Consider the following 56005-nt stretch of genomic DNA (forward strand, 5'->3'; position numbering starts at 1 on the left):
GCCATGGCATCGCGTTCAACGGAGAAATCGGGCAGTTGCATGGGGCAGTTGTGCAATGTGAGGCAGGTTTTGGCAATTGACTGTGCTGCAACGGGCTGCGTTGCGCGCCAAAAGAAACCCGGAACATGGGGCGCATGTTCCGGGCTCTGACCGAGGTTGTGATAGGGGACGGACCTCGGCCCTGCTCGCCCCAGCCCACAGAGATGTCGCTCCGCGCGCCGGGGTGTCTGGCGTTATCCGCGCACGCGGTAGCCCGCATTCTTCAGGCAGCGCGGGCGGTAGCCGATGCGCGTCCCGCGCGGGCCTTGGACAAAGGTTTTGCAACGGCCCGGCAGCGCATTCACCTGCCGGTAGTTGTTTTGCAAGCAGCGCTGTCCGAAGAGGCGGCGATCCCCTTGATAAGAGCGCACCGTGCGCAGGCAGAACCGGGGCAAGGGGGCTTTGGCGTGCTTCTTCCCTGATTTCTTCGAGGAATGCTTCTTGTGCTTCTTCGACTTTTTGTTGTCGCGTTTTTCGGCCTCGATTGCGGCGCCGAGGATAAACAGTGTCGTTGCGCCAAAGATGAGCTTTTCAATGTCGTTCAGTTCGGCGCGCGCCGGCGTTGCCGAAATTGATGTGACGGCGAGAGATGCGGCGAGCACTGTGGCGATGAAAGTCTTGGACATGAGGTGTCTCCTTTTGAGATATCGCGGCACAGGCAGCGCACCGCGTTTGGGATGCCCCAACCCTCGGCGGCATGCGCTCAGACAGGCAATAACAGCGCGGTGTTATCGGATATCAGCCAGGCCAAAGCGGCGTTGTTATTGAAAAACATCGCGCGCCCCGTCAGGTTGCCCGCATGAAACAGATACTCTTGATAATGGGGCTCGTTGTGCTGGCGAGCGGTGCTCAGGCGGCATGTTATGCCGATTACAAAGCCAAAAAGGACAGCCCGTTGCGGCTGCATTATGGTGTTGCGCAAGTGGCCGAGTGCTCCCGAGCGGGTGCGGCCAACGAGTTGCAGGGGCGTCTTGCCCGGCAGGGTTGGACTTTGCTGAACGTGCTGGGCGTCTTTGATGAAAGCGGGTTGGCGGAAAGGGCAGAGAATGCTGGACGATTCTACCTCCGCTACTGACGCACGCCGCAGCAGCGCGCGCGTCGTTGGGTTTGGTCTTGTAGCCATCGTAGGCGTCTTGCTGGTGGCTGCGGTGTTGCTCTTTGTGTCCTTGCCTGATGCCAATGCATTCAATGCGCGTGTGGAGGCGTTGTTTGTCGAGAATGATGATCTGAAAGCGCAAGCAGAGATCAAATTGCTCGAGATCTTGGCGCAATCCGGTACCGCGTTTCAGGATGTTTTGCAGAGCTACCGCATGGTCATTTTTGTGCTGTTGCTCTTTGCAACGGCGCTTTTGATTGCGGCCTTGGTTTTCATCGTCCAGCTCGTTGCGATGGGGCGCCGGATGGCGCAGATCGAACGGGCGGGGATACAGGTTAACTCCCTGCTGATTTCGCGAGACGAAAAGACAGTTTACCTCAACAATATGGGGTTCAAGCTGACAGATGCAGGCATGGAGGCGCTTGCCGTTCTCGCGGAAGCGCGGCTCGATGATGAAGTACTGTCGGGCGTTCAGATCGAGGCCATTCTCTCGGGAAAAGCGGAGGCGGATTGCGATGAGGCGGCTGGTGCGACGCGGATAAAGCGTTTGCGGGATGCTTTGGGCAATCAGCTTGTGTCTGCGCTATTGGTGAAGAACATCGCGAAGAAGGGCTACATGCTCTCGGTTGGGAAAGATGTGATCAAGGTTATCTGAGTATTGTTGCGCCGCGGCTCTGCGTGTCGCCGTGGCGGGGTGCCGTGGCTGGGGCTCTGCTCCCCCGAGATATTTTCAGCAGAGAAAGGCAGTGCTGTGTCGCCCCGCCTTCGTTTTGCTTACAATGCGTAATTTTGCCTTAGGAGATGATCGAAATATCCGATGGTCTTGACCAGCCCTTCACGCAACTGCACCTGGGGCTCCCAATCCAGGGCGTCCTTGGCAAAGCTGATATCGGGTTTGCGCTGTTGCGGATCGTCATCGGGCAACGGTTCGAAGACCAGCTTGGAGCTTGAATTCGTCAGATCAAGCACATGATCCGCCAGTTCGCGGATAGAGAATTCGACAGGATTGCCGAGGTTCATCGGGCCGGTGATGTCGGTCCCTGTTGCCATCAATCGAATGAACCCTTCGACCAGATCATCGACATAACAAAAGGATCGCGTTTGCTGACCTTCGCCGTAGATCGTGATTGGGTCGCCCTTGAGGGCTTGCACAATGAAATTTGAGACGACGCGGCCGTCTGCTGGATGCATCCGTGTGCCGTAGGTGTTGAAAATACGCGCGACCTTGATGTCGAGGCCATGTTGACGATGGTAATCGAAGAACAGGGTTTCTGCGCAGCGCTTGCCTTCATCATAACACGAGCGCGTCCCGATCGGATTCACGTTGCCCCAATAATCCTCTTTCTGAGGATGCATGGTTGGATCACCATAGACTTCAGATGTCGACGCCTGAAAAATGCGACACTTCATCCGCTTGGCGAGGCCCAGCATGTTGATCGCGCCGGAAACGGATGTCTTGGTCGTTTGAACCGGGTCGTGCTGGTAGTGCACGGGGCTGGCGGGACAGGCCAGATTGTAGATCTCGTCAATCTCGACATAGAGCGGGAAGGTCACGTCGTGGCGCATGAACTCGAAGCGGGGATTATCATGGAGATGATCGAGATTTCTCTTCGAGCCCGTGAAGAGATTGTCGGCGCACAAAACTTCGTGCCCTTGCTCCAGCAACCTGTCGATCAGATGTGAGCCTATGAAACCCGCCCCGCCAGAGACCAGGATGCGTTTGTAGGCACTTTTGTAATTTGGCATGCGGACTTCCTTGCCGGGCTAATACTATCGATGTGGGCCCGAAAATACGATCACTGGATCGTTTCATGGAGCTCAATGCGCGGAAATAAGCGCGGCAACTCAACACTATAAACAACGCAACATGAGGTTATGCGTGCCCATTACTGCGCTGGCTCTAGACTTTGTGCAAGTATTGGGTTTGATGAAAACTGTTTGTTTCCGCCATTAATTTGCCCGGCTTCGTACGGTCTCAGCCATATTTTAGACAGGGGTACACGACACAGTCGCATCAGAATTCGAGCAGAGCTGCCGTTCGAAATCCTCAGACATGACTAAGGTTCGTCCTGTTTGAGATATCCTGATTGCTTGCCGTACCATGGGTGCTTCATGGGGGCTTGCACGTTTCAGGCGCGACGGGGCTTAGATACAGGAACGTTATTTGCGCCTCGTCGCGCGTTGGAGAATGTCATGAAAGTAGTCGCAGCACAGAATGCGCCTTACCTCGGCGTATTCACTTCTGCACCGGCCACACAGAACGCTCAGGCGTTCAAGTCCTCGGGGGCGAACCCTGCGATTGTCCATGTCCATTCTGACTGGACGCTGCCCGACAGTGCTGGCGGCCGCAGTATGCTCAACTTCACCGATGAAAACCCGCTTGTCGGCAGTTCTATTCAGCAAACTGTCGTGGATTTGTCCAAGCAGGGGCAAATTCTTGCTGTATCCTGGGACCCGATGTCCTTTGATCCGGAAATCGAAGGATACTACACGGGCGAGGAAAAGCCTGCCATCGGTGTGCAGGCCATTCTGGATGGCACCTACGACGACTACATTCGTGAAGTCGCTCAGCAGACGGCCGCCCTTGATACGCCTTTGATGATGACGCTCTTCGGAGAGGTCAATTCCGCGGCAGAACTGGCCTATGGTGCTGATGGTGCGAGCTATCGCGGCGTTCAGGAAGACCCGCGCGGCGCCTACGGCGATCCGGCTTTGCTGGATGGGCCAGAGCGAATGAAAGACGTTTTCAAGCATGTGATCGACATCTTCCGCGCGGAAGGGGCCGACAACGTCACTTGGTATATGTATATGGCCTCTGACTACATGGCCAATGGCGAGACGAATTCGCCGGATCAATACTATCCGGGCGATGAGTATATCGATTGGGTTGGTCAAAGCGTCTACTCAGACACGCCGTCGGGCATCTCTGCCAGTCTCGATGCGGGCTATGCGGCCTGGGATGCCGTGTCTGACAATCCGTTCTTCATTCCCGAGTTCGGTATCACACAAACCGATGATCCAAATGCGCTGCAATCCGCGCTCAGTATATTGGACGGGTATGACAATGTCGGCGCGGTTACGATTTCGGACTTCCCGGCCGCAGAGGAGGTTTATGGTGTGCCCCGATTGGGCAGCCGGGAAGGCGATTGGGATGCCATCCAGAATTCGGGCTGGGAAAACGAGATCTACTTGCGCGACGGTGACAGTGATCCTCAGCTTCTGACGGCATGGCGCGATGTGACAGGCCGCAGTGCGGATGATTATGTGTTCGTTGGCACCGAAGGGGCGGATTTCCTGAGCGGATCTGTCGAAGACGATACGTTCATCGGATACACCGGGGATGACATCTACCTCATCGAACAAACGGGAGACCGCGTGGTTGAGGTCGAAGACGAAGGCTATGATGTCATGTTTTCGCTCGTTTCCACGACGTTGGCTGACAATGTTGAAATGCTTCTGCTGGACGGCGGCGACAATATCGACGGTACGGGCACAGCCTTCCATGATTACCTGATCGGGAATGCCGCCGACAATGTTTTGACCGGGCTGGAAGGCGCAGACACGCTGACCGGCGGTGGCGGATCCGATACCTTGATCGGCGGTCAGGGTGACGATTTCTATATCGTGGATTCATCTGACGACTCGGTGATCGAATTGTCTGGCGGCGGCGTGGATGTTGTTTCCTCAGGCGCCACATTCACGATGTCGGCCAACCTTGAGATCCTAATTCTCGATGGGACGAGCGATATCGGAGCCACTGGCGCGAGCGATGACAATACGATCATGGGCAACACCGGCAATAACGATATCGATGCTGGCGACGGCAACGATATGGTCATTGGTGATGCGGGGGATGATCTTCTGCGCGGCGGTGCCGGGATCGATTTCGTTGATGGTGGCGCCGGGGATGATACATTGAGCGGCGGCACCGGGGATGACATCATCTTTGGGGGTGACGGCGACGACCGCATCGCGATGAATGGCTCTGATCTGGCCATCGGTGGCGCAGGGGCCGACACATTCATCTTCGCGGCCAATTCCGGCATGGGATTCGTCGAGGATTATGAAGTGGGCGTAGATCGCCTTGATCTCAACAACCTGTCGTTTGAGACATTTTCCGATGTGCAGGATGCAGCCGTCACAGTGGACAACGATATGCTCCTCTACGTCGACGGCGGCGGCACGTATTTCCTCGCGGGTGTGACCGCAGAAAGCCTGACGGCGGATGATGTCATTTTGTGATGAATCGTTGGTCCGGCGTTAAGCCGGACCGTCATTTCCCAGAGCTTTAAGCTCTGCATCGCACCAGGCATAGGTGCGCTTGATGCCTTCGGCGACGTCAACTGTAGGCTCCCAACCCAGAATGTCCTTGGCTTTGGTCCAATCTGCGGCGCGATCCATGTCGCCCTCTGGCTTCGTCGTGTCGAAGGTGATCTCGATATCGCGGCCCGATGCGGCGACAGCGTGCTCGGCCACTTCCTTGATCGATGTGGAAAAGTCCGGACCGATTTGAATGGCGCCTTTGCCCATGCCGCGCTCGACCACGCGCACCAAACCATCGACCGCATCGTCCACATAGACAAACGCGCGCCTTTGCGCCCCTGATCCCCAAACGACGAATTCTTCCTGCGGATGGCGGATCGCCTTGCGGATCAAGGCAGGAATAACCTGGCTTTTCTCCGGGCTCATTTCGCAGCGCGGGCCGTAGACGTTATGAAACCGCAGGACTCCGGTTTCCATCTTGCCGCTTTCACCTGCGAGTTGGCAGAGATATTCACCCATGAGCTTGGACCAGCCATAGGCGCTCTCGGGCAAAGCCGGGTAGACGTCATCTTCCTTGAAAGGCGGTGGATCAAGGACGGCCTGTTTGTCAGCCGGATAAGAACAGGCGGACCCGACATAGACATATTTGGATACACCGGCATCAAGAGCCGACTGGATCATGTTGTTGTCGATCAACGCGTTCTTGTTGAACAGGAAATACTGGTTGCCGAATACAAAGTTGATCCCCGCCACGACGTCGGCCAGATGAATGACAACATCCTGGCCTTTGCACACGGTTTCGCAGGCCTCCTTGTCGGCGAGATCCACCCGGTGGAACTGTTGCTCCATGTCGATCATTGGCGCGCCGTTTTTCAACAGATTGCGCTCTTTGCCGCGCCACAGATTATCGGCCACCGTGATTTCCGCGCCCATTCCGATCAAGCGCTCGGTCAGGTTTGAGCCGATCTGGCCCGCACCGCCGGTAATCAGCACCCGTGCTCCGTTCCAATCCATCTTTTAGTCCTTGTCCCCAACGCCGCGCGGGCGAAAACTCTGTTTGGTCAAATACGTATAATTCGTAAAACGGTTACTTGATAAATTGAATTGCAATCTTTTCACAAGAGGCCGCTGTCGCCAAGACCTTGTATTGCAACCCAAATGAGCGACAAAAATCGTCGAGGGCGCGCATTTCATCCAGAACGCAGTCAAATTCGTCAAACAGGACCGTCGCTCGATCAAGGATGGGGCGCATCATGACCAATACATACAATGTGGCTGAGTAGAGATCGGCATCGATATGGATCACGAAATGATCGACATCGAGGTCAAATGGCGCCTCACGCTCGATGAACCCTTCAACGCTGTCCTGAAAACGTCCTTTGACATAGCCCACGCGCGGATCCATCGGTTGTGGCGGCTCACCTCCTTGCGACCACGCACCTTCCTCGACCTTCCAGCCCAGCCCCTTCCATTCCTCGGGCATGCCCGTGAACGTATCAAAGCCCCAGAAGCGGCTGTCGGGATGTGTGTTGTGCTCTGCCCAATATTCAACAATCTCACCATTCGCACAGCCAAACTCGAGATAAGCAATGCGGTCAGGCAGGATTTGCGCCATCAGATCCTGCCACATGCCGTAGCGGTGCTCATAGGCGGGGGTATCTGCCGAGAGGTATTGTTTTTTCCAGACGCGCAGATCGGACCAATAGGCCAGTAGACGCAGAGTGTGGGAGGCTGGCAGATAGGCCAGCAAGCCCTTGATCCGCTTGCGCAAGGATTTCGGCGTGCGGGACTGGACCTCGAATTCCCGGGTAATTCTGAGGCCCTCGTATTTGGGGCCGGGTTTGCGTCTGGTCTGCGATGTCAAATGACCGTCCTTCAAAACTATGGCGGGCCTGTAAAATGCTCAAAATACCCGATCTCCGTTTGATCACAAGCGCCGCCGCAGGGCCAGCGCAAACGCGCCAAGGCCCTGCGCTGGCACCGGCGAAATCCAACGCGTGCCATTCGTTGAGCGCTCGGGTATGAACAGGCCGATGATGCAGCCCGAATTGTTCCGGGTTGAGCAAGAAGAGCATATCGATGAGCACACAATCAGATTTTCCAAAGTTCAGTATTGTCCTGCCAAGCTACAACACCGTCGCCTATCTCAAGGAAACGATCGACTCCGTATTGGCGCAGGATTACCCGGATTTCGAATTCATCATTACCGATGGCGGCAGTACGGATGGCACGGTGGCCTTGTTGGAGACGTACGGGGATAAAATCCGGTGGGTCAGCGAGCCCGACAACGGCCAGAGCGATGCCATCAACAAGGGTTTCGAGATGGCCACGGGAGATCTGCACTACTGGGCCAATGCCGATGATCCCATGCCGCCCGGCACCTTGCGCCATGTCGCGGGGCTGCTGACAGATCTCAGCAGGCCGCAATGGTGCGTCGGGGCGGCTGATCTGATTGATGAAAAGGGCGGTGTCTATTTCACGCGCACAGTAGACGAGGTCAACGACGCGACGTTTTACCTCTGGGCGCTCAAATGGATCCCCACACAATCAGTTTTCTGGAACGCCAAGATGTGGGAGGCGGCTGGCCCGTTTGATGCGCATTTCCACTACACGATGGACCTTGGCCTGTGGCAGCGCATGCACAAGGCCGCGCCATGCATTGTCACCGATCGGGTCTGTGGCCTTTACCGGATGCACGATGTGTCGAAATCGCTTTCCTCGGTCGAGACGTCTCGCGCTGAGCGAAAGCGTAATCTGGCAGGCATTCTTGCCCGCGACCTGCAAGAGGCTGCGGATGCCGGGCCGGATGCTGTTCAGGCAAAAGCGGAAGAATTGGCGCGGCTCTTTGATGAATTGTCCGATCACACGGCGTTTTTGCACCGTCTTGAAGATCACAAGATCATGGGGCCCTTGATCCGTGCCTATCGCAAGCGTGTCTCATGGTCGCCATCCGGCAGACTCTGAGCCTGGCCGTTTACACGGTTTGATGAATGCCCAGATGGTCGCAACAGGCCTGAAACCTGTGGGACCAGGTATGTGCGCCAAGGGCTGACGCGCGCACCGCTTCGCGCATCTTCTGGCGCGCGCCATCTCTGTCGGGATGGAGCCAGAACCGGGCTTTGTCGATCATCTCCTCAAAGCTTTCAAAGAAGATCATTTCCTTGTCAGGGGCGAAGTAGCTGGCCAGTTCTTCATTGTAATTGACCAGATGCGCCGCGCCGCACATCGCCGCTTCAAATTCCCGAAACCGGATAAAAGTGATCGGTTTGCTCAGCACAAAGGTGGACGCCAGTTCAAGCGAGCCCAGCGAGAGTGCACGGCCGCCCATAACGCGGGACCAATCTTCGAAAGACGGCCCCTGTCGGTATTCGACATTGCCTTTCTTAGGGTGTTTTTCCGGCAGGTCCTTGAGCGTGTTCTCCACAGTGCGCAGCAACGCGGCGCGCACAATTGTGCGGCCCTCGTGAAATGCCATGCTTTGAAACGCGCGATGCCATCCGTCGCGATACGAGAACAAACCGCGCAAGGCGGGCAGGGACTTCGCATCATCGCCATAGATATCCATTGGAGATGTCCCATACACCCGGATCGGGACATCCGCCTGCGCCAACATTGCAATAGCGCGGCTGCGCGCGCCGTAGCATGCGCCGATAAACACGATCGCCCGTTCGAAATCCGGCTCGGAGACAGGGTAGAAAATATTGGGGTTCGCCCCATAGGGCATATGGACCAGATTGCGCGCCCCGTATTTTTTGAGCCGTGGCATGGCCCGAACGTCGGTCGTCCAGACCAGATCAAATGCGGATGTCACCTCTTTGACGCGAAAGGGATGCGAGAGATCATCCATACCAAGATTGACCGTCGGGATGCCCAATCTGGAAATCTCGCGAGCTGTCTCAGGATCAAAAGAGTGGTCCACCGCTGTTGAGAAAAAGAGATCACATCCGCCGGCATCCGCAAATTCCTTGACGGCCTGCACTGTGACGTCGCCATATTCCGCGCGCGTCCCATAGCGGCCGAGCAGCGCGGCGGGATTGACGTGCAACACGTCATGGCCCCGCTTGCGCAACTCATCAATCATATGGGCGTGGTGCGCGTCATATTGAAATTCGCGACCGGTAAACTCCGGGCCACCAGCGTTGTAATGCACAATTCTCATATTCGGTTCCACAATGATTTGATTCGGAATTGGAAAAATGACCGTGGACTTGTTAGCATTGCCACCTGACGGGCCGCACGTCGAAAGTGTTGCCTGCATCGCCCGAGTTTGACCTGATTTTTTGCCTGTTGGAGGCCAAGACATGCGCCGCCTGATTAAAGCGCTGAGCCAGAGCATCGGCGCGATGCTGTTGGGGGCGTTTGCCGGTTTGCTGGCTGTGGCGGGCGGAACGAAGGCTGTCGTGATCGTGCCTGCCGTGGCGATGGTGACGGCGTTTGTCCTGTGGCCCTATTCGGGGCTTTATGCGGTGATCGCAACGATCCCTGTCAATGTTGAGCTTGTCGGGCCGATTACAGTGTCGCGTTTGGCGATCCTGCTGGGCTTGCTTGCGATCATGGTGCAGGCGGCAAAGCGGCAAGTGCCCATGCCGCGCTTGTCGATCTGGCCGGAGGGCACGCTTGCCTTGGCCTTTTTCTGCTGGGTCATTCTGGCCACGCTGATCGTTGGCGGGGGCGGTTATGTCGGCAAGCTCGGGCCATGGATCATCTTTGCGATTATCCTGTTCGTCTTGCTGAATTACGTCGACACGCAAGAGCGATTGCGTTCGGTGTTCGTGCTATTGGCCATCATGGGCGGCTTGCAGGGGCTGTTTGTTCTCTCACAGGCCTATCTGGGCTTCTCTCCGTTTGGCGGATGGCACGCAACACTGGCCGCTGATCAGGCGGACGGTGAAATTCGGGTGGCCGGGACGTCGTCACATCCCATCATTCTGGCCGGTTTTTTCCAGACCGCCATTGGCGCGACAGTCTGTTTGCTGCTCATCGAGAACAAGGCTTTGCGCCGGTTTCTTTGGCTGGGATGCTTGGCGTTCGCAATCTGGGGCTGGTGGTTCACCTTTGCGCGCTCGTCATGGATCGGATCTTCCATGATGGTGTTTGCCGGTCTCTTTTTCATGCATCCCGCGACGCGCAGGCTGGCTGTAATTGCCGGTATTTTCATTTTTGTTGTCCTGGCCATTTTCGACTTCTCGCCAGGTGCGATTATCCGCTTCATCGAGAGTTTTGGCTCGGTTCAAGCCGCATCCAGCACGGCTGGCGTGGCCGAAGGGTCCGAGTCGCTCAGTTGGCGGACAGAGAACTGGTCCGGCGCATTTCGGATTTTCTTGCAGCACCCGATCCTTGGAATTGGCATTGATGCCAGCAAGGCCGCGATGTTGGCAAACCTGCCGCAAGGGGCCATCGCACATCAGTTCATCTCCGCAGAGGTGCCGCATAACCTGTTCTTGCTGCTTCTTGCTGAACTTGGGATCGTAAGCTTCGCGCTCTTTATCGGCATGCTGGTGATGGCGTTTCGAGGCTTGTGGCGGGCTTGCGGCGATCCACAATTGCGCCCCTACGCGGTGGCTGTGGCCGCAATCTTTTTGGGCCAGCTGACGACCTTCTTCTTCAATCCGATCCCGCGCGAGATCTGGTTGTCGCTTGGTCTGTCGCTGGCTATTTCGCGGATGGGACGGGCCGCCGTGCCCGCTGCATCAAGAAAGGGCAGAGCGCCAATGCGCCGCCCAAAATCCCAAGCGCCGAAGCCGTTCCAAGGAAGGCAAACACTCCGAGATCGCGGGCGCTCAGGCCAAGGCCATGGCCCAGCCCCCAGGCCACTGCGCCCAGCAGGACCAGCCAGGCGATCATAAGCGCCGTGATCCGCCAACTGCCCCGGGGCAGGACGAAGCGGTGCACGGCAAACAGAACGAGCACGAAGACAAAGGCGGAGGCCAATCTGGCGACAGCGGCTCCCGTGAGGTTGAAATACGGCAGAAGCGTCGCCGCCAAGGCCAATCCGCTTGCGGCATACAGCAGGGTTGTCACCGTGTTCCACCCCGGCCGGCCCGCGCCGTTCAACAGGAAAAAAGCAGGAACCGCAGCGCCGATGGTCGAAAAGGTCACCGTCATGATCTGCAAGACCTGACTGCCCGCCATGGCAAACTCAGGCCCGACCCAGAGCGTCAGCACTTGCGGTGCCAAAACCGCCAGCGGCAGGCCGACCGCGCCCACCAGCAGCAACACGAGATAGGTTCCGGATCGGTAGGCCGCCACCCGCATTTCGGGGTCAATGTCCCGGCTCGTGGAGGGGACCAGAAAAGCCAACCCGCGATTGAGTAGCAAATGGATTTGCTGCGCGAGCTGCAGGCAGATCGAGTAGACGCCCGCAGCTGCTGGATCGACGAATGCGGAGACGAGAAAGCGATCCGCAAGTGTGCTCAGCACACCTGAACTAATCTGCACCCAGCTTTGCGCGCCAAAGCTGGCGATTTCCTTGGTCGTGGCCCAATCAGGCCGCGTTACAAGACGTGCTTCGGGCACGAAATGCCGCCGCGTGAGCACGTAATAGGTGATCGCCTGACCTGTCAGGCCCACCACTGCGCAGGCAATCAGGGCAACAAGCCCGAAACTCGACAGAGCGAGCGCGACATTGCCCAGTATAATGAAACTCCGGGTGATCATGTTGACGCGCGCTGTCAGATCATAGCGCTCAAACCCGTTGATCACGCCTTCGAACGTCTTGAGATAGCTCGTCACGAAAAGCGCTACCCCGGCGAGGTAAAGTGCCTGCGCGGCTGCGGTTGCCGCGCTGTCCGTGACTTTGAAGATGACGGCGATGATCCACGGCGCCGCCAACGCGATACCCGCCGCACTGATGGTGCCTGCAACGACATAAAGCGCCAGCGTTGTGCGAATAATTCGGGCAATGTCCTCTGGCTTGTTCGTTCCGCGATACTTCGCGACATAGCGCACCGTGGCTTCGCCAAACCCCAGTGACATCACGCCGCCCAAGCCGATGACGGCGTTGATGAGGATCCAGATGCCAAAGGTCTCGCCGCCGAGTGTGGAGATGAAAACAGGGGTTGAAACGGCCCAGAGCAACAGCAGCCAAAGGTGATCCGTTACGCTGAAGATCGTGTTCTTCCAGCGGCCGAAAAAGCCTGTCTTGCTGTTCATCTGCGCGCCATCCAGTCCAGCGTGGCCCGCAGCCCGTCATCCAGTGATGTGCTGGCGCGCCATCCAAGGAGGCTTTGTGCTTTGGAGGTGTCTGCGCAGTAGCGTTGCATGTCATTGGGCCTGTCGGGCAGAGCGCCCGGGCGCGGCTGGCCGCCCTTGCCTGCGAGGGTATAGATGCGGGAGACAATCTCGAGAAGGCTGTGTTCGGTGCCACTGCCGAGGTTGATGATCTCGCCCAGAGCCGCCTCGGATTGCGCCGCCATCAACAATCCTGCGACGACGTCATCGACGTAGGTCAGTTCGCGCATCTGCGTCCCGGAGGTCATGTCAAAATCCGCGCCTTTCAGGGCCGAGCCGCAAGCGGAGGGCACAAGTTTTGGCGGAAGCTGACCGGGCCCATAAATCAAAAAAGGCCGGAGCATGACGACGGGCAGTCCAAGTGAGCGATGCATCATTTGCAGCCAGACTGTGCCTGCGGCTTTGGAGGCGGAGTAGGGCGAGAGCGGTTGTGCGGGCAAGCCTTCGTGGAATGGCGCGGGCTGGTGGCCGTATTCTTCGGCGGTTCCTGTTGTGATGAACCGCTTGCAGCGGGTCTCAGATGCGGCTTCGGCCAGAGCCAGCGTCGCGCCGAGATTGACCTGGGTCATGACAGCATTGAGCGAGGGATCGCGCGCAGGTTCCGTGCGCGCGCCCAAATGGAAAATTATCTCTGGCTTAACGTCCTGAACGATCGCGCGCAGCGCGTCATGATCGGTGAGATCGCCTCGCACCGGCTTGCAATCGTCCGGGAGTGTCCCGGGGTCACGTGCAAGCGCATAGGGCCGCAGCCCGGCCGCGATCAAGGCAGACAGGAGATGTGATCCCAGAAATCCGGTTGCGCCCGTGACCAAGACAGATGCGCCGGACAGAGCCTTTGCATCCAGCATGGTCTCACCCAAGGCGAATATCTCCGCTCTCAATGGCCGCGAGGTAATCGCGATATGTGCGTTCGAGGCCTGCCCGCAGATCGATCTGCGCGCGCCATCCCAGCGCGCTCAGCCGGGAGACGTCCACAAGCTTGCGCGGTGTGCCGTCCGGTTTGGACGTGTCGTAGTCAAAACTACCGTTCCACCCAACCACATCAGCCACCATCTGGGCCAGCTCCGCGATGGAGACATCTTCGCCAACGCCCACATTGAGAGCCGTCGGGCCGGAGTAATTCTGCATCAGATAGACCAGCGCATCCGCCAGATCATCGACATGCAAAAACTCGCGCCGTGGCGTGCCCGTGCCCCAGATCGGGACGGTGGGTGCTGCGTCCATCTTGGCCTTGTGCATCTTGCCGATCATGGCTGGCAGGACATGAGAGCCTTGCGGGGAATAATTGTCGCCCGGTCCATAAAGGTTGGTCGGCATGGCGGAGATAAAATCGGCGCCGTATTGCTTCCGATAGGCCTGACACATTTTGAGGCCAGCAATCTTGGCGATGGCATACCATTCGTTTGTCGGCTCCAGCGGACCGGTCAGCAAGCAATCCTCGGGCATGGGTTGCGGCGCCATGCGGGGATAGATGCAGGTCGATCCCAGGAAGAGCAGCTTTTGCACGCCGATGTCATGGGCCGTGTGGATCACGTTGGTCTGAATGGCGAGGTTGTCGTGCAGGAATTCGCCGGGTCTGGTGTCATTGGCGAGGATCCCGCCAACTTTGGCTGCCGCGAGGAAGACCACGTCGGGTTTGGTCTCCCCCATCCACTCGCGGACCGACGCTTGCTCGCGCAGATCGACATCCTGTCGCCCGGCAAGGATGACATCGCAGGCCTCGCGCTGCAGGCGGCGCACGATGGCGGAGCCAACCATGCCCCGGTGCCCTGCGACCCAGACCTTTTTGCCGCTCAGCTCGAAGGGCTGCTCCAGACGGTCTTCATTCATCATTCGGCCTCCGCGCGCGTCAATCGTCGCGTTGCAGGCGCGCGTCTTCACGTGCGACTGTCGTCAGGTCAGAGCCGACCATCTCGCGGACCATTTCAGCCAGACTTGTCTTTGGCTCCCAGCCCAGCTTTTCCTTGGCCTTGGACGGATCGCCCAGCAGGTGATCCACCTCGGTTGGCCGGAAATACCGCGGATCGACGGAGACGACATGTTCGCCCGTCGTCGCATCATAGCCTTTCTCGTCAACGCCTGTACCTTTCCACTCGATCTGGCGACCCACAGCGTTGAAGGCAGCTTCAGTGAACTCACGCACGGAGGCAGATACGCCCGTGGCCAGGACCCAGTCTTCCGGCGTGTCATGCTGCACGATGCGCCACATGCCTTCGACATAATCGCGCGCATGGCCCCAATCGCGGCGCGCTTCGAGATTGCCGATATGGAGCCGTTTTTGCAGACCCAGATTGATCGAGGCCACGGCCCGCGTGATCTTGCGGGTCACGAAGGTCTCACCACGCAAGGGGCTTTCGTGGTTGAACAGGATGCCGTTGGAGGCATGCATGCCATAGGCTTCGCGGTAGTTCACCGTGATCCAGTAGCCATAGAGCTTGGCCACCGCGTAGGGCGAACGCGGATAAAACGGCGTCTGCTCGTTTTGCGGCGGAGGCGTTGCGCCATAGAGCTCTGACGTTGAGGCCTGATAAAAGCGAACGCGGTCTTCCATCTTCAGGATGCGGATCGCCTCAAGGATACGCAACGGGCCGATGGCATCGGCATTAGCGGTATATTCCGGCGTCTCGAAGCTGACCTGAACGTGGGATTGCGCGGCAAGATTGTAAATCTCGGTGGGCTGCACCTCCTGGATCAGACGGATCAGGTTGGTGCTGTCGGTCATGTCGCCGTAGTGGAGGAAGAACTGTGTGCGGTTTTCGAGAGGATCAAGGTAATACTGATCAACCCGTGCGGTATTGAAGGAAGAGGATCTTCGCTTGAGGCCGTGCACCTCATATCCCTTTTCCAATAGCAACTCGACGAGATATGCCCCGTCCTGTCCGGTCACGCCTGTAATCAAAGCGACTTTTTTAGATGTCGTCATGGTGTGTTAGATCTTCGTTCTATGAATGATTTACTGCTGTCTACACGAGCAACGGTGGGACCTCAAACGCAAGCTCTTCGTAGTCGAAAAAAAAGCGCATCGGTTAAAAATGCTTCTACGGGCAAAAAATGGCGTTAATGTGGTCGCTATATTTTTTGCTTTTGTTGGAAAAATTCATGGAACAGATAGCGCGCCAGCAGTTGGTTGACACGTTGAACGGGCATATCATGCCCCATCGCAAACCTCTCAAAACACAGCTTTTGCAATCGCCGGGTTTGCTGTTGCAGCGTTTTCTAACCGTCAAAGCGGCCACTCTTGCGGTCAGGCTTCAACGCGGGCGGGACATGTCGCGCAGGATGTTTTATGGCGAAGACATCCGGTTTCCCTTCCCGGCCTGTTGGGATTTGGCTGTGTATCGAAGCTACATCGATGAGGCTGAGCTGCGCCTGTTGAAATACCTGATCCTGAACCTTCCTTCTGGGGGCCAGTTCCTCGATGTGGGGGCCAATATTGGCCTGATGTCTCAGGTCGCCGCGAAAGTCATGGGCCCGGACGGGCGCGTCTATGCCTTTGAGCCGGGCGCGCAGGCCTTGTCTTATTGCAAAGACAATGTCGCGCGCTTCCCGCAGGTTCAGATCGTTGCCAAGGCGGCCATGGACGCGCCGGGAGAGCTCACGTTCTTTGAGGGCACCGGGGCGTGTATGGTCAGTTCATCCACAGTTGAGGCGCATTTTGACGGACGCGACAAGAACGTGCGCGAAGTTACGATTGAAGCGACGACGCTGGATGATTTCTGCGCCAGCGAGGCTGCGGTGCCCGATGTGATAAAGATCGATGTGGAGGGTGCAGAGCTCTCGGTCCTCAAAGGCGCGCGTCGGGTTCTCGAAACGATCCGGCCCAGCGTCGTTCTGGAGGTGTCCTTCAAGCCTGAGGAATTTGAGGAGCTCTACCAGCCGCCCATAAGGCTATTGCAAGAAGCGGGCTACGTGGCCCATGCGATTGGGCCAAACGGCACGCCTCATGCCATTTCAAACGCGTTTGAAGAGCATGCCAAGCAATGCACCTTCGCCAATGGCTATCTGCACGTGTTGGACAATCTCTTGTTTTTGCACCCTGAGGGGCGTGCGTCGGGCGTTTAGACCAGAAAAACATCCTCACTGCCCAACAGGGACGCGTCTACATCGTTGAGAATGTAGGTTGTTCCGTCGACCTCAAAGGTTGTGTCTGTGCCGGCCTGGTCGAAATCCACATCATTGAAGAAAAGCGCCAGAAACGCGTTCACAACGATCACGTCTTCGCCCACGGTGAAATCCGTTATGCGGACATTGCCATCGACATTGTTGAAGACAAACGTATCGTTTCCTTCATCGCCCGTTGCGCCGACATCACGGGCATCCTCGAAAAACAACAGATCATCCCCAGAACCGCCGACCATCGCAATCCGGTCGCCATCGCTTGCGATCAGCGTGTCGTTTCCTTCGCCGCCGTCGATGAAATCGCGACCACCAAAACCGATGATCATATTGTTTTGCGCGTTGCCGTCGATCTGATCGGCCGTTGACGTTCCCACAATATGTTCGACGAATTGCAGCTGATCGTTGCCTTCGTTCGTACGCGCGTTGGTTGATTGCAGGCTGAGGTTCACGCGCAGGTTGGTTTCTGTCGTGTAGTAAGCGATGTCTTGGGATCCGCCGCCGCCATTGATCGTGTCATCGCCTGCGCCGCCGATGAATTCGTCTCGGCCAAAGCCGCCAGACAATTTGTCATTTCCCGCAAGCCCGATCAGGAGGTCATTGCCTCCAAGGCCTTCGAGGAAATCGTTGTTGCTTCCACCTTCCAGAATATCGGCTTGAGACCGACCGAGGATCAGGACGGGGCCGGTATTGTCGCCCGCCTCTGGGTTAAGCGGGCGGACCGTGAAATCCGTCTCCGCCAGCAGGATCGTCGTGTCACGTGTTGTTTCGGCGTAGAATTCCGAGGCGCTGATCCGCTCGACGGCGTCAATGTAATTGCTGATCTGGTGCGGGCTTGACGAGGCGTTGACCAGAAACTCCGGGATCTGGCGAATGCCTAGCCCGAGGTCATTGTTGAGAAAGAGCAGATCGTTGTACCACACGATCCTGTCCGTCGCGGAGGCGAAGAAATCGGTGGGGCCCGTGCTTGTCAGGCCGCCGTTGGCGTAAAAGGCCTTGAACACCCAGTCATTCATGAAGCCCACGTTCAGAATGGAGGGGTTGGTTGACATCGTAGGCGCCGCGAAGGCCACGAAATCGGCATCGTCGAAGACACCGTCGTAGCGGGACGAGGCAACATTGCGCAGCAGATTTGCTGCCGCACCGCCGAGACTATGACCGGTCACTTGCAGAGTGGTCACGCCGTTGCTTTCATCCTGCACATAGGCTGCCACGGCCGAGAGCAACGCATTGAAATTGTCGATATAAGCGTTGGTGTCGGGGAAGATGTCGAGGAAATCGGGGCCGTCGGACAGCGGATCATCGGTGCCACGGAACGACACAACCAATGTCCCGTCCTTGCGAAACACGCGCGCGGCCGCGCCGCCATTGGTGAAGGTGATGCCGGAATAGCCCGCGTCCAGCTCGGTGCCGGTGACAGCTGTCCAATCGCTGGGCGGACTGTTTTCTTCATATGCAGCCCGTGACAGGCGCGCGAGTTCTTCGATTTGATCTGTACTCAGGCCCTGGGTGTCAAATACCGGCATTGCGTTTTCCTGAACTGATGAAAATGGGTTTGGATTCTATCTGGGGTTGAGTATGCGGCAGGTTTCGTGACTTGGCAATTCTTCCAGCAAGGCCCGGCAAAATCCGTCAGCCGTCAGTCCCGCGCTGTTGGTCAGATTACGCCGTGCGCCTAAGGCGAGCAGCATGCGGGCGGCCGCCGCGGCGTCGGCGTCGATGGCGTGATGCAATGGCGTGCGCCCCTGGCCGTCCTGCAGGTCTATGTTCGCGCCTGCGTCTTGCACGAGACGGATCACGCTGGCATCGGGGTTGCGCACTGCGGCGTGGGCTAATCCGTTGTTGAAATGCCCGTAGCGCAGGTTGGCGATGTCATCTGTCCTGCTCGCCGCCAATGCCTGTGTGACCTCTGACGCAGGTGCGGAGGTCACGATGTCCACAAGGCTGGTGCTCTCCTCAACCATCACGTCGGTTTGACAGGCGGCAAGGCCGAGAGAGCTCAGGACGAATACGCCGCATCGAAAGGACCGCCCCATCATGACCACATCTTCCAGGGAGCCTGCTCGGTGTTCCACAGTTTCTCGAGGACCTGCCGATCCCGCAGCGTGTCCATCGGGTGCCAGAAACCGGCATGTTGATGGGCCATAAGCTGGCCATCGGCACTCATCTTTTCCAACACGGCGCGCTCGAGCGATTGATGTTCGTCATCGGGATCAATCCCAGTGAGGTAGTCAAACATGCCGGGCCGAAAGAGGAAAAACCCGCCGTTGATCCAGCCGCTTTCCGTTTGCGGCTTTTCGATAAAACGTTTGACCGCGCCGTCAGCGATATCCAGCGCGCCAAAGCGGGCAGGGGGGCGCACGGCTGTCACAGTCGCCAGTTTGTCATGACCGCTGTGAAAGGCTTGCAAGCTGGCCAGGTCCACATTTGCGACGCCGTCGCCATAGGTCAGCATGAAATCATCGTCCGCCAAGTGATCTCGAAGCTGCGCCACGCGCCCTGCGGTATTTGTGTCGAGCCCGGTATCCACAACGGAGACTTTCCAGTCGATATCGCCCGTGCTCAGCAAGGCGCGATCCCCGGACTTCAAATCGAATGTATAGTCGTTGTTGTGCAGGTAGAAGTTGGCGAAGTATTCCTTGATCATCTCGCCCTTGTATCCTGCCGCCACGACAAATTCCGTTACGCCGAAATGAGCGTAGATGTGCATGATGTGCCACAGGATCGGCTTGCCCCCGATCTCAACCATGGGCTTTGGGCGGATGCCGGTTTCTTCTGCGAGACGCGTACCGCGCCCGCCCGCGAGGATCACCGCTTTCATGATCAGGACGCCTTTTCTTCAGGTTTTACCGGGGCGAGAGGGTCGCGGCTCATCGCCCGTGGGATCGCTTTCAGCACGCCCCAGCCGATGGACGCCGCGCGCCCGAAGAGCAAGAGCGGCGACAGAAGCGCAATCAACGGATCTGTTTTGAAAGCACCGGCCACGAAGCTCAGCGTTGTTGCCAAGAAAGCCAGCGCCAGCAGACCGGCAACCCACCACAGCCCTGGGAGGACCAGCCCCAAAATCAGGCAGGCCGCAATGAGCAGGACCAAGAGGATCTGGATCTTGAGCGATTGCGGCGTGTAGCTGTCCTTCACGGCCTTTTCCGGGAACCGTCTGTAGACGATGATGCGCCAATACCCGCGCGACACTTTCTTGCGGAAATAGGTCCAGATTGATGGCGGGTGTCGATGATAGAGCTTGGCGTGCGGGGCAAAGGCGGCCTTGTGGCCCGCCTCGACAAGCCGCCAGCTGAGGTCTGTGTCTTCATTGTCGGCCACTGGAAAGCGCGTATCAAATCCGTTCAGGCTCTCGAACACAGGGCGCCGAAACGCCGCCGAATAAGAGAAGACAACATCCACCGTCTCTGCCGTCTCCAGCATCCGGTAGCGCTCTTCGAATTCCACTTGAGCAAAGCGCGCGCCGATCTCACGTTGGCGGGTTAGGTAGGCGCCTTTGACTGCGGCGATCTCGGGATCGGCGAAAGGTTTGAGCATCTCGCCCAACCAGGCAGGTGTCAGCTCGCAGTCACTGTCGGTGAAGATGATGACATCGCCGGTAGCGTCCCGCGCGCCTGTGTTGCGGGCCTTGGCGGGCCCGCCATTTTGCGATTGTCGCAGGAGCGACAGGGAGACCCCGGCGTCTTTTGCCACGGGAATAAACGCTTCGATCACAGCCACGGTCTCATCGGTCGAGCAATCATCGACCAAGATGATCTCATAGTGATCTGGCTTGAAGTCCTGATCCAGAAGGCTTTGCAGCCCCGTGGTGATGATGTCTGCCGCATTGTAGGCGGGCATGACAATCGAGACAGAATTGATCGGCTGCTTCATGAGATGACCTCGTCATAGACCGCGCAGGTGCGAGCGATCATAGCATCTGTTGAATATCTGTCTCGCATCGTCTCAAACCCGGCCCGTCCCATGCGAGAGGCCGCGTCTGGGTCAGAGACCAACTGATCGATCAGATCGACCATCGCGCTGATATCCCCCGGCTCAAACAGAAGACCGTTTTCTCCATGGGAGATCAACTCGCCATGCCCGCCCACGCGGGCGGAGGCCACAGGCTTATGCATGGCCATGCTCTCAAGCATCACATAGCTCAGGCTTTCCATGTAGGACGGCAGGGCGGTTACATCGAAGGACGCAATGGCGCGCGGAATTTCCGAGGATGGCACGTTGGTAATGACGAAATGCTCTGTCAGCCCCAAAGCGCGCAAGCGCGCCCTCAGATCGTCCGCAAATTCCTCATAGCCCGTAGGCGGATCGCCAAGCACGACGAAGCGTAGCTCGGGATGCTTCTCGACCAACTGCGCGGCGGCCTCGGCCATGTCGGCGTGCCCTTTGTTGGGATGCAGCCGCCCTATCATGCCCACGCAAAACACATCTTCTGCCCCGAACCATTGGTTTTTGTAGCCGCCAGACACGCGAGTGGGGTCAAACCGCTCCAAATCGACGCCATTTTGGATCACAGCAACCTGCACATTTGCGTTGGCGGATCGGATCTGTTCGCCGACATAGGCGCTGTCCACGATGACACGTTTGAGGCGGCGCATGACCAAACGGTCAAAAATCGGATAGAGGCGCCCCCTTAGAGTTGTCTTGGCCCAATTGGTCCAACCGAAAAAAGAGGCCACCGCAGGCAGCCCGGTTCGTGCGGCGGTCCATACGGCAACGGCATCGGAGCGATGATCCATGGCATGCAGAACGTCTGGTTTGAACTCTTTGACAAGGCGCATCGCCGCCCGCATATCCGCCAGTGAAAACTTGGAAGGAACGTCAACGATTTCATGCGGAATCTGCCGGTCCGTCAAGGCGCGCACCCATGGCGTTTCGCCTTTGGTGGACATGTCAGCGGTCAATAACATGACTTCGTGCCCGGCCCGCCGGAGACCCGAAATCACATTGATCAGATAGGTTTCAGCGCCCGTAATATCCGTGATCCCGCGGCTGTTTCGCAGAAACAATATGCGCCTTTGCTTGCCTTTAGGGCAGTCAGGCGACACAGTATTTGGCATTAACTTCAATCCGCTTGCTCGTGTGCGTCAAAATACAGTAATCGTAAAGCTACGGGTTTTTTAAAAATCTGGGCGTGCCGTGCACCTTTCGATTCGGTAGGCCTCCGACAGTTCTTTTCTGAGTGGCCCTGCGGGGCGTGTAAATGTTTTTCTTTTGAGGTGCTTGAGCACGTAATCCATTTTGACTGGTTAAACCATATGCGCGATATCAACCGGAAGTTCATTTCGTTTCTTCTCTTCCAGCTTTGGGAAATCGGGGTTTTCTGTCTGGCTGTTACGGTCGGCATGATCGCGCTTGAAAATGCGGGCTTCGGTCCGGCGGCAGCCTACGCAGATGCAGCGGGGCTGTCGATCTTGGCAGTTTTGGCGCTTCTGTGGAACCGGCTGCTGAATGCCTTTGATCTTTATCTGTCCCGTCGGCTGGTCGCACGCAGCAACGAATATTTCAGTCTTGTCTTTGCGGTCGTCATTGCCGCGGGCTTTCTGGCTTTGCTGGGCGCGCTGCTCAATCAACCGCTGAACCAATTGCCGTTTCTGGCGTGGTTCATGGTGACAGCGGTTACATTTCTGCTGCCCGGACGGCTCGTCTCGCGGCTGTTTCTGCGCGCGGCCCGCGCTTATGGCAGGAACGTGCGCTTCGTGGCGATTGTGGGGACAGGGCGTGAAGGGCAATCCTTGGCGCGCCACATCCTGAAAACACCCCAAAACGGATACAGAATTCTGGGGATGTTTGATGTTGCGGCGCCCATTGCGCCCTTGCAGGAGCCGTTTCGCTATGAGGGTGACCTGAACGCGCTGACGCAGCGGCTCATGCGCGAACCCGTTGATGAAGTGCTCATCGCCCTGCCGCTGGAACATAACTACCCCGATGTCATGCGCGTGCTGGAAATCTGCGCGCGCACAGGTGTGTCCGCGCGGGTGACCGGTGATCTCTTGAAGCCCGCCGGCTTTGCCGCGCCCGATATCGAACAGCTCGGCGCACGGGCTTTTCTGCATTACAATGCGCGCCCGGACTGGGGGTGGCAGGGATATGCCAAACGTGGATTTGATATCCTCGGCGCTGGGCTCGGGCTGGTGGCGCTTCTTCCAATCCTCCTGATGGTCATTGTCGCGATTAAACTGGACAGCCGGGGGCCTGCGTTTTTTGTCCAGAACCGGGTGGGACGCGACCGGAAGACGTTCAAGTTTCTCAAGTTCCGCACAATGGTTCAAAACGCCGAAGCGCTGCAGAAAGATCTCGAGAGCCAAAACGAGGCTGGCGGTCCTGTCTTCAAGATCAAGAAGGATCCCCGGATCACGCGCCTTGGCGCGTTCTTGCGGAAATATTCAATTGATGAGTTGCCCCAACTGATCAATGTGCTGAAGGGCGACATGAGCCTTGTGGGGCCGCGCCCCTTGCCGCTGCGAGATGTGGAGCGGTTCGAACATGACTGGCACGCGCGGCGCTTTTCCGTGCGCCCAGGTCTGACCTGTGCCTGGGTTCTCAAGGGCCGCAGTCAGCTGGCGTTTGATGATTGGGTGCAAACGGATCTGGAATATATCGACAATTGGTCCTTGATGCAGGACGTCAATATTTGTCTGCGCACCATTCCGGCGGTCTTTCGTGGCTCGGGCGCTTATTGACCGGCGTGAGCGAGCAGAAGCAATCCAGTGACGCATGACGAGCCTCAAGAGATCGCCGCGCCTTTCGCGCCGGGTGCTTTGCGTATTTTGATGATTTCGCCCGCAGGCGTCGGGGGGACCACGCAATATGCCCACAACCTCTGTAATGCTCTGGCGGGGCTGGGCCACCGTGTGAGCTTGGCCACGGCGCTGGATTGCGAGATGGCGGCCTTCGAGCGGCACTATGAGCTTTTGGGCGTATTCGATCGTTTCAAGCCGCGGTTCGGGCCGTTGCGCGCGTTTTTCAGACATGTACGAGAGCTTGATCCAGATATCATTCATCTGCAGGGCGCGCAGCGTCCCGAGTTCTATTGGTTGTTGCTCAAGGTTTTGCGGCGCCTGACCAAGGCGCGCTTCGTCTGGACGCCGCAGGATGTCGTTTCCAATTCCAAACGCGGGTATCACACCCGATTGCTGCGCGCGACCTATGCGCAGATGAGCCATGTGTTTCTCAACGCCCGCCAGAACGAGACGGCATTGCGGGAGCTCTACGGCGTTGAGTCCGACAAGATCACCGTGCTGCCCATTCCAGATCTCGTCGCTTTTGCGCGGACCGGTCTTGGCCGTGCGATCCCGCCAGAGATAGCGGAGCACGATAGCAGCACACCCATGGTGTTGTGTTTTGGCCTGATCGAACCCCGCAAGGGAATTGCCGAGCTGATCGAGGCGTTTCACAAGGTCTCGTCGCGCACCAATGCCCGCCTCGTGATCATGGGCAAGCCTTTGACGGATCTGGCACCCTTTGAACACGTGCTGCAAGCGCGGCCCGATCTTGTGCAACGTGTGTCCTTGATACCCCGCTATGCGGATTTTGAGGAGATGAATGCGTTATTTGAGGCCTCTACGCTCGTTGTTCTGCCATATGTAGCGGGGTGGAATTCCGGCGTGTTGGCATCGGCCTATGGGTTTGGCAAGCCTGTGATTGCGACGCGCGTCGGGGGATTTGATGAAGTTGTTGAAGATGGTGTGACAGGGCTGCTTGTTGAGCCTGGCGATATTGATGCTCTTGGCGAAGCGATGTTGAGCGCTCTTGAAAATGAGAACCTTCGGGCGCGTTTGGCAGCGGGAGCGAAGGCTGCGGGGCAGGCCTCGTCCTGGGATAAAGTCGCTCAGCAGACGCAAATTGTTTACAATTTGGAAACAATTAGGGTTAATGGGGAATGATGGTTCAGGACAGGCTGCAATTACGGCCGCTCGGCAAGACAGGTTTAACGGTTTCTTCTTTGGGGCTGGGGTGCTCGCATATTGCATCGCTATCCACACGCGCCAGCGCTTCCGAAATAGACGAATTGCTTGAAACGGCATGGGATAACGGCGTTCGCTTTTTCGATACGGCCGATATCTACGGGCAAGGGGACAGTGAGCGCCGCTTGGCTGGGATCGCCGCGCGGGATGGCGCCGTGATTTGCACCAAGGCCGGGTTGGCTGTCTCTGTATCGCAAACCCTTGTGCGGATGGCCAAGCCTGTCCTGCGCCCGATGTTGCTGCGTATGAAGAAGGCGGGATCGGTCGCTGCCTCGGCACGACAAGCCGCAGAAGCCCATGAGTTGCGCCCGCATTTGATTGTCGCGCGTCTCGAGGCCAGCCTGAAACGACTGAAACGCGAAGCCGTTGATGTCTTCCTGTTGCACTCGCCCCCGCGCGAGCGGATGGAAAATGAGGTTCTGTTTGAGCTTCTTGAAGACATTCACGCACATGGGAAGGCGCGCTGCGTTGGTGTGTCCTGCCAGACATTGGCAGATGCCGATTGGGTATTGCGACAAGGACGATGTAATGTCCTGCAAGTCCCGTTGAGTGCGCGTGAGCTGCCTGAGGTCCGCGGATTTCTCGAGCGCGCCGCTGAAGCGGGTGTTGGTATTATCGCCCGAGAAGTGCTGCGCGGTGCGCCGGTTGAAAGCGCGTTGCCGCCCCTGTTGCGAGACCCGGGTGTGTCGACCACGCTCATGGGTACGATCAATCCCAAGCACTTGCTGCAAAACATCGAGATCGCCGGGAGCGTTCAATGATCCAAAAGTCGGCTCGCATTGCGGCTGGCGATGCGATCGAAACGGATATCTGCATAATAGGTGCGGGTCCTGCGGGCGTGACGCTGGCCCTGGCTTTGCGCGGGTCAGGGAAGCGGATCCTGTTGCTAGAAGCGGGCGGTCTCAAACGCGCGGGCAAAACGGCGCAATCGCTGTACGAGGGCCAGTCGGAAAACCTCGCTTTTCATCAGCTGCCAGACAGTGACCGCACGCGCGGCCTTGGCGGGACCTCGTCTATGTGGGGTGGGCGCTGCATGCCTTACGACGAGATCGATTTCGCGCTGCGACCGCATATGCATGGCAGCGGCTGGCCCATTTCCTTTGAGACGCTCTTGCCGTTTTATGGCCGGGCCCAGAAGGCTGTGGATTGCGGGGATTGGGCCTACACGGCCCCGCAGGCGCATTTGCCCGGCACCATGATCGAGGGCGCTCAGACAGACGATTTGCGCCTTGATACGCTGGAGAGATGGTCTCCGCCGACGCATTTCGGCAAATCCAATCGGGCTGCATTGGAGGCCGCGCAAGACATCACGGTGCTCACCGATGTCGTCGTGACGGAACTGGTCTATGCGGGGGAGCAGATCACACGCGCGGAAGCGGTTGTCTTGCGCGGCGGTGCCGGGTTTTCCGTTCGGGCTGGGCAGTTTGTTCTCGCGGGGGGCGGTTTGGAAACAGCGCGCCTTTTGATGCATTCCAAGGCCGCCAACGGCCAGAAGTTGGGCGATCATTCCGGTTGGTTGGGGCGCGGCTACATGTGCCATGTGGGTGGCGTCATTGCGCGCTTGGTGTTGAAGCCCGGGCATGAGGTTATCTTTGGGTATGAACAGGATGGCGACGGGGTCTACGTACGGCGCAGGCTGACTTTGTCGGCGCAAGCGCAGTGGCGACATGGGTTGCCCAATATGTATGCCCTGCTGGATCGGCCCTTGCTGGATGATGCAAGCCATCAAAGCGCGATCTTGTCGCTGACCTATCTGGCCAAGCGGGTTCTGCAACGCCAGACGACCGATGCCTCAGCGCGCGATGGCGGTGCCTTCGCGCATTACAAGCGTCACATTCGCAACCTCGTTTTTGGCGCGCCGGAAGTTCTCACGGTCTTGCCGCGCTTTGGCCGCAACCGTTTTTTACAAGGGCGCCGCATTCCGTCTCTGCTGACCAAGCCTGACAGTTCGGATTTCTATCTTTACTTTCATGCTGAGCAATCTGCCGTGAAGGCATCGGCCGTGTATCTTGGCGAAGAACGCGATGCGTTGGGCATGCGAAGATTGCACATTGATGCAAAGCTTGACGGTGAAGATGCGGCGGGCATCGTGCGGGCGCATGACGTTATTGGGCAGGAACTTGAAAAAACCGGTGCAGGGCGCCTTGAGTATTTGGGACAGGACCCCGAAGCACTGGTACGCGCTTGCAAGTGCACGCTGGGCCATCACATTGGAACAACGCGAATGGCGGCGCTGCCGGAGGACGGGGTCGTCGATGCAGACGCGCGTGTGTTTCATACACGCAATCTTTTTGTTGCCAGCGCATCAATTCTGCCAACATCCAGCCAAGCCCATCCCACGCTGACGGTTCTGGCGCTCGCCCTGCGTCTGGCAGACCACTTAAAAGCCACAGCGTGACGCAATCGTGAAACTTTCCTTGGATGCGCGAATCGAATTCTGATATTTTTGCGGCCAAGCAGGTTAAGTTACTGGATTTCAAAATGAAAATAGCATCGGATAACGATGTGACGGCCTTTGGGCGACGTGTGATGCTCGGCTTGAGCGTCGTGCTGCTCACTGCATGTCAGCTGGTTGCACCTGAGAAGAGCCAAACGATGGTCTCGGAACAGGGCACGTACAATGCGACCTCGCAGGACAATCGCCCCGTGCTCCGGCGCGGCGGGACCTACCGCGTGAAGCCTGGTGACACGCTCTTTGTCTACGTGTTTGACAATCCTGACCTCGTGCAAACGGTGATCGTTGGGCCAGACGGGCGGTTCAATTACCCGCTGGTGGGAACAGTCAAAGCCGAAGGCATGACCCTGAATGCGATCGACTCTGTGCTGACGCGCCGGCTCAGCCAAAACATCCTCCAGCCGGAGGTGACGGTGACGCTCAATGAGGTGGCGTCCCGTCGGGTCTTTGTGACGGGCGAGGTGATCTCTCCGGGTGTCTTTGATGTATCGGAGCCTGTGAGTGTGGTTCAGGCCATTTCCATGGCGGGTGGCTTCACAGCCTTCGCAAACCGCAGTCAGATCATCGTCTATAACCCGTCGCGCGGCGCCGATAGCCGTCGCAGCTTTGATTATGAGGCGTTCCTGCGCAACCCGTCAGGTCGCGACTTTGCCTTGCGTCCGGGCGATACCGTGATCGTGGAGTAGCGATCCAGTGCGGTGCAATGGGGCATCTCTTCTGGGCATCTGTGCCTTTGCATTGGCTATGGGCGCGCCTCCGGCGCAGGCGCAAGAAGAGCTGTCAGTACGGGCACCGCTCGGGCAACGCGGCTTTGCCGATCCTTTGCATTGGCTGAACATGGTGGCCCCGGACCGATTGCCGATCCGCGAGCGTTTGATGGTGCCGCAAGTGGGCATGACAGCGCTCGCGCCGCCGTTTCCCAAAAGGGCAGGTTGGGCGCCTTGGCTGGGTGCGGGACTTGAGGTGAACAACAGTGGCGGCGGCGGAGATCAGGTGCTGACGCTGACGCCGGGCGTGCAATATCGCTATGCGGATCGCCGGTTGCGTCTGGATGCAAGCTATGCGGCTGAGCTCGCGCTGCATCTGGAGCGCGGTGATCTGGAGGATGGCCTGTCGGCCCATGGGGGCAGCGCCAATCTGAGTTATGCTCTGACCCCTCAGAGCCAGCTGACCCTGCTCAATATCTACTCCCAAAGCCGCGATACGCGTGGTCAGCGCTTGGTCACGGGGGGCACAGACACAGCAGAACTGCGCAGCAATACATTTGCCCTGGGCTATCGCCATGGGATCACCGCCCGCACGCAATATGACGTGACCTTTGGCCATCGATTTGAAGCCTTGGATGATGAAGACCTCCTGCGCACGCAGGAGGCCAGCCTTTCGTTTGGCTATGGATACGCGCTTTCGGAGATCGCGCGCCTTCGGTTTGAGGGGGAGCTGCGCGAGGCGCATTTCGAGGACGCAGATCGCAAATCCGTCGCCCAATTGGCCGCCACGCTGCGGCACGATCTTGGACCAAGGTGGGCCACTGAGGCGAGTTTGGGGTTGGTCCAGATTGGCGAAGACGATGGCCAGTTGCTGCCATTCTGGCGGGCCGCGCTTCGGCACAGCGAGAGGTTCGCGCGATATGATTTTACCGCCGGGCGAGATGTGACAACCGTGCCGGGCCTTCTGGATTACGCTGTCAGCGATTCTGCAACGGCTCGCGCGCTTTGGCGCGTCGAACGCGGTCTCATGCTGGATGTGAGCCTCGGTTGGCAGGATTTGCAGGTGTTTGATGCAATCGACACGCGGGTGCGCTCGGTCACTGTCTCAGGCCAGCTGTCGTATGCGTTGGATGATCGGTATTGGCTGTGGGGCCGTGTTGATCTGGCGCGGGAAGAAAGCGGCGGCACGGCAGAGACCGACAATCGGCTTGTCATCGGTCTCTCTCGCGATCTCGGTCGCTAAAGCACTCCGACGGAAACCTGAGACAACGCGCATCACGAAAATCACGAGAAAGCCGTTGCTTGCCAGTGTTTCGTGATCCAGGTTTCTCGCGAAGTGCTATAAACGCCGCTTGTTCAGCTTTGGCGCGCAGCAATCCGATCGAGGAGCTGCGCATACCATGCATAGCTTTCCGTTATGCCGTCCTGCAGCCCGAATTTTGGCTTCCACCCAAGCTCTTTGCGGGCTTTTACAGCCGAAAGAAACTGCGCGGGGATTTCTCCTTTGGGTGGCCCATCGCCCTGCACATCTGGCTTAAGGTGCCCTTTGCCGAGGGTGCTCAGGATTTCATCCACGATCTCGAGCACGGTGCGCGGCAATTCATAGCTGAAGTTATAGGCCCGCCCACGTAGCGCTTCGTCGTCCTGGGCTTGCGCCAGGCAGAGATAGGCATCGGCCACGTCTTTAACATAGAGGTAATCGCGGGTCGGGGAGCCATCGGAACGGATGACCGGCGCGCGGTTTTCGTAGGCGGCCTTGAAGGTCTCGGGGAAGATGCGGTTCCAGTTCAGATCACCGCCGCCGAAGATATTGCCACACCGCGAGACACCCACGGGCAGCCCGTAGGTATGGTGGTAGGTTTGTGCAATCAGATCGCAGCAGGACTTCGACGCGTCATAGGGATGCAATCCCATCAGCGGCGCATCCTCGAGATAAGGCAGGACCTCTTGCGCGCCATAGGCTTTGTCGGACGAGGCCACTACAACGCGTTTGATCGTAGGGGAGAGGCGCGCGGCTTCCATGAGGTTCCACGTGCCGCGAATATTCGTATCGAAGGTCGAGAGCGGCGCACGGTTGGCAATGCCCACAATGGTCTGGGCGGCGAGGTGAAACAGTGTGTCCACTTCGTATTCGTTGATAGCGCGCAGCACGAATTCGTAATCGCAAATGTCGCCGCGCACATAATCCATCTGCTCGTGCAAAGAGAGGTCGAACATGTTCGAATGGGCCACATGATCGCGCACGATCCCCACCACGCGCGCGCCTTGCGCGACCAGCTCGGCGCAAAGCCAGGAGCCGACAAGGCCTGTACATCCTGTGACGAGAACGGATTTGTTGTGCCAATAGCCTGCCGTCATGGCGCTCAATCCCTCTGGAATTCGATGATCTGGAAGTAGCTGTAGCGGCGCATGAAATAGATGCTGCCAATGGCCTTGTCCAAGCCGCGCATGAGCGATGTCAGCAGTTTGGAGCGGCGGCGGAAGACGTAGAAATCGAGCAGACGGAAGAGGACAAGCGCGGGGAAATGCACGTTGACCTGCCCTGGAAATTCCTGGCGCAGGAGCTCAATCTCATCATCGCGCAAGGGATGCTCTTCTTCATCATCGCCATATTTCGGGACGCCAAACCGCCCCACGAGCCGCGAACGCGCGAGCATCAGAAAAGGATTGCGGTTGGAGTTTTCGATGAAAATGCCCTTGCCGCCGGGTTTCAGGACGCGGCCCAACTGGCGCGCAGCCTCGTCGATATCCACGTGATGGATCACGCAAGAGCCAAACGCCAGATCGAAGCTGTGATCGGGGTAGTTGATCTCTTCGAAGCGTTGGTTCGAATAGTCGACCTCGACACCGTTTGCCTCGGCAATCCGGCGTGCCTTGTCCAACTCGCCATCATCAACGTCAAAGCCTTTTGCCGTAGCCCCCCGGCGCGTGAACATCACGCAGGTATGACCTGGGCCGCAGCCGCAATCGAGGATGTGTTTGCCGGACATGTCGCCCATCCTGCTCAGGGCAAAGTCATAAAAATCGAACAGGCCGCAGGTTTCGAGCCAGTAGATATACGGTTGATACCGACCGTCCTCCGTGACCAATAGCGAGGGATCGACCTCGGAAATGGGTTTTGCAGCTGTGGTCATGAAAGAGTCCCGGTAAATAATTTTTGTTGTTTAATCTTTTGATTACGTCACATGTTCCGCCATGACGTCATGCGCGCGATCGGCCGAGCGCAGGCGCATCATGGCCATCCAGCAGAAGGCCCAGGATGATCGGCTGTGCCTCAGTTTCGTGACGATGACGCCGGGCACAGAAGCCCCCACTTCACGAAACTCGTCAATAACCTCTGAAATGCCGCGCACCCGTGTCCGCCCGGCTTCCACCACCGGCAGAACATCGTCGACCATGCTGGCGATGAAGAGGGCTTCGGGAAAGCTGTGTAGCTCAGGGGGGTCGATCAAGATGACATCATAAAAGCTGCCGCGTTCGCGCAGCAAATCCGCCAGGGCCGCTTGCATGCGACTTTCGACGCCCTTCAGAACGGCGGTATCGTTGCGCGCCCCGCGCGCATCGGTCACTGGCGTGCCATCATTGTTGGTCACGTCGACCTGCACGCCGTCTGACGTTTTGGCATTGAGCTCAATCCGCACTTTCAAGACGCGCGCGTCTTGCTGGTGCATGACTTCCGCAATCGCGCCCACCACGGAGGTTTGACCGGTCGCGCGATCATCGCTGATGCACATCAGAACATGGCGCCCACCGGGCTGAACGCGGTGCAGCAGTCTGGACACGAACGTTCGGATCTCTGTTCTGTTTGCGCGTTTGCGGCGTCGAATGAAGCCTGAGTATTGCTGCGTGGCCAAGACGGGCAGGCCAAGCGCAATTTCCACCTCCCGGCGCGTCAGCATCTGACGGCGCGAAAACTCCAGCAAGTAAGCCAGACCAATGCCCGCAAAAGTGCCAGCGATCAGCCCCAATGCAAGCAGTCGAAACCGGCGCGGCGCGGCGGGGCGGGATGGTTCGTAAGCGGGTTCCACCTGAACCACCTGAGCCAGATACCGGCCATCGGCAAGCTGATCGGCAATGGCGGTCTCTTCGCGTTTTTGCAGCGCGTAGCGGAAGGCTTCTTCCTTGGCGGCCACCATCCGGGCAAGCTCGGTGTGGCGCAGTTCAAGCTGGTCAAGGCGGCGCAATTCCGCGTCCACGTTCTTCAGCTGTGTTTCCAGAAAATCGACCCGGACATCTTTGGCCACACGGTCCGCCTGCTGCTGACTGAGCGAGCCAAGCAGGTTCTGATACAATGAGGAAGCGCCCACCGTTTCCGAGCCGCGGACATCGGTGGCCGCAGAGGCCAGTTGCGCTTCAACGCCCTCAATCTCAATGCGCAATTTGTTGGCGGAGGGGCTGCCCGGTACGAATTGGCGCAGCTCCGTCTGCAATTGAGCGAGCCGTTCGCTGAGCCGGTCGAGCAACGGGTTGGCAACGGTTGTGACAGAGACGGCCTCTTCCGCAGGCAATTCGCTGATGCGGTTCTGGATCACGGCAATGCGCTCGATCGCCTCCAGCCGCTCGCGCTGCGCATTGGCCAGCTCGTCTTGAAGCCGCGAGAGACGGTCCAGAAGCAGCTCCTTTTGGCGTTCCAGCGACACGATCTCGTTTTCGACTGAATAGGTCCGCAGCTGATCTTCGACATCGCGCAGCTCCTGCTCGAGCCGCGATGCCTCCAGCTGAGCGATTTGCGCCGTACTGGCTGGGCGACCCAGAGCAATCACATGTTCGGTGTAGAGTTCGATCAACGCGTTCATGACCTCGGCCGAAAATTTCGGATCCGGCGAGGCGAAGGCCGCGCCGAACATGTCGGTCTTCAGGATTGCATCGGCATGAAGATTGCGAATGATCTTGCCGGCGGCGGCACCAACGGACGGAGGCGAGGGCTCGCGGCTTGGTTTCTTGATGCCGCTGCCCGCAATGAAGTCAGCGGTCACGTCCCACTCGTAAAGCGCGATGACGGCCTCGTTCTTCCACTTGTTGGGCAAGGCCCGAAGCCAATCCCAGCGCCAAGTCATTTCGTCCAGAACACGCTCTGGCCCCAGCTCTTCGGCCAATTGCAGAGCAAGCACAGGGCTTTTCAGGATTTCGACTTGCGTCAGAACCTGCTCCTGCGGCGATGCATTTTGCGCCTCATCGGTAAAATTGGTTGAGCTGGCGCGCGCTGCAGGGCTGCGCGACAAGATGAGAACGCGCGTCTCCGCGACATAGACTTTGGACGACAGAAAAGCGACCGCGCCAGCAACGGTCACGGCAGAAGAAATCACCAGGAGTATTTTCACCCAGTGACGGAAAATCGTTGTGATGTGTTCACTCAGTCCAAGGTTCACGCAATGTCACCGGCTACGATGTGCAAATGTCAGAATAGTCACACGAAAATTTACTCAGGCAAACAAAACACGCCGCCTTCCCGCGTGGTTAGCAGAAAGCAAAATGCACCACCAGCAGATTTGATCTGCGATGGCATACCCTGCTGGAAACCAAGTGTTTCCTTGCCGATTTTTACAGCATCTTCGGCTGCGTTTCGCTGGGTGTGCGCGCGCTAGCACCGCCCAGTGTTTGCATCGAGCAGGACGACGCGCAGCGGGCTCTGCGTTATTTCAAGTTGACTTGGCGTAAGCCTGCGACATGCTCACATGTGCAAGTAAGGCGTTGAGAGCGACGCCATTGGGAGGAACTATGATCAAACAGATGAAATGGGCCATTGCCGCCCTTGCTTTGTCGACGGCACCGGCGCTGGCCGAATACCCCGAACGTGAAGTTCTGGGCGTTGTCATGTGGGGTGCCGGTGGGGCAACAGATACGGTCGCTCGCGCCGTTAACCCTGCAGCGGAAGAGGCCCTTGGCAAGCCGATTGTTGTTTTGAACAAGTCCGGAGGTGCTGGCGCAATTTCGACGGCTTTCGTGAATGCGGCCCCTGCGGATGGATACACCTTCCTATATGGCGCGGAAAACCCGCAACTTCATGGCGTCATGGGCGTGTCCGACATTGATTATGGCGACATGTATCCGATCAATATCCTCGGGCGTGGTGTGGCCGTCATTGCTGTGCCGGCTGAGTCCAAATACCAAACGCTCACGGATCTTCTTGACGATATCAAAGCCAATCCCGGCGCTGTTAAGATGGGGTCAACCGGCCCGGGCGGTTTACCCTCCACCATCGGTGCTTTGGTTGCGAACGCAACAGATTTCGATGTCACGGCCATTCCGTTTGATGGGGAAGGGCCCGGGCTGACAGCGATGCTGGGCGGCGAGGTCGACTTTATGCCGACAGGTATTTCAGCCGCGGCAGAACAGGTGAAAGCGGGCAAGATGCGCGCGCTTGCCGTCGTTAACCCCGAGCCCGTGGCCACATTGCCGGACGTTCCCGCGATTACGGATACGCTGCCTGACATGGCCCGCTTCCTGCCTTGGGGGCCGTTTTACGGCGTCTTCGTGCGGTCGGATGTTCCGGATGATGTGAAAGCGAAGCTGACAGAGGTGTTTTCAACCGCTGCAACCGATGCGGGCTTTCTCGAACTCATGGCGAACCGCGGAAACGTGGTCATGAACACGAGCGGTCAGGAGGCCGTCGATTTCCTCGCGAAATGGCAGCAAGTCACAACATGGGCGCTTCAGGATACGGGCGCTACGAAAGTCAGCCCGGAAGAGCTCGGCATTGCGCGGCCCTGACGCACAGTTGTTCCGTGCCGCTCGCGCGGTGCGGGTATGACCGCCGAAACGAATAACGAGACATTGAGGCCGGGGGAGCGCGTTTTTGCGCTCCTTCTGGTGCTTGTGTCGGGCTTTGTCTTTTCAGAAGCCTTCGCGATCTCGGGCTTTCGGGGGCTGACAACCGGTGGCGTCATGCCAATGGTTGCCTCGAGCGTTATGATGGTCTCCGCGACGCTCATACTTGCCCAGACATTTGGCAAGCCAGCTGCACCCTATGGGCTTAGCGGCCTTGCCACGTTTCTCTTTCCTCTGCGCGTCTTGCCCTTTGCCGGGTTGGTTGCGCTTTATGCATTTGCCATTGGCCCGGTGGGGTTCTTGCCCGCGTCGGCCGGTTTTCTCTTCGTCGCAATCTGGATGCTCTGGCGGCGTGGCCCGCTTTGGTCCGCGCTCATTTCTCTCGGCTCCATCATCTTGATCTATGCGCTCTTTCGCGTGGTGTTTCAGGTCGTGCTGCCAGCCGGAGAGCTTTGGCGATGATCGAAACGCTTGGATTTTTCGCAACGTCTTGGCTGGATCCCGGTCTGTTGTTCCTGACAGCATTCGGCACGCTTGCGGGCATATACGTCGGAGCGATCCCCGGTCTGTCCGTCACAATGGCGACATCGATCCTGATTTCATTCACGTTCAAGTGGGACGTAAACGAAGCCTTGGCTTTGATCGCCGGCGTCTATGTTGGCGGTGTGTATGGCGGTGCACGCACGGCGATATTGTTGAACATACCCGGCGCTCCGAGCGCGATCGCCACGGCCATTGATGGCTACCCGCTGGCCAAGAAAGGTCTGGCGGGGGAGGCGATTGGCCTGTCAACGGTCATGTCTGTCATGGGCGGTTTGATTGGGGTTTTGGCGCTGGCGCTGGCGGCGCCTGTCATCGCTGATTTTGCAATTCAGTTTACGTCACGCGACTATATGCTGCTGGGCATTATCGGCATTTTGCTGGTTGGCACCCTGTCAGGTGAAAGCTTTGCCAAAGGGGCTTTTGCCGGTGCTTTGGGCGTTATGATCGGGATGATCGGCCTCGACCCGATGACGGCCGAGGCGCGCTTCACCTATGGCTCCATCAACCTGATGGGCGGCATTCCCTTTGTGGTCGCCATGATTGGATTTTTCGGGATGGCCGAGGCCTTTGTTCAATTGGAGCATGTGGCCAAAGCGCCGATCAAACAGAAGATTTCGCGCATCGTGCCTTCGTGGTCGGACGTGCGAAAGTATCTGGGTCAGGGGTTGAAGTCCTCCGGGCTGGGTACTGTGATCGGGGCACTGCCCGGGACCGGCGGCGATATCGCGGCGCTCTTGGCCTATGATCAGGCCAAGCGCAGCACGAAAAAGCCCGAGGTGCCCTTTGGTCAAGGCGCGAAGGAAGGTTTGATCGCCCCCGAAACCGCGAACAACGCAGCCGTTGGTGGGGCATTCGTTCCGATGTTGACCTTGGGCATTCCGGGCGACGCCGTGACGGCGATCATCATTGGCGCGCTCTTCATTCATGGGCTGAAGCCCGGGCCGCTTTTGTTGACTGACACGCCGCATCTGTTCTGGTTCATCGTCGGCAATCTGACGCTGGCCAATCTCTTTCTTCTTGTTTTTGGCCTGACGGGTGTCCGCATTTTCACAAAGGTGGTTGAGTGCCCGCGCGCGATCTTGCTCCCGCTGATTGTCGTTCTGTCAGCCGTGGGGGCCTATGCCATCCAGAATAACCCGATCCACATCACATGGGCGCTTGGCTTTGGCGTGATTGGCTATTTCCTGAAGAAATACGGATTTCAGGTTGGCCCGATCATTCTCGGCGTCATTCTGGGGCCGATGATTGATGCCAATTACCGGCGCGCCATGATCGGCGCGCGTCAGGACATCGGCCAGTTTTTGTATGATCTTATCAGCCATCCGATTTCCTGTGTCCTGACTGTGGCTTTGCTCTTCATGCTGGCCTCTCAAGTGCCATTTGTGAAACGCCGCGCGAGACGGCGCCGAGAGCGGCTTTGAAAAACTGAAAGTTCCAGCGCTGCTTTTCCTACTCACGCAATGCTTTGGGCGAAAACAGATGCGATCCCTCGCCTGTTATCGCACCGCCCCTCGACCAACCTGCGTCGCTTGCGTCGCGAAAGAACGCCACGCTTCGCCGGTTTTGGCGACCCCGGCAGGGTCACCAGCCACATTGATATTAAACAATAATCCCGAAGGTGTGCGGCGCTATCCTGTGTTATCGGGATATAGACTGTCCCAAACGGGCGCACCTATTCAGTGAGCAAAACCTCAACCAGACTATCGAGATACCTCTTTGATGATCGCCAATCTCCGGCGTGAGTGTCAATGAGCCGCCAGAACTCAGTCCCATGGTCATGGTGCTTCAGGTGTGCCAACTCATGGATCAGCACATAGTCGATGCAGTTGCGGGGGGCCTTGACCAGGTGAGGGTTGATGATGACCTCGCCTGAGGGAGAACAGCTTCCCCACTGGCGGGACATCTCCAACAAACGGAACGGCGGTGGTGCATCCACCCACGGTAGGCTCTTGGTCAAGGCGTCAATGCGGCGGCTCAGGTAGTCTCGCCCTCGGACCCGATACCAGGCCCGTAGACGGCCTTTGATGTCGTCTGTTGATCCTGTCGCGGTCTCAACCTCCAGTCGATTGCCTCGCAGCCGTGCAGGTCCAGGCTTGCCATCAACGGACATGACCTTGAGCATGTAGCGACGCCCCAGGTAGAGCACCTGTTCACCGGATACGTATTCCCTGGGTCTGACATGGGCGTAGCGTTCCCTCGCCTCACTGACGTGACCGACGACCCATCGCGCCCTTTTCTGAACAGCAGCTTTAATGCTTTCGTCCGAGAACCCAGGCGGTGCATCCACGGCGACTGTGCCGTCTGGATTAACATGGATCGCGACACGAGACCTACGGTTCTCGTCATAAGTCACCCGGTAGGGAATCCGGTCTGCCCCATATGCCAGCATGAAGGCCGTCATGCCTTGTTTGCTCCGGCCCGAACGATAGCGACAATCTGGTCGATCAACGCATTGGCATCGTCGAGGCCACCCAGGAACTTGAAGTAGCGGGGTAGCAGGGCTTTACGTATCTCAGCCTCGATACTGCTAGGGTTGATGGAGTGGGTATGCACCGCATCATCAACGGTGCTGTCGATGAGCATCGCTTCCTCCACCAGGGTGTCTTCGGGCTGCTCCGTTCCGCCCAATTGGTCCAGTAACGCCCCGTAGTATGCGGCGGCCCTTGGATGATCTTTGAACCGATCTGGCACACCAGGGGTGCGTCGGGCTGCGACCTGTTCTTCAAGGTCCTTGAAGAGCGTGTATTGCTTGCCTGGGTGATCGAACATGGCCTCTGCCGCTGCGATAGCCTCTTTCAGCAGATCAGAGAACACCCGCTGCGCATACGGGTCATCAATCAGGTCCTGCTCGATGGTCTTACGGATGCGGGTCTTGATGACATCGGCCTCGGTGCGAGTCTTTTCGTCCGACCAGTCTTCAGGATCATCGGACTGGCCTAGGGTATCGACGCGGATAAAGCCTTCAGGGTCCACGATCTCCTGACCAATGACCTGCTTATCCACCATCCGGCGGATTTGGTCTTCGTATTCGGAGAAGTCCACGGTTTCTTGAGCGTCACGCTTGGCCTGCACCCGCAGTTCGGTGAAGAACCGCAGATCGCGTTTGTATCGCTGAATGGTGCCCTCATCGAAGGCTCCATCTTCGAAGAACGTTCGTGATGACAGGGCCAGTTTCAGGCACATCCCGAACTCGGTCAGGGCATCATAAAAGTCCTCACGGACCTTCTGGTTCTGGTCGATGCTGTGGCCTGTGCCGTCCTCGGAGACTTGTGGCACCAGAACGCGGCGGAACTGTTCAGTGTCCTGCTTGTTTGCCACGTCTGCAAAGATCGACCACAGGGCATCATGCAAGCCAGGGAGGCGCTTATACTCGACCGACACGTTGGACACGGTGCCCGCTAGATCTTCAATCTCATATCCAGCCTGCGTTTCCTCGGCCAGGTCCTGGTAGTCTTGGATCGAGGTATCAAGCTCGGCCAGGATGCCACGGTAGTCGATCAGGTATCCGAACTGCTTCGCCTCATGCAGACGGTTCACCCGTGCAATCGCCTGAAGCAGGTTGTGGCCCTTGAGATGCTTGTCGATATAGAGGACAGCGTTGCGGGGCTCGTCAAAGCCCGTCAGCAGCTTGTCCACGACGATGAGGATGTCAGGGGCCCCATCGGTGCTGAACCGTTCAATGACATCCGCCTCATAGGTCTCTGCGTCATTGCCAACGTTCATCTTCCACCAGGTCTGGACTTCTGGTGTCTTGGCTTCGTCAGTGTCTTCGTGGCCTTCCCTGGTATCGGGAGCCGAGATCACAACCGCGCTGGTTACCATACCCGTCAGATCGAGGGCGTTCTTGTAGCGGATCGCTGACAGTTTGCTGTCCGTCGCCAGTTGCGCCTTCAGACCCAGGCCCAGCTTGGCAAAATTCTCGGTGAAGTGCGTGGCGATGTCCCAGGCGATCAGGTCGATCCGTCCACCCGCACCATAGACCTGCCCACGGCTAGAATACTTCTGCTTCAGATCGGACCTCTGACTGTCGGAGAGTCCCGTGGTAATTTTGTCGAACCAGGCGTCAATCGCGGTGTCGTTGATATCGACGATGGGTTTGCGTTCTTCATAAACCAACGGGGTGACGGCCCCATCTTCCACCGCGTCTTGCATAGTGTAGGCGTGAAGGATCGGACCAAACTTGTTGCGGGTCTTGTCTTCCTTCAGCAACGGTGTCCCAGTGAACGCGATGAAGGCCGCATTGGGCAGGGCCTGACGCATCCGTTCATGATTCTCACCGCCCTGGCTACGATGACCCTCATCGACCAGGACGATGATCTTATCGGATGTGTTCTTGCACTCTGGCAGTTTGGTTGCCGAGTTGAACTTCTGGAGCAGTGTGAAGATGATCCGTTCCGACCCTGACCCGATCCGCTTGGCCAGATCACGGCCTGACTGCACTTTGGAGGTCTCGCCCTCCTTCTTGGTGGCCACGGCAGACCCAAAGGCTCCGCCCGTCATGAAGGTCGCGGCAAGCTGTTTCTCCAGGTCCACACGGTCAGTGACGATGATGATGCGACATCCAGCAAGCTCTGCATCCAGCAGCAGCGCCTTGGTCAAAAATACCATCAGGTTCGACTTGCCCGACCCTGTGGTGTGCCAGATCACGCCACCTTCACGGCTACCGTCGGGCTTTTGGTTCGCCACCTGTGACAGGATCGCCTTGGCCCCCTGGACCTGCTGATACCTGGCCGCGATCTTGCCCAGCTTACGGTCGAAGAAGATGAACCGTCTGGTGAAGTCCAGCAGACGGTCGGGGCGTAGCAGGCTGATGATCAACCTATCCTGCTCTGTGGGCAGCACAGGGCCGCTGTGGAGCCTGTCAAAGTCATCCCGCATCCACTTAGGCTTGTCCGCGAACAAGGCCGTGCTCTGGGCCTCCGTCAGGGGTGTGGACTTTACGGCCTGCATCTCGGCCTCGCTGATCTCTTCCTCGGTCCAGGAGCCCCAGAACTTGGCAGGCGTCCCTGTGGTGCCATAGCGCCCATCGGTGCCAGAGATCGACATCAACACCTGTGAATAGGCATAGAGGTCCTGAATGCCGTCGGGCTTCTGGTTGCGATTGTGCTGACTGATACCTTCATCAACCATCGCTTTGTCCTTGGTGGAGGACACAGGCCGCTTGGCCTCGATCACCACCAATGGAATGCCATTGACGTAGCACACGACATCGGGCCGATAGCGGCCCATCCCAGCAGGGCGTTCGACGCTCAACTCTTCGGTGACGTGCAGGGTGTTCGCGGCTGGATCGGTCCAGTCAATCAGGGGCACGGTGACGGATGTGCGCTGGCCATCCACGAACTCGGTGACGGTGATACCGAGGGTGAGGTGCTTGTAGATCGCCTCATTGGCGGGGATCAGCCCTTCGTTCAGCCCCGTCGCGCTGATCTCTCTGATGACCTGATCAATACCACCAGCAGACAGCGGATATGTGTCCCCCTTGAAGTCGAACCGATGCGCCTTGAGCCGTTCGCGCAGCACAGGCACCAGCAGCACAGCCCGCTCTGACCCACGCAACGCCAGAGCATCCGCCGGAGACAGATACGCCCATCCCATCGCCATCAGCAAATGCAGGGCGGGCAGCTTGGAGGCGGCTTCCTCGCGGGTGTCAGGTGTGCGACTAGACACTATTGAACCGTGCGTTTCGAATTGGTTTCAAACAAAGCGTTCGAGAACGAACCCTTGAACACACCCTCCTCCAGGAAGTTCAAGATCACCTTCAGCCGCTTTTTGTCACCCGGCAGAACCAACCGTCCGTCTTGCTCAGCGATCTCTAGTCCGATGTCCGCAGCACGCGTTCTGATCGTTCCAACATCGTTGTGGTCCAGGACCCCCGATGCCAGAACACCCTTGATCAGTTTGCGGCTTCGTTCATCCATCGCAGCGTCGAAGAGGGCCGCGTTCTCAACATGGAAGTGACCGTGGCCAGCGAATGTCTGCACCTCTGCCTCTGTAGCTGCCACGAAATGCTCTTGTATCGTCATGATTTTCCGCAGGTTCGCGAAGCTTACAAACTTGACTTGCGGGCCCTCGATAACAGCCGTCAGCTTGGTATCCAAAGAGAACCCATGCTCCGTAAGTCTCGCGAATTGGTTGTTGTCGAACCGGAGTGTGAACCTGCCCTTAGCCAGGTATTGTGAAGTCTGAAATCGTTGCAGCAAGATGCGCGTTTGATTGACCGCTGAGCGCATGAAGACGGCCTTGATGCCCGCCTCGTCATAGTTCCCGACATCCAACCGATCATATGCGGCTGGGCCGTTTTGAAGTGTATCGTTAAATGGCTGAAGAAGAGGCGCGTCTTCGATGACCAAGAGGTCGTTATCATCCGGTGTCCATTTGCCATCGAACGGCTGGTCATTGTCCTTACCGTCCAGAAATGCTGCTTCTTGCTGGTCGAACAGTTGCTCGATTTCGCCCTGGACGCCTGCTTGAAGTGGTATGCGTCGCACGACGTTCTGATCATTGACACGACAAAGCGCGAAAAAACTTCTCGGCATGGTTACTCAGTCTCCAAAATTACGTAGTCACCCAGATCAACGCCGACCACATCGCAGTTGCCACGTCGGATGGTTCTTTTTGAAATCAGCACCCTGGTCACATTTTCAGGGGTGCCAACCTTGTAGAAGTGCCAGCCGTAAAGACCCAAAAGCGGGTTGAAAAAGTAGCTGTGGCTCGTGAAGGCGATGACAGCAAAGATCACCAAGGTCGGAATCCAAATGATCCAGTTAAGATCGTTAAAATCTGCCGTGAACAGCGGCATCAAATAAAGCAAGATGATCGCAGTGTTCTCCCGGTCTGCGGGCTCCACCGTGGTGATAGGGAAGGTCTCTGATGCGGGCGCGTTCTTACCCTTTGTGGCGTTCAAGACCCATACACAAATCTGAACGAATATCGCGGAACCGAACAACAACAGCAGCATGATGTCGTATCGGTCGTTGAGTGCCGCCACCGCCGCATAGGTGAAACCCACGGGTGCTATTGCCGTCGCCGTCAATGCGATCCGTGCAAAACCACTAAGCATCGAGCACCACCCGCCGTTTGCCCGTGAGCAGTTGCTGCATCAGGGCCTTCTTTTCTGTGCGGAGTTTGGTGATGTTCTGACTCAACTGATCGACTTCTTGGTCACAAGTGGAGATCGCGACGGCAATCCTCTCCTGCTCATCAACGTTAGGCAGGGATACCACATATTCCGCCACAACGTTCCAGTCCGATCTGGGCATTTTGGAACCCGCCGATTTCTCCGCCTCAGTGATGAAGCCATCCGATTGGACGATGCAGTGCAAATAGTCGGACCGAAGGTGTGCAGTGTCTGCACAAAGGACCCAAATTTCTGTTGAACAGACGCCTTCGAAGTCGGGTGCCAGATACTTTCGTAGGTATGGTCGAAGTTTTCCAAACAGAATGTCGCCAGGGCGGAACTCGGCTTTTATGCTCTTCAATTCATCACTACTGACCGAACCCAAGAGCCGTCCGCTCTCTGCTTCAATGTGCTCAAGTTCGATGCATGGCCGTGCGTTATGCGGCTTGCGGGGGTCTAACCTGCTCTTGGAAAGCTTCACCACATCCCCCAACCGCACCTCTTGCCAGGGCTGGCCTTCGAACTCTGGGAAGCGGCGTTTGCCTGTGAGGAGTTGCTGCATGAGGGCGCGTTTTTGGGTGCGGGCGGTGGCCAGCAGGGCCTCTGTCTTCTCAATGGCCGCGTCCCAGGTCGAGAGGATATCCGCGATCTTCCGTTGTTCGGGGAGTGGGGGGAGGTTGAAATCAAACTTCAGCCAACGATCCAGCTTGAAGATCATTTTTTCTACATGGACACCAATGCTGGAGTGAAAGCAGGTCTGTTGGAAAAAGACTGAATGGGCGAGGTAGTTCAGGAAAGTCGTATCGATGGCGTCGTTCCCGTTCAGAACCGCATATTCGTTCGATACAATCGATCCAGCCAAATGATTGGGGACCAACCCACATGCACCATGCACAATCTGACGTTTGGAGATAAGGAAATCGCCTGATTCAATCTTGAACTGCGACTTCACAAGAACATCGCGACCGAGGAAGCTCCCACGGTCAACGACCCCACCCCGCGCGCGTTTGACGGTCACAAGCTTGTAGGTTTCGTCGTCCTCCATTTTGATGGGGCGTCGGACTTCATGCAGAAATTGACCAAGCGGTGCCCTGATCCAACCAGGTGGGGTTTCACATAGTTTTGGTATTCCTGGCTGAACTGTAGCAGGGAATGAACTGGTGAGCGTGACGGCGTTCATGTGAGTCCAAGCTCTTGCAAGTAGGACTCCATCCGCGTTTCCAACTCGGCCAGATCGTCCTTGAGCTTTACCCGCTCGGCACGGACGGCCATTAGGTCGATCTCTTCTTCCTCCTCAAACGTGTCCACATAGCGGGGGATGTTCAGGTTGAAATCGTTCTCCTCCACTTCGGCCCGTGTCGCGCCGTAGGCGTATTTGTCCACATTGTCCCGCGCGGCATAGGTCTGGACGATCTTGTCGATGTGCGTGGCGTCCAGTGCGTTCTGGTTGGTGCCAGAGATGAACTCACGGGATGCATCGATGAACATCACGCTGTCGTCGGGTTTGTGTTTGCGGAATACCATCAGGGCGGCGGGGATGCCCGTGCCGAAGAACAGCTTTTCAGGCAGGCCGATGACGGCATCCAGCAGGTTCTCCTCGATTAGCTTTTGGCGGATTTTGCCTTCGGACGATCCACGGAACAGCACCCCGTGGGGCACGACCACAACGGCGCGGCCTGACTTGGGTTTCAGCGTCTCGATCATGTGCAGGATGAACGCATAATCTCCCTTGGTCTTGGGCGGGATGCCACGGCGAAAGCGGGCGAACTTGTCGGTCTCGGCGGCCTCGGTGCCCCATTTGTCCAAGCTGAACGGGGGGTTGGCAACGACGATATCGAAGTGCCGCAGGGCGTCATCCTTGGTGCGCAGTTTGGGGTTACGAATCGTGTCGCCCCATTCGACCTGATGGTTTTCCTCGCCATGCAGGAACAGGTTCATCTTGGCCAACGCCCAAGTGGAGCCGATGGCCTCTTGCCCATAGAGCGCATAGCCCTTGCCACCCTGATTGCGGATCAGCCTGCCGCATTTCATCAGCAGGGACGCAGAGCCACAGGTGGGATCGCAGATGTGGTCCCCTGGTTGCGGGTCGGCCAGACGGGCCATGAGGTCGGAGACTTCGGCGGGGGTATAGAACTCGCCCGCCTTCTTGCCCGCCGTGGCCGCAAAGCGGGAGATCAGTTATTCGTAGGCCCCACCAATGATGTCGAGCTGGCCGACACGGGAGGGACGCAGGTCGAGGGCGTCTTTGGCAAAGTCCTCAAGCAGGTGACGCAGGATGTCGTTCTTCTGCTCTTCGTCCCCCAGCTTGTTGGAGTTGAAGCTGATGTCCTGAAACACGTCGCGCAGCTTGTCCCCGTTGGCCTCTTCGATGGCATGGAGGGCCTTGTCGATGCGTTCGCCGTTCCCAGCCTCATGCCGACGTTTGTGCAAGGCATCGAAGCTGGCCCCATCGGGGAGCTTGAACGCCTCCTGCTGCATCATGGCCTCAACCAGTTCGGGGCTGTCTGGGTGTTCGGCCTGGTAGCGGGCGTAGTCGTCCTTCCACACGTCACTGACGTATTTCAGGAACAGCAGGGTGAGCACGTAGTCCTTGTAGACGGACGGATCGACGACGCCCCTGAAGGTGTCACAGGCCCCCCATGCGGCTTTGTTGATCTCGGCTTGCGTGATGGGGGTCATGTCTTGCTGGCCTGTTTGATGAGGAGGGCGATGAGGCCCTGATATTTCTGGATGTCGAGGGGTTCGGTTGGCGGGTTGGTGCGGCCCCGTGTTTCTTGCCGTAGGATTTCGACCACCGCCTCGCCCACGACATCGGGAGGCGGCTTGGCGTCCAGTTTCTGGACCTCGGTCTCCACCATGGCCACGACCTCACCGATGCGGGTGTAGAGCGCGGCTGTGGATTGCGTGGTGGCGTTGATACCTTTGAAAAGGGCATAGGGATCGACGCCGTAGACCTCGGCAATGACGAACAGGCGTTCGGCGGTGATGGTCTCTGTCTTGTTCTCCATGCGCCAGACCTGGACCCTGCTCACACCGAGCCGCTCCGCCGCTTCGTTGACGGTGAGCCCAGCACGTTCCCGTGCATCTTTGATCCGGTCGTAAAGGTGTTCCACAGCTTCGCCTGAGAGTGATGACGTTTCATGTCATGAAACGTTTTGCGGAAAAATGCAATAGCCATGTAAGTTACTCATTGCGAATCATTATGTTTCTTTTTAAGAAACATCTCGATGACTCTCAATGAATACCTGAAGCAGAACCAACTGAGTCTAAAGGGCTTTGCAGATCAATGCGGGCTGAGCGCCCCGACGATCCTGCGGGCCCGTGATGGCATCAACATGCCGTCCCGCCGGACCCTACAGGCAATCGTCAGAGCAACGGGTGGCGTGGTTACGATCAACGATCTCATCCGCGTTGAAGTTGAAGGTGAACAGAAGCACAGGGAGAGAATGCCAGATGATTGAAGTCTTCCTGGCGTCCCTTACGGGGCCGCAGATCATCTTCTTGTTTGCCGTTACCATCATTGGCGGGTTCTTCGTGGGCGCGTTCGCCTACCTCACCTACGAAGTGGTGATGGGTCTGGGGATCTTCCTGGCCGTGCAGTTTGTCTTGTTCTGGACCTCGGCACACCTCGACATGGTCCTGCTAGGCTTCGAGTCCGGCATTCTGAACATGCCTCCTGCTGTTTACATCGCGCTGCACCATAGCGTTCAGATCGCGGCTCTGTGTGCAAGCTTCGCAGCGGGTCGGGCCTTTGCGTTCAGGAACAGCAGATGACGCGATGCTCTCGTTAACAATGGCAGCGGCGGAACAACTCGCCCTGACCTACCCCCTCGATCCATCCCAATAGCTTTAAGGAACCATCGCCTTGTTCAAAACCACATCAATCCTGTCAGCCTCACTGGTCATCACGTTGGCTGCCTGTGCCGAAACAAAAGGCGTCGATCCGATTACACAGGCCGTCTCCGGTCGGACCTTAGTTGCGGGTGACACCCGACTGACGGCAGGTGCCAATGGGGCCCTGGTCGGCACCCTGGCAGGCGGAGATACGCTATCCGGCACGTGGCGCATCTCGAATGGCAAGTGGTGCCGAACGCTGTCCCAGCCTGCGCGGTTTGCGGGGCCGGAGGTCTGCCAGGACGCAGCACTTACTGATGGCCAACTCGTCATCATTGGCTCCAATGGCAACCCAACCACCTACACCATTGAATGACGGGGAGGACTGTCTCACAGCGGCAGGCCATTCTTGAGCGCCTCTGGATGCGCAACAGCATCCGCGTTCAGATCGGTCTGCCACTGCTTGATGTCCGGCGTCTCTACCTCTGGAAGACAGGGCAGATGATGCACCCTGGTAAGCGGAAAGCATCCAACCGTTTCTGACGAACAATCCAGGTCCCAAGCATAAATACCTGTGCCAACCAGAGGACCCTTGTCATGACAAAGACGACACAAAAAGAACTCGCAGTTGATCCGGTTCTTTCCGCGTCGGAGTTCTTCGACCAAATGGCTGATGAGGACCTACTCCGTTTTTTGAGGTCTCTGCCTGTAATCGGCACGAACGATGAAGAACCGTTTACGGTCGAAGACCTCGTTTACGAAGCCCTTCTGCAACCCTACATAGTCCATGCGTGGACGCAGATCGAAGGCGCACCAGGAATCGGTGGCCGCATAAAGCAATTGACGCAGGTCATAAAATCCGCCGAACGGTCCTTGGAGCGAGAGACAGGGCGGAAACGCAGGGTCCCACGTGTGATAAACCTCGTCGCATTCTTGGATGCATATGAGCAACGTGGGTTGCCGCTGTAAGGGTGGCTACGCCGCTTCGGGCAGATCATCCGCTTCATCACCGAACAGTTCCGCCCAATAGGCGTGGATGCAATCCTCCAAGATTGCACCCAATTCACGACGTTCCTCTGCCTTGATGTCAGCAAGCATGTCGATAGCCTCTTGGTCCAAGTTGCGAACGGAAAATCGTCTCATCATATCGGTTTCCTCCTACCCTTATTTAGGGTGGACAACCAGGATGTGCCTTCAGTTCGACCAGATCGAAATCATCAGAATTCAATTGCCCATGGTCTGACACCTGTCAGACTAAATACGGCTATGAGGACTCCAGTTATTGGTGGCTTCTCCGCCGAAGGACTTGAATTGAGGGCGACAGCAGCCGAATTTCAAAGTGAAAGGCGTTCACCGAGGCTCATACCTGTTTTGGAAAGTGGGGTCTTATAGACAAGGTTTTACATGTTTTGGGTCCATGGTGTCGTCGTTCATTTCCAGCAAGATTATTGCCAACCAGATCATTCTCTACAGGCGAGTCAGCACCAAGGCACAAGAAGGTGGTGACTATCGATCTCAACTGAAAAGCATCAAAGACAAGTATCCCGACTTCAGTATTGCACGGTCTACCATCGTTGACATCAAGGAGGTCATGTCAGGTCTGGCTGATCCTGAAGTCAGATTTGGCAGTGGCATCGGCAAGGCGTTGAGAATGCTGATGAGACACTCTTATGCAATCATTCTTGTATCCAACCTGGATCGTCTAGGCAGACGCACGGATGTCTTCGAATTGATCCAGGCACAGGGCCTCGGTCACCGAATTATGGATGCCCAGACAGGAATGAATCTGGACGAGCTTATAGCTGCGAAGCGGCACATCAAAATCGCTAAAAAGACCAAAGACCAGAAGCGGGCATGTAAGACTGGGCAGGAAAGATATCTGGCATCTGGTGGCGTCCATGGGTCGCCCAAAATCAAGCACCAATCTCGGCACGGCACAAAAAGGAAGATGTCACTGGCCAAGGAAAGGCGAAGTCAGGTTCTGAAAGTCATTGCCGCAATGGCCCGTCAAAGCCGTGGTCGAAAGCTCAAGCTGAACGATATTGCAGATGAGTTGAATCGACGTGAAATCAGAACAGGACAGGGAAGGTTCTTTGATGCGGAGAGGCTCAGCCAACTGCGCAAGTCGTATCCTGGTGCATTCAGAAAAGCGTTTGATACCCCTTTAAGAGATCGTCGGCGTATTCAGGCACATGTGAGGACAACGGGTAGCGTGTTTGCCAATCGACATCAGATGCAGCAACTGATGAGGACGCTGGCACCTATCCCCAGGGCGTGGAGGTTCAGGCCCAGTGCTGCGCATCGTCTTGTTTTCAATGGACCTAAACCCACCTTCGCAACAGGGAGATGGTTTGATCGATGCCGGAGCCCCCCACCTTGGTCTACACGTGCTGGAGGAGCAGCCTAAGGCCACTGTCAGCGGGAAAGATCATCGCGCCCTACCAGGGAGCCAGCGATATAATGTGGGCACTGACACACCTACTGCCGCCGCTGCATCCCTTACAGGGGTCCCGTTGGCCAATAGCTCACGGACGGCGCTAATCTTGTCGTCTGTCATCTTCTTCGGACGCCCTCCGACCCGACCTTTCGCTCTTGCAGCCCTGAGACCCGCTTCAGTCCTTTCTATGATCAGGTCACGCTCAAAGGCGGATATGGCACCCATCACGTGAAATAGCAGCCTTCCACCAGGGGTTTTGGTGTCGATGGCCTCTGACAGGCTCTGGAACTCGATGTTGTCCTGGTTGAGCCGCTCCATGATTTCGATCAGATGCGGCAGGCTACGGGCCACACGATCCAGCTTGTAGACCACCAACTTGTCATCAGCGTTGGGTCGCAGATAGGCCAGTGCCTCAGTCAGGACGGGTCTGTCCTTCTTAGCACCAGATGCCGTCTCAACGAATATCTTCTCACACCCCGCCCGTTCCAGTGCCGCGATCTGGGCATCCATGAGTTGCATTTCCGTGCTCTTGCGCGCGTATCCAACCTTCATTTGTTCTCCTTCTCAAAACTCGTCGACACCATACCAGCCACGATGATTATTTTCGATAGGGGTTTATAAGATTTTTTATGCCTGCTTTCCATGGTGATGCACGTCGCGTTGAGCGGGGCAATCGAGAAGTGAAAAACGACCGTTTACGATAATCGGTAGTGAGCCGATAATCAGGCTCCAAGAGGTGGCCCTTTATGTTTGTGAATGTCCCAGAGTCTGAGCAACTTGAAAACACGGCGCTTCGTCTATTCTTCGATGGCTGGGAGCGAACAGTAGACCTTCATCTGGACTTTTGCTCAGTGTATCCTGTTCCAATTGAAGAAGTAGCTGGCGAACACGATTTCTCCGAAGAGTGGGCCGAATACGTTGATAGCGCCCAGGCTGAAATGGGAGCTATCTGTGCGGTCATTCAACAAGCGGCAGAAATTCGGTTGAAATCGATCATCTGTGCGGTGAGCCCCTTTCTCCTCCTTCTTAACAGTGAAGTTCCCTTGAAGATGACGGACGCTGATCTGGATTTCACAGGTCTACGAACTTTGGATGCTGTCGATCTACCAAGGGCCGTCCGCACAATGACCGATTTCGAACTGCCCGACAGCTACATCCAACAATATGGAGAGCTACGCAAACGCCGCAATCAAGTCGCGCATCTAGGTTCACACCAAGGCGGGCTATCGCCATCGCTGCTGATCGACTTCTTGCGTCAGCAGTTCCTCGCATTGTGGCCTGATGGGCGATGGTTGAACCGACGAGTTGAGTTTGATGGGAACAGTGCCCAACGTTTCTTTCATGACGGAAGGTATTCGTCAGTCGAAACTACGGTGATGATTGAACTCCCAAGCACCCGTGCACTGTTGGACAACGAAACTTTCAAGAAGGTCGTTGGGGTGTCCAAGGGCAAACTGAAAGGCTTCTGCCCAAACTGTGTTGATGCCATCGCCAGCAAAACAGGTATCGATCCCGAAGCGACAGCCTACCAAACAGGTGAACAGGCAGCATTCTGCGCGATGTGTGAAAACAGTTTGCAGATTCATAACGAGCAAGAGTGTTGTGATCGGTGTGAAGCGGGACAATTCGCGACCAGTGTTTCTGATGAAACCGATACCATTTCTGTTTGTTACCGCTGCGGTTACAGGTAGCCTTCATCGCTGACAGAGAGCCGCCTCTCGATACTGACTGCATAAGCGCATTTCCTGAGTAGTGGACAAAGTAGCCAGAATGGCTTTATGTGAACACATGAAAAACATTTCCGCTAAAGACGCGAAGAACCAGTTCGGCAAGATGATTGACGACGCCAGGCTAGAACCTGTGGTCATTCAAAAACATGGCCGTCCAGTCGCCGTCGTTTGTTCGGTGGAAGAGTATGAGCGTCTGATTGCCTTGGATGGCAGCAATCACCGAGTGAGCGGATCATGAGCGAGGTGCCGGATAAGGTTCGTATCTTCCACATCGTGCATGTGGATCGACTCCCTTCGATCATCGCTGATGGCTTTCTTTGGTCTGATGCCGAGACACGTCGGCGCGGTTCACCAGGCACAACGGTAGGGATGCAGAGTATCAAGGATCGCCGCCTGACATCATTGCTCACGTCCCATCCAGGGCTGACTGTGGGCTCCTGCGTCCCGTTCTACTTCTGCCCCAGGTCAGTGATGCTGTATCTGCTCCATCGCGGAAATCATGAAGGCGTAACTTACCAAGGCGGACAACAGAACATCGTTCACCTGGTCGCCGATGTTCCGGCAACCGTTCAATGGGCAGAGCAGAACAACAAACGCTGGGCCTTTACGCTGTCAAATGCAGGGTCAGGATACTTCGAAGATCGGTCCGATCTCGCACAACTTGGTGAAGTGAACTGGGATGCCGTGAACGCCACGCAATGGGGCGGTAACGGGGTCAGCAGAGACATCAAAGAAGGAAAGCAGGCTGAGTTCTTGGTGGAGCAAGCATTCCCGTGGGAGTGCGTTCTGGGTATCGGTGTCTTCTCTCAGGCTCAGGGGGAACAAGTGACGCGATTGATCTCAGGATTGGCGCACAAGCCCAAGATTGGGGTCCGAAGAAATTGGTATTATTGAAGAGCAAGGGAGGCATTCGATGATTCGATATACGACGGGCGATGTCCTTCGCGCTGACGTTGATGCCATCGTCAACACCGTCAACTGCGTGGGTGTGATGGGGCGTGGAATCGCGCTTCAGTTCAAGAAGACGTTCCCCAAGAATTACGAGAAGTATCGTGCAGCTTGTGACAGAGGCGAAGTCGTTCCTGGTAAGATGTTCATCACGGAGCGGGACGCAATGCTGGGTCCGCGCTTCATTATCAATTTTCCCACCAAGCGACACTGGCGTGGAAAGAGCCGAATAGAAGACATCGAGTCCGGCCTAACTGCACTGCGAGAAGACATCCAGGCGTATGGGATCAGGTCCATCGCAATCCCTCCGCTAGGTGCGGGCTTGGGAGGGTTGAATTGGGCTGATGTGCGCGACAGGATAGAGAGAGCCCTGGGTGAACTGGACATCGACATCGTGGTGTATGAACCAGGTCAAGCACCAGACGCTGCCGTGATGGCTCGAACCAAGGAAGCGCCGACCATGACAGTTGGTCGCGCCACCTTGGTGACGCTAGTTGACCGCTATCTTGCAGGTCTGCTTGATCCGTTCATCACGCTCATCGAATTGCACAAGCTGATGTATTTCATGCAGGAAGCAGGGCAGCCGCTAAGGCTCAATTACAAGAAGCATGTCTATGGCCCCTACGCTGACAACCTAAGACACGTGCTACATGCCATCGAAGGCCACATGGTATCGGGCTACGCTGATGGTGGTGACGCGCCGAACAAGCAGATTGAATTGGTGCCTGGTGCAATTGAGGAAGCCAGAGCGTTCGTAAAGTCAGATGACGATGCCCAGGAACGCTTTGAGCGTGTCAGCGAAATGGTGCAGGGCTTTGAGACCCCCTACGGTCTTGAACTCTTGGCCACTGTGCACTGGCTGATTCAACATGAGAATATCACCAGCAAGGATGAGGTCGTTCAACAGACCCACGCATGGAACGACCGGAAGAAGCGGTTCACCCCTCGCCAGATCGGTATCGCGTATGACCATCTTGTCGCATCTGGTTGGGCTTCAGGGGTAGCTGCCCATTAGTCTAAAGCCATGATTGTCGCTGAACGAATAGCTGCAAGACTAACGCGTTCCACCGACCGAGTGCGTGTTTCGGCCACTCACTCAAACCAAGGGGAGCGATTTATTTTTAATATTTTCAACATATTAAACGATTTTTCCAATTTTATTCACTTCATCGTGTTGAAAAAGGTCGTAGGGATTCCAATGTTTCTTGCGTCCACGCAGGACAATTATCGAAACTGCTCTCGAAGACGGGTGTAACCACGGTCGAGACCTCAAAGTGAGGTTTATCGACCATGATCAATACACACTTTTTCCCTCATATCGTCAGCAATCCCCCTGCCGCCGATCTGACTGAGTTTGCGCCCGCGAAATCCGTGAAGGTTCGCTGGCCGGAACTGATGGGCATCGCGACCCTGGCTGAATACCTGGACATGTCCGAGGCGTCAGTGCGCAAGCTCATTGACCAAGGTGTCCTTCCTCCTGCAACAACCGCCCCTAGCCCTCGATTGAAACGATGGAAGCGTTCCGTCGTAGATGAGCGGTTGCAGCGCATCGCGGACCATGGCCGCAGTGGCGGCAAGTCTATGGATGCGGTTCTTGCAGGGCGCATCGCCTCCAATCGGGGGGGGCGCTGATATGCCTCGTATTCGTGAGCACCTTCTCCAGACCACCAATCGACACGGCAACATCCGCTATATGTTCCACCGTCGCCCTGACGGACGACGCATCACCATCAAAGGTGAACCAGGAGACGCAGCGTTCGAAGCGCGTTACGACTTCCTTGTGCGAGGTGGTGACCGCATCGAGGAACTCGATCAGGCGTCTATCAAGCGTCAACGAGAAGGTGAACGGCCTGAACTCGTGCGGGAATTGACACGATTGCATGAAAGCTACTTGGACAAGCTGGTGGCGCAAGGCGTTCTTTCGGCCAGCACCTCGGCCCACTATGTCCGCTTCACCCGCAGGCTCGGTGATGAGTTCGGCGATGTGCCTCTGCACACGATCACAGAGGCCCATTTGATGCAGGTATTGGACATGTGGAGTGAAACTGCCAACGCCTACAACAACGCATTGCGGGCCATTAAACACCTGTTCTCTTATGCTGCCAAAAGTTGGGGTCTGCGCCCGAACCCAGCGGCGATGATCGCCAAGAAAGAGGTCGCCACCGATGGGTTCACGCCCTGGTCTGAGGATGACCTGCAACGATACTTTAAGCACCATCAACTGGGGACAAAGGCCCATCTGGCGATGATGCTCCTGATGCGGGTTGCACCCCGCATCAGTGATCTGGTGAAGCTGGGGCCAAAGCACATCATTGAAATCGATGGCGAACGATATCTGCATTTCAAGCCGCAGAAGACGAAGACCGTAGATGTCACCGTGCCGATCACCGCAGACCTTCAGGAGGCGATTGATGCAGCACCCACTGGCGACGAGACCTTTTTGGTTACTGCATACAACCGACCGCACAGCGCCAAGGCATTCTGCTCGAAGATCGCACAATGGCGACGTGAGGCGGGCATCACCGAACAATTGTCCGCTCATGGCATGAGAAAGACTGTCGGCATCAATCTCGCCGAGAATGGTGCCACAGAATACCAACTCATGGCAGCACTGGGACACACCACACCCAAGGTCACAGAGGTCTACACCCGTGCTGCGAAGCGTCGTGACCTGGCAATTGCAGCAGTGGAAAAATCCACACTTCGTGACTTCAGCAAAAGCGGGGAGGAACAGTGATGCACCCACTCGAATTTAAGTCAAAGTATGGAAAACCCATGCAGCAACTGGAAAGCGCAATGATTGCGGCGCTGTCTGACTGCGGAGATGGAAAATGGTTCAGCCTGTCCCAGTTGGTGAAGGAGATGCGTTTGCCGTTGGACTTTGCCCTGGGGAATGATGTCGAGGGGTTGGTTGCCCAAAGACTGGCTGCTTGGAACTGGTATCGTCACAACACACAACGGGGCGACCGTTTCGTGCGTAGGAACCACAAGACTGAGACCAAGCTGATCATTCTTGCAGATCGCCGGAACATCAAAACTAACGCATCTTGGCCTCCCCACGAAGTGAAAAGAACCACCTCCGTTCCTAAATCATCCGGTTTGCTCAGCCGCATTCGGAAACGGAAGCGTTCGTTGCAGTTGCAAAGAATGACCTGATTTAACGATCAGCTTTGTGGGTGGCCAACTGAGAAGCTGGCCACCCCGAAACAGGACTGCGATCACAATCGAAGTGTTCATCCGGCAGGAGCGGGCTTCTTGATCCTTTCTTGACCGCAGAGCCGATACGATGCCCGAACAAGACCACCTATTGGCACATATAGTCGCAATTGGCCCTATCACTACTAAATGCTGTTGAAGCGTTTCTTGACCCGTTCTTGATGATCTCTGCACCCAAGGCCCCAATGCCGCCCGAAATCCTCCCCGATGAAAGATATCGACAGTTTGACCTGCGGTCATCAAAACTCGCGTTTCCGACCGCCTTGTATCAGGTTCCGCACACCTTTCCGCACACCTTGGGGTGTGTTGGCAATTTCCTTAATGAAATCAGTAAGGCTGGCGACCCCGGCAGGATTCGAACCTGCAACCTGCCCCTTAGGAGGGGGCTGCTCTATCCAGTTGAGCCACGGGGCCTTTTCAAACTTCCAGCTTTTCAGCGAATTCTCACAAAACAATGCTTTGCGCCTGTTTGACGTCCGCTTGGAGCACCGCAGCTATTGAACGGCACTGATCGATACACTTGGCCAAATTGGAGGGCTTTGTCACTACCCAACCTTGTCATGTTGTGTCTTTGAGGCTGAAAAATGATCGGGCTAAAGGGACTTGTGCAACGCTTAAGGAGTGCCCGTCATGGCCGAAATAACCACCTGGGCTGCCGAGACTTTGCCAGCCTTCGCAACCTCGCACACGACCTTTGCGGCCATCGGGGCCTTCAAGTAGACGAAAGCCAGATGAAACGCTTTGGTTTGCTGCAAATGGGGGGCAATCGCATGCTCCGGCCAAGTGTGAAGTCATGCGGCGCCGAGCTCAGGCGCTCTCGTCCATCTTGTGACCGAAGGCACATCTTTAAAAGCGCAGGCCGAAAAAGATCATGGCCAAAGGGACCGGCGAGACTGCGAAGAGCAAGGTCAAAAAGGTCACGGCGGGCGAAAACAGGCCGCTTAGACCCGCGATCATCATGATGCCGCCGCCTCCGCCGATGAAGGAATTCCCGGGTGTGTTTACGGCCAATGCGAGGGCTATGTAGCGATAGCGCAGTCCGAGCTTCATCACGCGCGCCGATTGGCCGTCGAGCAGCATGGCGAGGCGCTCGTCACCCGATAGTGGTGCTGCGCGGGCAACAACCTGTGCCGCGCGGCGCATGCGGAGCAACGACAAGAGTTGTTGCAAGGCGCTTATGGGTAAAAACCGACCGATCGTGAAGGCGAGCATCATCGCGGCGACCGTGGCGATGTAGATAAGCGGAGCAATGCCCGGCCCGAAGGCGGCAAGAATAGCGATGCCAATCTCAGCGCCGGGAACAAAGGGTAACGCAAGCAACAGGATATACGCTACCGACCCCAGCATGATTACGCGGTGCACTTGTTGTTCGTTGTCAGGACGGATTTGCAGATCGAGCGCATCACGGATCTCATGCGCGCCCCATGTTGCGATCAAGATAACAGCCACGAGCAAAGCAAACCGCAGGAGCGTTGCCCCTATGCGCCTACCGGAGGACGACATGCCCCGGTCCTCAACCGGCGATGTCGTCAGTTCCTGAAG

56 protein-coding genes, 1 tRNA gene and 1 pseudogene (2 of these 58 cut by a window edge) are annotated in these 56005 nt (G+C 57.1%); 27 read left to right on the forward strand and 31 right to left on the reverse strand.

Annotation, left to right across the window (positions count from 1 at the left end):
- On the reverse strand, nt 1–41 hold the start of the coding sequence (locus tag ACP15S_RS15355; protein WP_425040518.1) for a ribonuclease HII. Its footprint begins 592 nt before the window's first position; only the first 41 of its 633 coding nucleotides appear in the window; the start codon lies at nt 39–41; its stop codon lies off the left edge, out of view.
- Between the two features lie 192 nt (nt 42–233).
- The gene (locus ACP15S_RS15360; RefSeq protein WP_425040519.1) at nt 234–641 is read right to left on the reverse strand and encodes a hypothetical protein; all 408 of its coding nucleotides are present in this window, start codon (nt 639–641) and stop codon (nt 234–236) included.
- A gap of 197 nt (nt 642–838) precedes the next feature.
- On the opposite strand from ACP15S_RS15360, the gene ACP15S_RS15365 reads away from it, so the two are divergent.
- Both ACP15S_RS15365 and ACP15S_RS15370 read left to right on the forward strand, forming a co-directional pair.
- Nucleotides 839–1114, forward strand: a complete 276-nt coding sequence (locus ACP15S_RS15365; protein ID WP_425040520.1) for a hypothetical protein — start codon at nt 839–841, stop codon at nt 1112–1114.
- Nucleotides 1086–1790 (forward strand): winged helix-turn-helix domain-containing protein, encoded by a 705-nt coding sequence (locus ACP15S_RS15370; protein WP_425040521.1) that lies wholly within the window; start codon nt 1086–1088, stop codon nt 1788–1790. The genes ACP15S_RS15365 and ACP15S_RS15370 overlap by 29 nt, the downstream gene beginning before the upstream one ends.
- A 119-nt stretch (nt 1791–1909) precedes the next feature.
- Here ACP15S_RS15370 and ACP15S_RS15375 read toward each other — a convergent pair whose 3' ends face one another.
- Nucleotides 1910–2881, reverse strand: a complete 972-nt coding sequence (locus tag ACP15S_RS15375) for a UDP-glucuronic acid decarboxylase family protein (protein ID WP_425040522.1) — start codon at nt 2879–2881, stop codon at nt 1910–1912.
- Between the two features lie 447 nt (nt 2882–3328).
- Between ACP15S_RS15375 and ACP15S_RS15380 the strand changes: the two genes are divergently transcribed.
- On the forward strand, nt 3329–5377 hold the full coding sequence (locus ACP15S_RS15380) for a hypothetical protein (protein WP_425040523.1): 2049 nt from the start codon (nt 3329–3331) through the stop codon (nt 5375–5377).
- A gap of 18 nt (nt 5378–5395) precedes the next feature.
- Here ACP15S_RS15380 and ACP15S_RS15385 read toward each other — a convergent pair whose 3' ends face one another.
- Together ACP15S_RS15385 and ACP15S_RS15390 are read right to left on the reverse strand one after the other, a co-directional pair.
- Entirely contained in the window at nt 5396–6412 is a 1017-nt protein-coding gene (locus ACP15S_RS15385; RefSeq protein ID WP_425040524.1) for an NAD-dependent epimerase/dehydratase family protein, read from the reverse strand.
- Between the two features lie 73 nt (nt 6413–6485).
- A complete protein-coding gene (locus ACP15S_RS15390; protein WP_425040525.1) occupies nt 6486–7262 on the reverse strand; it encodes a hypothetical protein in 777 nt (258 codons plus the stop codon).
- Between the two features lie 215 nt (nt 7263–7477).
- Here ACP15S_RS15390 and ACP15S_RS15395 point away from each other — a divergent pair, with 215 nt between their 5' ends.
- Nucleotides 7478–8362, forward strand: a complete 885-nt coding sequence (locus tag ACP15S_RS15395; protein ID WP_425040526.1) for a glycosyltransferase family 2 protein — start codon at nt 7478–7480, stop codon at nt 8360–8362.
- Nucleotides 8363–8372: 10 nt separating this feature from the next.
- Here the strand turns inward: ACP15S_RS15395 and ACP15S_RS15400 are convergent, their stop codons facing one another.
- Nucleotides 8373–9557, reverse strand: a complete 1185-nt coding sequence (locus ACP15S_RS15400) for a CgeB family protein (RefSeq protein ID WP_425040527.1) — start codon at nt 9555–9557, stop codon at nt 8373–8375.
- Nucleotides 9558–9699: 142 nt separating this feature from the next.
- On the opposite strand from ACP15S_RS15400, the gene ACP15S_RS15405 reads away from it, so the two are divergent.
- Nucleotides 9700–11244 (forward strand): O-antigen ligase family protein, encoded by a 1545-nt coding sequence (locus tag ACP15S_RS15405; RefSeq protein ID WP_425040528.1) that lies wholly within the window; start codon nt 9700–9702, stop codon nt 11242–11244.
- 340 nt (nt 11245–11584) lie between these two features.
- Here the strand turns inward: ACP15S_RS15405 and ACP15S_RS15410 are convergent.
- From ACP15S_RS15410 to gmd, 4 genes and pseudogenes are all read right to left on the reverse strand, one after another.
- Nucleotides 11585–12550 (reverse strand): annotated as a pseudogene (locus tag ACP15S_RS15410) (oligosaccharide flippase family protein); the annotation flags it as partial.
- On the reverse strand, nt 12547–13476 hold the full coding sequence (locus ACP15S_RS15415) for an NAD-dependent epimerase/dehydratase family protein (protein WP_425040529.1): 930 nt from the start codon (nt 13474–13476) through the stop codon (nt 12547–12549). The gene ACP15S_RS15415 and the pseudogene ACP15S_RS15410, both read right to left, overlap by 4 nt.
- A gap of 4 nt (nt 13477–13480) precedes the next feature.
- Complete coding sequence (fcl, locus tag ACP15S_RS15420) at nt 13481–14461, reverse strand: GDP-L-fucose synthase (RefSeq protein ID WP_425040530.1); 981 nt, start codon at nt 14459–14461, stop codon at nt 13481–13483.
- A 16-nt stretch (nt 14462–14477) separates the two neighbouring features.
- Nucleotides 14478–15551, reverse strand: a complete 1074-nt coding sequence (gene gmd / locus ACP15S_RS15425) for a GDP-mannose 4,6-dehydratase (RefSeq protein ID WP_425040531.1) — start codon at nt 15549–15551, stop codon at nt 14478–14480.
- A gap of 176 nt (nt 15552–15727) precedes the next feature.
- Between gmd and ACP15S_RS15430 the strand changes: the two genes are divergently transcribed.
- The gene (locus tag ACP15S_RS15430; protein WP_425040532.1) at nt 15728–16690 is read left to right on the forward strand and encodes an FkbM family methyltransferase; all 963 of its coding nucleotides are present in this window, start codon (nt 15728–15730) and stop codon (nt 16688–16690) included.
- Here ACP15S_RS15430 and ACP15S_RS15435 read toward each other — a convergent pair.
- The 5 genes from ACP15S_RS15435 to ACP15S_RS15455 all read right to left on the reverse strand — a co-directional run bounded on the left by ACP15S_RS15435 (nt 16687) and on the right by ACP15S_RS15455 (nt 21801).
- A complete protein-coding gene (locus tag ACP15S_RS15435) occupies nt 16687–18270 on the reverse strand; it encodes a lipase family protein (protein ID WP_425040533.1) in 1584 nt (527 codons plus the stop codon). The genes ACP15S_RS15430 and ACP15S_RS15435 overlap by 4 nt on opposite strands.
- Nucleotides 18271–18306: 36 nt before the next feature.
- The gene (locus ACP15S_RS15440) at nt 18307–18708 is read right to left on the reverse strand and encodes an ankyrin repeat domain-containing protein (protein ID WP_425040534.1); all 402 of its coding nucleotides are present in this window, start codon (nt 18706–18708) and stop codon (nt 18307–18309) included.
- Nucleotides 18709–18779: 71 nt separating this feature from the next.
- Nucleotides 18780–19565, reverse strand: coding sequence for a glucose-1-phosphate cytidylyltransferase (rfbF, locus tag ACP15S_RS15445; RefSeq protein ID WP_425040535.1), 786 nt, complete (start codon nt 19563–19565; stop codon nt 18780–18782).
- Nucleotides 19566–19567: 2 nt separating this feature from the next.
- A complete protein-coding gene (locus tag ACP15S_RS15450; protein WP_425040536.1) occupies nt 19568–20617 on the reverse strand; it encodes a glycosyltransferase in 1050 nt (349 codons plus the stop codon).
- Nucleotides 20614–21801: a glycosyltransferase family 4 protein gene (locus tag ACP15S_RS15455; protein WP_425040537.1), complete on the reverse strand. Its 1188-nt coding sequence runs from the start codon at nt 21799–21801 to the stop codon at nt 20614–20616. Before ACP15S_RS15455 ends, ACP15S_RS15450 begins: the two co-directional genes overlap by 4 nt.
- A 198-nt stretch (nt 21802–21999) precedes the next feature.
- On the opposite strand from ACP15S_RS15455, the gene ACP15S_RS15460 reads away from it, so the two are divergent.
- The 6 genes from ACP15S_RS15460 (at nt 22000) to ACP15S_RS15485 (ending at nt 29113) form a co-directional block, all read left to right on the forward strand.
- The gene (locus ACP15S_RS15460; RefSeq protein WP_425040538.1) at nt 22000–23424 is read left to right on the forward strand and encodes a sugar transferase; all 1425 of its coding nucleotides are present in this window, start codon (nt 22000–22002) and stop codon (nt 23422–23424) included.
- A 27-nt stretch (nt 23425–23451) separates the two neighbouring features.
- A complete protein-coding gene (locus ACP15S_RS15465) occupies nt 23452–24627 on the forward strand; it encodes a glycosyltransferase family 4 protein (protein ID WP_425040539.1) in 1176 nt (391 codons plus the stop codon).
- A complete protein-coding gene (locus ACP15S_RS15470) occupies nt 24624–25469 on the forward strand; it encodes an aldo/keto reductase (RefSeq protein WP_425040540.1) in 846 nt (281 codons plus the stop codon). Before ACP15S_RS15465 ends, ACP15S_RS15470 begins: the two co-directional genes overlap by 4 nt.
- Nucleotides 25466–27106 carry a GMC oxidoreductase gene (locus tag ACP15S_RS15475; RefSeq protein WP_425040541.1) on the forward strand — a complete coding sequence of 547 codons (1641 nt, stop codon included), beginning with the start codon at nt 25466–25468 and terminating at the stop codon, nt 27104–27106. Before ACP15S_RS15470 ends, ACP15S_RS15475 begins: the two co-directional genes overlap by 4 nt.
- Before the next feature lie 83 nt (nt 27107–27189).
- Nucleotides 27190–27849: a polysaccharide biosynthesis/export family protein gene (locus tag ACP15S_RS15480; RefSeq protein ID WP_425040542.1), complete on the forward strand. Its 660-nt coding sequence runs from the start codon at nt 27190–27192 to the stop codon at nt 27847–27849.
- A 58-nt stretch (nt 27850–27907) separates the two neighbouring features.
- Complete coding sequence (locus tag ACP15S_RS15485; RefSeq protein WP_425040543.1) at nt 27908–29113, forward strand: hypothetical protein; 1206 nt, start codon at nt 27908–27910, stop codon at nt 29111–29113.
- A 113-nt stretch (nt 29114–29226) separates the two neighbouring features.
- Here the strand turns inward: ACP15S_RS15485 and ACP15S_RS15490 are convergent, their stop codons facing one another.
- From ACP15S_RS15490 to ACP15S_RS15500, 3 genes are read right to left on the reverse strand one after another with little or no spacing between them, the layout of a single operon-like run.
- Nucleotides 29227–30228 carry a GDP-mannose 4,6-dehydratase gene (locus ACP15S_RS15490; RefSeq protein WP_425040544.1) on the reverse strand — a complete coding sequence of 334 codons (1002 nt, stop codon included), beginning with the start codon at nt 30226–30228 and terminating at the stop codon, nt 29227–29229.
- A 5-nt stretch (nt 30229–30233) separates the two neighbouring features.
- Nucleotides 30234–31004, reverse strand: coding sequence for a class I SAM-dependent methyltransferase (locus ACP15S_RS15495; RefSeq protein WP_425040545.1), 771 nt, complete (start codon nt 31002–31004; stop codon nt 30234–30236).
- A 42-nt stretch (nt 31005–31046) separates the two neighbouring features.
- On the reverse strand, nt 31047–33239 hold the full coding sequence (locus ACP15S_RS15500) for a GumC family protein (RefSeq protein ID WP_425040546.1): 2193 nt from the start codon (nt 33237–33239) through the stop codon (nt 31047–31049).
- Between the two features lie 349 nt (nt 33240–33588).
- Between ACP15S_RS15500 and ACP15S_RS15505 the strand changes: the two genes are divergently transcribed.
- Genes ACP15S_RS15505 through ACP15S_RS15515 form a run of 3 tightly spaced genes read left to right on the forward strand, consistent with a single transcriptional unit; the run spans nt 33589 to nt 36602 of the window.
- Nucleotides 33589–34581, forward strand: coding sequence for a tripartite tricarboxylate transporter substrate binding protein (locus tag ACP15S_RS15505; protein ID WP_425040547.1), 993 nt, complete (start codon nt 33589–33591; stop codon nt 34579–34581).
- Nucleotides 34582–34617: 36 nt separating this feature from the next.
- Nucleotides 34618–35100: a tripartite tricarboxylate transporter TctB family protein gene (locus tag ACP15S_RS15510; RefSeq protein ID WP_425040548.1), complete on the forward strand. Its 483-nt coding sequence runs from the start codon at nt 34618–34620 to the stop codon at nt 35098–35100.
- Nucleotides 35097–36602: a tripartite tricarboxylate transporter permease gene (locus tag ACP15S_RS15515; protein WP_425040549.1), complete on the forward strand. Its 1506-nt coding sequence runs from the start codon at nt 35097–35099 to the stop codon at nt 36600–36602. The genes ACP15S_RS15510 and ACP15S_RS15515 overlap by 4 nt, the downstream gene beginning before the upstream one ends.
- A gap of 251 nt (nt 36603–36853) precedes the next feature.
- On the opposite strand, the gene ACP15S_RS15520 is transcribed toward ACP15S_RS15515, so the two are convergent.
- The 8 genes from ACP15S_RS15520 to ACP15S_RS15555 are packed head-to-tail and all read right to left on the reverse strand — an operon-like array spanning nt 36854 to nt 45411.
- On the reverse strand, nt 36854–37582 hold the full coding sequence (locus ACP15S_RS15520) for a M48 family metallopeptidase (protein WP_425040550.1): 729 nt from the start codon (nt 37580–37582) through the stop codon (nt 36854–36856).
- On the reverse strand, nt 37579–40848 hold the full coding sequence (locus ACP15S_RS15525) for a type I restriction endonuclease subunit R (RefSeq protein WP_425040551.1): 3270 nt from the start codon (nt 40846–40848) through the stop codon (nt 37579–37581). Before ACP15S_RS15525 ends, ACP15S_RS15520 begins: the two co-directional genes overlap by 4 nt.
- On the reverse strand, nt 40848–41717 hold the full coding sequence (locus tag ACP15S_RS15530; protein ID WP_425040552.1) for a hypothetical protein: 870 nt from the start codon (nt 41715–41717) through the stop codon (nt 40848–40850). Before ACP15S_RS15530 ends, ACP15S_RS15525 begins: the two co-directional genes overlap by 1 nt.
- 2 nt (nt 41718–41719) lie before the next feature.
- Nucleotides 41720–42241: a hypothetical protein gene (locus ACP15S_RS15535; protein WP_425040553.1), complete on the reverse strand. Its 522-nt coding sequence runs from the start codon at nt 42239–42241 to the stop codon at nt 41720–41722.
- Nucleotides 42234–43478 carry a restriction endonuclease subunit S gene (locus ACP15S_RS15540; RefSeq protein ID WP_425040554.1) on the reverse strand — a complete coding sequence of 415 codons (1245 nt, stop codon included), beginning with the start codon at nt 43476–43478 and terminating at the stop codon, nt 42234–42236. Before ACP15S_RS15540 ends, ACP15S_RS15535 begins: the two co-directional genes overlap by 8 nt.
- Nucleotides 43475–44476: an N-6 DNA methylase gene (locus ACP15S_RS15545; protein WP_425040917.1), complete on the reverse strand. Its 1002-nt coding sequence runs from the start codon at nt 44474–44476 to the stop codon at nt 43475–43477. The genes ACP15S_RS15540 and ACP15S_RS15545 overlap by 4 nt, the downstream gene beginning before the upstream one ends.
- Nucleotides 44477–44977, reverse strand: a complete 501-nt coding sequence (locus ACP15S_RS15550) for a type I restriction-modification system subunit M N-terminal domain-containing protein (protein WP_425040555.1) — start codon at nt 44975–44977, stop codon at nt 44477–44479.
- Entirely contained in the window at nt 44974–45411 is a 438-nt protein-coding gene (locus tag ACP15S_RS15555; RefSeq protein ID WP_425040556.1) for a helix-turn-helix domain-containing protein, read from the reverse strand. Before ACP15S_RS15555 ends, ACP15S_RS15550 begins: the two co-directional genes overlap by 4 nt.
- A gap of 114 nt (nt 45412–45525) precedes the next feature.
- On the opposite strand from ACP15S_RS15555, the gene ACP15S_RS15560 reads away from it, so the two are divergent.
- The 4 genes from ACP15S_RS15560 (at nt 45526) to ACP15S_RS15575 (ending at nt 47101) form a co-directional block, all read left to right on the forward strand.
- Complete coding sequence (locus tag ACP15S_RS15560) at nt 45526–45759, forward strand: hypothetical protein (protein WP_425040557.1); 234 nt, start codon at nt 45526–45528, stop codon at nt 45757–45759.
- Nucleotides 45752–46072 carry a hypothetical protein gene (locus ACP15S_RS15565; RefSeq protein ID WP_425040558.1) on the forward strand — a complete coding sequence of 107 codons (321 nt, stop codon included), beginning with the start codon at nt 45752–45754 and terminating at the stop codon, nt 46070–46072. The genes ACP15S_RS15560 and ACP15S_RS15565 overlap by 8 nt, the downstream gene beginning before the upstream one ends.
- A 91-nt stretch (nt 46073–46163) precedes the next feature.
- Nucleotides 46164–46508, forward strand: a complete 345-nt coding sequence (locus tag ACP15S_RS15570; protein ID WP_425040559.1) for a hypothetical protein — start codon at nt 46164–46166, stop codon at nt 46506–46508.
- A 221-nt stretch (nt 46509–46729) separates the two neighbouring features.
- Nucleotides 46730–47101 carry a hypothetical protein gene (locus ACP15S_RS15575; RefSeq protein ID WP_425040560.1) on the forward strand — a complete coding sequence of 124 codons (372 nt, stop codon included), beginning with the start codon at nt 46730–46732 and terminating at the stop codon, nt 47099–47101.
- Between the two features lie 6 nt (nt 47102–47107).
- Here ACP15S_RS15575 and ACP15S_RS15580 read toward each other — a convergent pair whose 3' ends face one another.
- Nucleotides 47108–47278: a hypothetical protein gene (locus ACP15S_RS15580; protein WP_425040561.1), complete on the reverse strand. Its 171-nt coding sequence runs from the start codon at nt 47276–47278 to the stop codon at nt 47108–47110.
- Nucleotides 47279–47549: 271 nt separating this feature from the next.
- Between ACP15S_RS15580 and ACP15S_RS15585 the strand changes: the two genes are divergently transcribed.
- Complete coding sequence (locus ACP15S_RS15585; RefSeq protein WP_425040562.1) at nt 47550–48539, forward strand: hypothetical protein; 990 nt, start codon at nt 47550–47552, stop codon at nt 48537–48539.
- Nucleotides 48540–48560: 21 nt separating this feature from the next.
- On the opposite strand, the gene ACP15S_RS15590 is transcribed toward ACP15S_RS15585, so the two are convergent.
- Entirely contained in the window at nt 48561–49121 is a 561-nt protein-coding gene (locus tag ACP15S_RS15590; RefSeq protein ID WP_425040563.1) for a recombinase family protein, read from the reverse strand.
- A gap of 194 nt (nt 49122–49315) precedes the next feature.
- Between ACP15S_RS15590 and ACP15S_RS15595 the strand changes: the two genes are divergently transcribed.
- From ACP15S_RS15595 to ACP15S_RS15625, 7 genes are all read left to right on the forward strand, one after another.
- Nucleotides 49316–50260: a hypothetical protein gene (locus tag ACP15S_RS15595; protein WP_425040564.1), complete on the forward strand. Its 945-nt coding sequence runs from the start codon at nt 49316–49318 to the stop codon at nt 50258–50260.
- Between the two features lie 97 nt (nt 50261–50357).
- Nucleotides 50358–50537, forward strand: a complete 180-nt coding sequence (locus tag ACP15S_RS15600) for a type II toxin-antitoxin system Phd/YefM family antitoxin (RefSeq protein ID WP_425040565.1) — start codon at nt 50358–50360, stop codon at nt 50535–50537.
- Complete coding sequence (gene darT, locus ACP15S_RS15605; RefSeq protein WP_425040566.1) at nt 50534–51193, forward strand: type II toxin-antitoxin system toxin DNA ADP-ribosyl transferase DarT; 660 nt, start codon at nt 50534–50536, stop codon at nt 51191–51193. The genes ACP15S_RS15600 and darT overlap by 4 nt, the downstream gene beginning before the upstream one ends.
- Before the next feature lie 19 nt (nt 51194–51212).
- Entirely contained in the window at nt 51213–52262 is a 1050-nt protein-coding gene (gene darG, locus ACP15S_RS15610) for a type II toxin-antitoxin system antitoxin DNA ADP-ribosyl glycohydrolase DarG (RefSeq protein WP_425040567.1), read from the forward strand.
- Between the two features lie 275 nt (nt 52263–52537).
- A complete protein-coding gene (locus tag ACP15S_RS15615; protein WP_425040568.1) occupies nt 52538–52879 on the forward strand; it encodes a helix-turn-helix domain-containing protein in 342 nt (113 codons plus the stop codon).
- Between the two features lies 1 nt (nt 52880).
- Complete coding sequence (locus ACP15S_RS15620; protein WP_425040569.1) at nt 52881–53984, forward strand: tyrosine-type recombinase/integrase; 1104 nt, start codon at nt 52881–52883, stop codon at nt 53982–53984.
- A gap of 38 nt (nt 53985–54022) precedes the next feature.
- Complete coding sequence (locus tag ACP15S_RS15625; RefSeq protein WP_425040570.1) at nt 54023–54403, forward strand: hypothetical protein; 381 nt, start codon at nt 54023–54025, stop codon at nt 54401–54403.
- A 397-nt stretch (nt 54404–54800) separates the two neighbouring features.
- Here the strand turns inward: ACP15S_RS15625 and ACP15S_RS15630 are convergent.
- From ACP15S_RS15630 to ACP15S_RS15640, 3 genes are all read right to left on the reverse strand, one after another.
- Nucleotides 54801–54877, reverse strand: a tRNA-Arg gene (locus ACP15S_RS15630).
- Nucleotides 54878–55309: 432 nt separating this feature from the next.
- Nucleotides 55310–55966: a hypothetical protein gene (locus ACP15S_RS15635; RefSeq protein WP_425040571.1), complete on the reverse strand. Its 657-nt coding sequence runs from the start codon at nt 55964–55966 to the stop codon at nt 55310–55312.
- 10 nt (nt 55967–55976) lie between these two features.
- A protein-coding gene (locus ACP15S_RS15640) for a hypothetical protein (protein WP_425040572.1) crosses the window boundary here: on the reverse strand, nt 55977–56005 show its 3' end. It continues 451 nt past the right edge of the window; 29 of the gene's 480 nt are visible here — the last part of the coding sequence; the start codon falls outside the window, past its right edge; the stop codon is at nt 55977–55979.

The sequence above is a fragment of the Primorskyibacter sp. S187A genome (assembly GCF_049800955.1).
Lineage (GTDB): Bacteria > Pseudomonadota > Alphaproteobacteria > Rhodobacterales > Rhodobacteraceae > JAKVBH01.

Bases quoted from the DNA above. Each gene is read 5' to 3' on its own strand.
- ACP15S_RS15615 (WP_425040568.1), top strand. From the start codon at position 52,538: ATGATCAATACACACTTTTTCCCTCATATCGTCAGCAATCCCCCTGCC.
- ACP15S_RS15495 (WP_425040545.1), bottom strand. From the start codon at position 31,004: ATGACCACAGCTGCAAAACCCATTTCCGAGGTCGATCCCTCGCTATTG.
- ACP15S_RS15440 (WP_425040534.1), bottom strand. From the start codon at position 18,708: ATGGTTGAGGAGAGCACCAGCCTTGTGGACATCGTGACCTCCGCACCT.
- ACP15S_RS15595 (WP_425040564.1), top strand. From the start codon at position 49,316: ATGTTTGTGAATGTCCCAGAGTCTGAGCAACTTGAAAACACGGCGCTT.
- ACP15S_RS15415 (WP_425040529.1), bottom strand. From the start codon at position 13,476: ATGCTGGATGCAAAGGCTCTGTCCGGCGCATCTGTCTTGGTCACGGGC.
- ACP15S_RS15480 (WP_425040542.1), top strand. From the start codon at position 27,190: ATGAAAATAGCATCGGATAACGATGTGACGGCCTTTGGGCGACGTGTG.
- ACP15S_RS15435 (WP_425040533.1), bottom strand. From the start codon at position 18,270: ATGCCGGTATTTGACACCCAGGGCCTGAGTACAGATCAAATCGAAGAA.
- ACP15S_RS15510 (WP_425040548.1), top strand. From the start codon at position 34,618: ATGACCGCCGAAACGAATAACGAGACATTGAGGCCGGGGGAGCGCGTT.
- ACP15S_RS15375 (WP_425040522.1), bottom strand. From the start codon at position 2,881: ATGCCAAATTACAAAAGTGCCTACAAACGCATCCTGGTCTCTGGCGGG.
- darG (WP_425040567.1), top strand. From the start codon at position 51,213: ATGATTCGATATACGACGGGCGATGTCCTTCGCGCTGACGTTGATGCC.
- fcl (WP_425040530.1), bottom strand. From the start codon at position 14,461: ATGATGAATGAAGACCGTCTGGAGCAGCCCTTCGAGCTGAGCGGCAAA.
- ACP15S_RS15560 (WP_425040557.1), top strand. From the start codon at position 45,526: ATGACTCTCAATGAATACCTGAAGCAGAACCAACTGAGTCTAAAGGGC.
- ACP15S_RS15535 (WP_425040553.1), bottom strand. From the start codon at position 42,241: ATGCTTAGTGGTTTTGCACGGATCGCATTGACGGCGACGGCAATAGCA.
- ACP15S_RS15380 (WP_425040523.1), top strand. From the start codon at position 3,329: ATGAAAGTAGTCGCAGCACAGAATGCGCCTTACCTCGGCGTATTCACT.
- ACP15S_RS15565 (WP_425040558.1), top strand. From the start codon at position 45,752: ATGATTGAAGTCTTCCTGGCGTCCCTTACGGGGCCGCAGATCATCTTC.
- ACP15S_RS15485 (WP_425040543.1), top strand. From the start codon at position 27,908: ATGGGCGCGCCTCCGGCGCAGGCGCAAGAAGAGCTGTCAGTACGGGCA.
- ACP15S_RS15580 (WP_425040561.1), bottom strand. From the start codon at position 47,278: ATGATGAGACGATTTTCCGTTCGCAACTTGGACCAAGAGGCTATCGAC.
- ACP15S_RS15395 (WP_425040526.1), top strand. From the start codon at position 7,478: ATGAGCACACAATCAGATTTTCCAAAGTTCAGTATTGTCCTGCCAAGC.
- ACP15S_RS15635 (WP_425040571.1), bottom strand. From the start codon at position 55,966: ATGTCGTCCTCCGGTAGGCGCATAGGGGCAACGCTCCTGCGGTTTGCT.
- ACP15S_RS15405 (WP_425040528.1), top strand. From the start codon at position 9,700: ATGCGCCGCCTGATTAAAGCGCTGAGCCAGAGCATCGGCGCGATGCTG.
- ACP15S_RS15475 (WP_425040541.1), top strand. From the start codon at position 25,466: ATGATCCAAAAGTCGGCTCGCATTGCGGCTGGCGATGCGATCGAAACG.
- ACP15S_RS15450 (WP_425040536.1), bottom strand. From the start codon at position 20,617: ATGAAGCAGCCGATCAATTCTGTCTCGATTGTCATGCCCGCCTACAAT.
- ACP15S_RS15430 (WP_425040532.1), top strand. From the start codon at position 15,728: ATGGAACAGATAGCGCGCCAGCAGTTGGTTGACACGTTGAACGGGCAT.
- ACP15S_RS15540 (WP_425040554.1), bottom strand. From the start codon at position 43,478: ATGAACGCCGTCACGCTCACCAGTTCATTCCCTGCTACAGTTCAGCCA.
- ACP15S_RS15490 (WP_425040544.1), bottom strand. From the start codon at position 30,228: ATGACGGCAGGCTATTGGCACAACAAATCCGTTCTCGTCACAGGATGT.
- rfbF (WP_425040535.1), bottom strand. From the start codon at position 19,565: ATGAAAGCGGTGATCCTCGCGGGCGGGCGCGGTACGCGTCTCGCAGAA.
- ACP15S_RS15505 (WP_425040547.1), top strand. From the start codon at position 33,589: ATGATCAAACAGATGAAATGGGCCATTGCCGCCCTTGCTTTGTCGACG.
- gmd (WP_425040531.1), bottom strand. From the start codon at position 15,551: ATGACGACATCTAAAAAAGTCGCTTTGATTACAGGCGTGACCGGACAG.
- ACP15S_RS15585 (WP_425040562.1), top strand. From the start codon at position 47,550: ATGGTGTCGTCGTTCATTTCCAGCAAGATTATTGCCAACCAGATCATT.
- ACP15S_RS15460 (WP_425040538.1), top strand. From the start codon at position 22,000: ATGCGCGATATCAACCGGAAGTTCATTTCGTTTCTTCTCTTCCAGCTT.
- ACP15S_RS15620 (WP_425040569.1), top strand. From the start codon at position 52,881: ATGCCTCGTATTCGTGAGCACCTTCTCCAGACCACCAATCGACACGGC.
- darT (WP_425040566.1), top strand. From the start codon at position 50,534: ATGAGCGAGGTGCCGGATAAGGTTCGTATCTTCCACATCGTGCATGTG.
- ACP15S_RS15575 (WP_425040560.1), top strand. From the start codon at position 46,730: ATGACAAAGACGACACAAAAAGAACTCGCAGTTGATCCGGTTCTTTCC.
- ACP15S_RS15365 (WP_425040520.1), top strand. From the start codon at position 839: ATGAAACAGATACTCTTGATAATGGGGCTCGTTGTGCTGGCGAGCGGT.
- ACP15S_RS15370 (WP_425040521.1), top strand. From the start codon at position 1,086: ATGCTGGACGATTCTACCTCCGCTACTGACGCACGCCGCAGCAGCGCG.
- ACP15S_RS15590 (WP_425040563.1), bottom strand. From the start codon at position 49,121: ATGAAGGTTGGATACGCGCGCAAGAGCACGGAAATGCAACTCATGGAT.
- ACP15S_RS15520 (WP_425040550.1), bottom strand. From the start codon at position 37,582: ATGACGGCCTTCATGCTGGCATATGGGGCAGACCGGATTCCCTACCGG.
- ACP15S_RS15385 (WP_425040524.1), bottom strand. From the start codon at position 6,412: ATGGATTGGAACGGAGCACGGGTGCTGATTACCGGCGGTGCGGGCCAG.
- ACP15S_RS15530 (WP_425040552.1), bottom strand. From the start codon at position 41,717: ATGCCGAGAAGTTTTTTCGCGCTTTGTCGTGTCAATGATCAGAACGTC.
- ACP15S_RS15625 (WP_425040570.1), top strand. From the start codon at position 54,023: ATGCAGCAACTGGAAAGCGCAATGATTGCGGCGCTGTCTGACTGCGGA.
- ACP15S_RS15515 (WP_425040549.1), top strand. From the start codon at position 35,097: ATGATCGAAACGCTTGGATTTTTCGCAACGTCTTGGCTGGATCCCGGT.
- ACP15S_RS15600 (WP_425040565.1), top strand. From the start codon at position 50,358: ATGAAAAACATTTCCGCTAAAGACGCGAAGAACCAGTTCGGCAAGATG.
- ACP15S_RS15470 (WP_425040540.1), top strand. From the start codon at position 24,624: ATGATGGTTCAGGACAGGCTGCAATTACGGCCGCTCGGCAAGACAGGT.
- ACP15S_RS15550 (WP_425040555.1), bottom strand. From the start codon at position 44,977: ATGACCCCCATCACGCAAGCCGAGATCAACAAAGCCGCATGGGGGGCC.
- ACP15S_RS15455 (WP_425040537.1), bottom strand. From the start codon at position 21,801: ATGCCAAATACTGTGTCGCCTGACTGCCCTAAAGGCAAGCAAAGGCGC.
- ACP15S_RS15400 (WP_425040527.1), bottom strand. From the start codon at position 9,557: ATGAGAATTGTGCATTACAACGCTGGTGGCCCGGAGTTTACCGGTCGC.